Annotated in this window: 44 protein-coding genes and 1 riboswitch (1 of these 45 cut by a window edge); of the genes, 38 read left to right on the plus strand and 6 right to left on the minus strand. The window is 41.5% G+C overall.

Annotated features, from left to right (window positions below):
• Together LJE12_RS05670 and LJE12_RS05675 are read right to left on the minus strand one after the other, a co-directional pair.
• Positions 1 to 1319, minus strand: the 5' portion of a protein-coding gene (locus LJE12_RS05670; protein WP_154265444.1) for a heavy metal translocating P-type ATPase. 544 nt of this gene lie to the left of the window's left edge; only the first 1319 of its 1863 coding nucleotides appear in the window; its start codon is at positions 1317 to 1319; the stop codon falls past the left edge of the window.
• Between the two features lie 64 nt (positions 1320 to 1383).
• Complete coding sequence (locus LJE12_RS05675) at positions 1384 to 1602, minus strand: heavy-metal-associated domain-containing protein (RefSeq protein WP_112090130.1); 219 nt, start codon at positions 1600 to 1602, stop codon at positions 1384 to 1386.
• 41 nt (positions 1603 to 1643) lie between these two features.
• On the opposite strand from LJE12_RS05675, the gene LJE12_RS05680 reads away from it, so the two are divergent.
• From LJE12_RS05680 to LJE12_RS05725, 10 genes are all read left to right on the plus strand, one after another.
• Positions 1644 to 1952 carry a hypothetical protein gene (locus LJE12_RS05680; RefSeq protein WP_154265445.1) on the plus strand — a complete coding sequence of 103 codons (309 nt, stop codon included), beginning with the start codon at positions 1644 to 1646 and terminating at the stop codon, positions 1950 to 1952.
• A gap of 8 nt (positions 1953 to 1960) precedes the next feature.
• A complete protein-coding gene (locus LJE12_RS05685; RefSeq protein ID WP_195640854.1) occupies positions 1961 to 2113 on the plus strand; it encodes a hypothetical protein in 153 nt (50 codons plus the stop codon).
• 100 nt (positions 2114 to 2213) lie between these two features.
• Positions 2214 to 2405 carry a hypothetical protein gene (locus tag LJE12_RS05690; RefSeq protein WP_154265446.1) on the plus strand — a complete coding sequence of 64 codons (192 nt, stop codon included), beginning with the start codon at positions 2214 to 2216 and terminating at the stop codon, positions 2403 to 2405.
• Between the two features lie 281 nt (positions 2406 to 2686).
• Positions 2687 to 5260, plus strand: coding sequence for a heavy metal translocating P-type ATPase (locus LJE12_RS05695; protein WP_227226743.1), 2574 nt, complete (start codon positions 2687 to 2689; stop codon positions 5258 to 5260).
• A gap of 11 nt (positions 5261 to 5271) precedes the next feature.
• A complete protein-coding gene (locus LJE12_RS05700; RefSeq protein WP_112090133.1) occupies positions 5272 to 5535 on the plus strand; it encodes a metal-sensing transcriptional repressor in 264 nt (87 codons plus the stop codon).
• A 157-nt stretch (positions 5536 to 5692) separates the two neighbouring features.
• The gene (locus LJE12_RS05705) at positions 5693 to 7066 is read left to right on the plus strand and encodes an MATE family efflux transporter (RefSeq protein WP_112090134.1); all 1374 of its coding nucleotides are present in this window, start codon (positions 5693 to 5695) and stop codon (positions 7064 to 7066) included.
• A 12-nt stretch (positions 7067 to 7078) separates the two neighbouring features.
• Positions 7079 to 7294 carry a FeoA family protein gene (locus tag LJE12_RS05710; protein WP_112090135.1) on the plus strand — a complete coding sequence of 72 codons (216 nt, stop codon included), beginning with the start codon at positions 7079 to 7081 and terminating at the stop codon, positions 7292 to 7294.
• A gap of 6 nt (positions 7295 to 7300) precedes the next feature.
• Positions 7301 to 9340 (plus strand): ferrous iron transport protein B, encoded by a 2040-nt coding sequence (feoB, locus tag LJE12_RS05715; RefSeq protein ID WP_195640859.1) that lies wholly within the window; start codon positions 7301 to 7303, stop codon positions 9338 to 9340.
• A 16-nt stretch (positions 9341 to 9356) separates the two neighbouring features.
• The gene (locus LJE12_RS05720; protein WP_112090137.1) at positions 9357 to 9500 is read left to right on the plus strand and encodes a FeoB-associated Cys-rich membrane protein; all 144 of its coding nucleotides are present in this window, start codon (positions 9357 to 9359) and stop codon (positions 9498 to 9500) included.
• Between the two features lie 124 nt (positions 9501 to 9624).
• Positions 9625 to 10671, plus strand: a complete 1047-nt coding sequence (locus tag LJE12_RS05725) for a helix-turn-helix domain-containing protein (protein WP_154265449.1) — start codon at positions 9625 to 9627, stop codon at positions 10669 to 10671.
• 218 nt (positions 10672 to 10889) lie between these two features.
• Here LJE12_RS05725 and LJE12_RS05730 read toward each other — a convergent pair whose 3' ends face one another.
• Entirely contained in the window at positions 10890 to 11255 is a 366-nt protein-coding gene (locus LJE12_RS05730) for a helix-turn-helix domain-containing protein (protein WP_154265450.1), read from the minus strand.
• Between the two features lie 489 nt (positions 11256 to 11744).
• On the opposite strand from LJE12_RS05730, the gene LJE12_RS05735 reads away from it, so the two are divergent.
• From LJE12_RS05735 to LJE12_RS05790, 12 genes are all read left to right on the plus strand, one after another.
• Entirely contained in the window at positions 11745 to 12125 is a 381-nt protein-coding gene (locus LJE12_RS05735) for a sigma-70 family RNA polymerase sigma factor (protein ID WP_112090140.1), read from the plus strand.
• Between the two features lie 159 nt (positions 12126 to 12284).
• A complete protein-coding gene (locus LJE12_RS05740; protein WP_227226742.1) occupies positions 12285 to 12458 on the plus strand; it encodes a hypothetical protein in 174 nt (57 codons plus the stop codon).
• 10 nt (positions 12459 to 12468) lie between these two features.
• On the plus strand, positions 12469 to 12864 hold the full coding sequence (locus LJE12_RS05745; protein WP_227226741.1) for an RNA polymerase sigma factor: 396 nt from the start codon (positions 12469 to 12471) through the stop codon (positions 12862 to 12864).
• Positions 12865 to 13418: 554 nt separating this feature from the next.
• Positions 13419 to 13583: a hypothetical protein gene (locus LJE12_RS05750; RefSeq protein WP_227226740.1), complete on the plus strand. Its 165-nt coding sequence runs from the start codon at positions 13419 to 13421 to the stop codon at positions 13581 to 13583.
• 152 nt (positions 13584 to 13735) lie between these two features.
• Positions 13736 to 15691: a recombinase family protein gene (locus LJE12_RS05755; RefSeq protein ID WP_227226739.1), complete on the plus strand. Its 1956-nt coding sequence runs from the start codon at positions 13736 to 13738 to the stop codon at positions 15689 to 15691.
• Positions 15692 to 15838: 147 nt separating this feature from the next.
• A complete protein-coding gene (locus tag LJE12_RS05760) occupies positions 15839 to 16504 on the plus strand; it encodes a hypothetical protein (protein WP_118633339.1) in 666 nt (221 codons plus the stop codon).
• 286 nt (positions 16505 to 16790) lie between these two features.
• Positions 16791 to 17075: a recombinase family protein gene (locus LJE12_RS05765; RefSeq protein ID WP_227226738.1), complete on the plus strand. Its 285-nt coding sequence runs from the start codon at positions 16791 to 16793 to the stop codon at positions 17073 to 17075.
• Between the two features lie 113 nt (positions 17076 to 17188).
• The gene (locus LJE12_RS05770; protein WP_118520193.1) at positions 17189 to 18478 is read left to right on the plus strand and encodes a VirB4 family type IV secretion system protein; all 1290 of its coding nucleotides are present in this window, start codon (positions 17189 to 17191) and stop codon (positions 18476 to 18478) included.
• Complete coding sequence (locus tag LJE12_RS05775) at positions 18447 to 18650, plus strand: hypothetical protein (RefSeq protein ID WP_144137038.1); 204 nt, start codon at positions 18447 to 18449, stop codon at positions 18648 to 18650. The genes LJE12_RS05770 and LJE12_RS05775 overlap by 32 nt, the downstream gene beginning before the upstream one ends.
• A 64-nt stretch (positions 18651 to 18714) precedes the next feature.
• A complete protein-coding gene (locus LJE12_RS05780; protein ID WP_118520197.1) occupies positions 18715 to 19323 on the plus strand; it encodes a hypothetical protein in 609 nt (202 codons plus the stop codon).
• A 298-nt stretch (positions 19324 to 19621) separates the two neighbouring features.
• Complete coding sequence (locus LJE12_RS05785; protein WP_118408460.1) at positions 19622 to 19816, plus strand: hypothetical protein; 195 nt, start codon at positions 19622 to 19624, stop codon at positions 19814 to 19816.
• Between the two features lie 270 nt (positions 19817 to 20086).
• Positions 20087 to 20962, plus strand: coding sequence for an Abi family protein (locus LJE12_RS05790; protein ID WP_416386490.1), 876 nt, complete (start codon positions 20087 to 20089; stop codon positions 20960 to 20962).
• Between the two features lie 63 nt (positions 20963 to 21025).
• On the opposite strand, the gene LJE12_RS05795 is transcribed toward LJE12_RS05790, so the two are convergent.
• From LJE12_RS05795 to LJE12_RS05805, 3 genes are all read right to left on the minus strand, one after another.
• Positions 21026 to 21217 carry a hypothetical protein gene (locus tag LJE12_RS05795; RefSeq protein WP_117962196.1) on the minus strand — a complete coding sequence of 64 codons (192 nt, stop codon included), beginning with the start codon at positions 21215 to 21217 and terminating at the stop codon, positions 21026 to 21028.
• Positions 21218 to 21400: 183 nt separating this feature from the next.
• Positions 21401 to 22102, minus strand: a complete 702-nt coding sequence (locus LJE12_RS05800; protein ID WP_227219131.1) for an MATE family efflux transporter — start codon at positions 22100 to 22102, stop codon at positions 21401 to 21403.
• Positions 22103 to 22590: 488 nt separating this feature from the next.
• Entirely contained in the window at positions 22591 to 23049 is a 459-nt protein-coding gene (locus LJE12_RS05805; protein WP_025580635.1) for an Lrp/AsnC family transcriptional regulator, read from the minus strand.
• A gap of 218 nt (positions 23050 to 23267) precedes the next feature.
• Between LJE12_RS05805 and LJE12_RS05810 the strand changes: the two genes are divergently transcribed.
• The 16 genes from LJE12_RS05810 to cas1 all read left to right on the plus strand — a co-directional run bounded on the left by LJE12_RS05810 (position 23268) and on the right by cas1 (position 46799).
• The gene (locus LJE12_RS05810; protein ID WP_025580637.1) at positions 23268 to 24611 is read left to right on the plus strand and encodes an MATE family efflux transporter; all 1344 of its coding nucleotides are present in this window, start codon (positions 23268 to 23270) and stop codon (positions 24609 to 24611) included.
• 162 nt (positions 24612 to 24773) lie between these two features.
• Positions 24774 to 24867: riboswitch (cyclic di-GMP riboswitch) on the plus strand.
• A 178-nt stretch (positions 24868 to 25045) separates the two neighbouring features.
• Positions 25046 to 25861, plus strand: coding sequence for a substrate-binding periplasmic protein (locus tag LJE12_RS05815; protein WP_118565994.1), 816 nt, complete (start codon positions 25046 to 25048; stop codon positions 25859 to 25861).
• Entirely contained in the window at positions 25845 to 28028 is a 2184-nt protein-coding gene (locus LJE12_RS05820; RefSeq protein WP_118565995.1) for an ATP-binding response regulator, read from the plus strand. Before LJE12_RS05815 ends, LJE12_RS05820 begins: the two co-directional genes overlap by 17 nt.
• Positions 28028 to 29878 (plus strand): ABC transporter substrate-binding protein, encoded by a 1851-nt coding sequence (locus tag LJE12_RS05825; protein WP_022380198.1) that lies wholly within the window; start codon positions 28028 to 28030, stop codon positions 29876 to 29878. Before LJE12_RS05820 ends, LJE12_RS05825 begins: the two co-directional genes overlap by 1 nt.
• 5 nt (positions 29879 to 29883) lie before the next feature.
• Positions 29884 to 32832 carry a hybrid sensor histidine kinase/response regulator gene (locus LJE12_RS05830; protein WP_020993580.1) on the plus strand — a complete coding sequence of 983 codons (2949 nt, stop codon included), beginning with the start codon at positions 29884 to 29886 and terminating at the stop codon, positions 32830 to 32832.
• Between the two features lie 67 nt (positions 32833 to 32899).
• Entirely contained in the window at positions 32900 to 33787 is an 888-nt protein-coding gene (locus LJE12_RS05835; protein WP_008706845.1) for a putative ABC transporter permease, read from the plus strand.
• 25 nt (positions 33788 to 33812) lie between these two features.
• Positions 33813 to 35702: a DNA helicase RecQ gene (gene recQ, locus LJE12_RS05840; RefSeq protein WP_008706843.1), complete on the plus strand. Its 1890-nt coding sequence runs from the start codon at positions 33813 to 33815 to the stop codon at positions 35700 to 35702.
• Between the two features lie 20 nt (positions 35703 to 35722).
• Complete coding sequence (locus tag LJE12_RS05845; protein ID WP_118614805.1) at positions 35723 to 36892, plus strand: M20 metallopeptidase family protein; 1170 nt, start codon at positions 35723 to 35725, stop codon at positions 36890 to 36892.
• A gap of 426 nt (positions 36893 to 37318) precedes the next feature.
• Positions 37319 to 39109: a flavin reductase gene (locus LJE12_RS05850; protein ID WP_008706841.1), complete on the plus strand. Its 1791-nt coding sequence runs from the start codon at positions 37319 to 37321 to the stop codon at positions 39107 to 39109.
• Between the two features lie 330 nt (positions 39110 to 39439).
• Positions 39440 to 40162: a CRISPR-associated endoribonuclease Cas6 gene (cas6, locus tag LJE12_RS05855; protein ID WP_055058092.1), complete on the plus strand. Its 723-nt coding sequence runs from the start codon at positions 39440 to 39442 to the stop codon at positions 40160 to 40162.
• A 17-nt stretch (positions 40163 to 40179) separates the two neighbouring features.
• Positions 40180 to 41871 (plus strand): Cas8a1 family CRISPR/Cas system-associated protein, encoded by a 1692-nt coding sequence (locus tag LJE12_RS05860; RefSeq protein WP_227226736.1) that lies wholly within the window; start codon positions 40180 to 40182, stop codon positions 41869 to 41871.
• Positions 41868 to 42749 (plus strand): type I-B CRISPR-associated protein Cas7/Cst2/DevR, encoded by an 882-nt coding sequence (gene cas7i, locus LJE12_RS05865; protein WP_330380725.1) that lies wholly within the window; start codon positions 41868 to 41870, stop codon positions 42747 to 42749. Before LJE12_RS05860 ends, cas7i begins: the two co-directional genes overlap by 4 nt.
• Positions 42733 to 43467 carry a CRISPR-associated protein Cas5 gene (gene cas5 / locus LJE12_RS05870; protein ID WP_055058094.1) on the plus strand — a complete coding sequence of 245 codons (735 nt, stop codon included), beginning with the start codon at positions 42733 to 42735 and terminating at the stop codon, positions 43465 to 43467. The genes cas7i and cas5 overlap by 17 nt, the downstream gene beginning before the upstream one ends.
• A 70-nt stretch (positions 43468 to 43537) precedes the next feature.
• On the plus strand, positions 43538 to 45934 hold the full coding sequence (gene cas3 / locus LJE12_RS05875; protein ID WP_118614807.1) for a CRISPR-associated helicase Cas3': 2397 nt from the start codon (positions 43538 to 43540) through the stop codon (positions 45932 to 45934).
• A 15-nt stretch (positions 45935 to 45949) separates the two neighbouring features.
• Positions 45950 to 46444 carry a CRISPR-associated protein Cas4 gene (cas4, locus tag LJE12_RS05880; protein WP_055058096.1) on the plus strand — a complete coding sequence of 165 codons (495 nt, stop codon included), beginning with the start codon at positions 45950 to 45952 and terminating at the stop codon, positions 46442 to 46444.
• A 28-nt stretch (positions 46445 to 46472) separates the two neighbouring features.
• Positions 46473 to 46799, plus strand: coding sequence for a CRISPR-associated endonuclease Cas1 (gene cas1, locus LJE12_RS05885; protein WP_331466085.1), 327 nt, complete (start codon positions 46473 to 46475; stop codon positions 46797 to 46799).
• Positions 46800 to 46821: the final 22 nt, after the last annotated feature.

Here is a 46821-nt window from a genome sequence, read left to right on the forward strand (position 1 = left end):
GCATCTTCCTTGACTTCATCTTCGATGACAATACACCCGGCATATTTTCCGTCACAGGCCAGATAAACCACTGTACCAATGGAAACAGACGGTTTGTACTTGATGTGTTCCTTTTCCATTAGTTTGGCGTTGCCAGCCAGAACCGATTTGTCGTCAATGACAGCCTGCACACCATGACCGGCAATTTCCTGCACGTTGGAAATACGGCTGTTGTCGATTTTCTTCCCATAGGCTTTCTTGATCGAGAGCGAAATAGGATGGTTGGAATAATCCTCTGCGTATGCCGCCAGCTCCAGAAGCTTTTCCTCTTTCATGCCATTGGGATGGATTTCACTTACCGCAAAAGATCCTTTGGTCAAAGTGCCAGTCTTATCAAAGACTACAACTTCGGCATGAGCCAGAGATTCCAGATAGTTGCTGCCCTTTACGAGAACACCAATCCTGGAAGCACCGCCGATACCGCCAAAGAAGCTAAGCGGGATGGAAATGACCAGCGCACAAGGACAGGAAATAACCAGGAAAGTCAAGGCTCTGTAAATCCAGACGCCAAACGCCTGCCCAGTAATAAGCGGCGGCAGGACTGCCAGCGCAAGGGCGGCAAACACCACCGCAGGCGTGTAGTAACGGGCAAAGCGTGTAATAAAGTTCTCGGTTTTTCCTTTTTTATCGCTTGCATTTTCAACCAGGTCAAGGATTTTCGCTACGGTGGATTCCCCAAACTCTTTTGTTGTCTGGATAGTCAAGATACCAGTCTGGTTGATGCAGCCGCTGATGACCTCCATTCCCGGTTCCACCTCACGAGGCATGGATTCGCCTGTGAGGGCGGATGTATCCAGAGCGGAAGAACCTTTGATGATGGTTCCATCCAACGGGATACGTTCACCCGGCTTTACTACGATAACAGAACCGATCTGAACTTCGTCAGGGTCAACCTGCACCAGTTTGCCGTCCTGTTCGACGTTCGCATAGTCCGGTCGAATATCCATCAGGCTGGCAATAGATTTTCTGGATTTGGAAACCGCATAAGATTGGAACCATTCTCCAACCTGATAGAACAGCATAACGGCGACACCCTCTGAATGTTCGCCTAAAATCAATGCGCCGATGGTGGCAATCGTCATCAGGAAATTTTCATCAAACACCTGCCCATGCAGAATGTTCGTAATTGCTTTCCAAACAATATCCCACCCAACTACTGCATAGCAGACAAGGAATACTCCCATCTCCACATATTCGGGGAGATGGAGCAGACTGCCTGCAAGGAACAGCACCGCCGCCACAAGGATGCGTGTAAGCAGATGCTTTTGTTTTCGTGTCATAAGTTAAGTTCTCCTTTCATGAAAACACCGGCTACCAGGGATGGCAGCCGGTGGATGGCTTTTATTACGCCTTGACGGTTACATCCGGCTCGATCTTTTTAATCAGTGCCTTTGCTTCGGCCAGGACGGCATCAAACTTGTCATCCGGCGCTTCCAGAACCATCTTCTGGCCCAGGAAGTTGACGGATACGCTGGTAACACCGTCGATTTTCTTTACGGCGTTCTGGATTTTGTCCGCACAGTGACCACAATCCAGGTCAATCAGCTTAATTGTCTTTTTCATGGAGATAGCCCCCTTTCTTTTTGTGATTTGGTTGGTTTGACATGGCTGAACAATTAAAAGGATGTTTAATCGTTCATGCCGCCAGTATATTCACAAAAAAGCCCTTAGTCAATGGCTTGGGAGCTGATATTGCCCTTTGGATTGGAAAACCTGCTGATTGGATTTTTACTCAAAAAATCTCTTGCTTTTTGGGTAAAAAAATCTCCTTTATGGAGCGGACACAAAAAGCGATATTTCATATAATAACTCTAACCAAACAAATAAGGTGCCTTTTTGAGAGAAAGTATTCTATGAATAAAAATCTCGGTTCCTCTGGCGAACGAGGCAATCAGAAAACTTTTAGCTATTAGGTGAAATCATGAGAATTGTTATTGCTGTTTTGATTGGACTTGTTAGCGCAATAGTTGGAACTTGGTTTGCTTTTTTCAATCCAGGCATCGGGGTAGTAATGTCGGTTAGCATTATTGGAGCGGCTATTATATATTTACTATCAAAAGGAAAAGACCGCTGATTTTGGAAACCGTTTTATGCCAGAAAAATAATACTCTATATTCAAAGTACACAGCAGCTCCGGTCACACTTAGAGCTAATTAGGAGAGAGGCTGATAAATATGAGCGATAACACTAAAATCCTTTTCGGTATCTTTTGCTTGATGCTCACTCTTGTATTTCTCTATACTTTAACAGCACTTGGCTTCAACGGAAATGATTCAGCTTTTATCATTCTGGTTTTAGCGGTAATATCTCTGGTAACTGGATTGATCTTTGGTATTTCGGGGATTCTTTCGAGCCGAAAAAAATAATACTCTGCCACACGGGGAGTTTGCTGCTGAAGCAAGCTCCCTTTTTCTTTTCAGAAAACAGCTAAATGGATTTGAAAGCCTACCCATTGGAGCAGACAAAAAACGGTGCTGGCAAGTATAATAATGCACGGTCAAGTAATGACCATTCGTGCAACGCTATGACTGGGGCGGACAGGTATCTTTCCCCCAAAGATGCCAAACGCCCCTTTCCATAACGGTTTTTAGTGCCCTACGGGGGGAGGGTACTCGCACAATACCCAAAAAGAAAGAAGGGATAATTTTTGCAAAAGGAGCAATTTGACATTACGGGTATGACTTGCTCGGCCTGCTCTGCCAGGATTGAAAAGAGCGTGGGCAAGCTCCCCGGCATCAAAGAAGTGTCCGTCAATCTGCTGAAGAATAGCATGGTTGCTTCTTATGATGAGTCTGTTTTGGACACGGCGGGAATTGTCCAGGCAGTTGAAAAAGCCGGATATGGTGCGTTTCCAAAAACTCCGGCACAAACGAAAAGCCACACGGCTGCCCCGGCAGCAAAGCCGGAAGCCAGCACAGCGCAGGCAGAATATAAGCAGATGAAACAACGGCTTTTGCTGTCTGCGCTCTTTACGATACCGTTGTTTTATATCTCTATGGGTCACATGATGGGCTGGCCCTTGCCCGGTTTTCTGCTGGGCATGGAAAATGCGATGAGTTTTGCATTTACCCAGTTTCTTCTGCTGATCCCGGTGGTATTTATCAATTTCAAATACTATCGCATGGGATTCAAGACTTTGTTCCACGGTTCGCCCAATATGGATTCCCTGATTGCCATAGGTTCCAGTGCGGCAATCGTCTATGGTATTTATGCCATTTATAAAATCGGCATCGGATTCGGTCACGGGGATATGGCTACGGTTCACAGCTTTATGATGGATTTGTATTTTGAATCCGCAGGTATGATCCTAACCCTGATTACGCTGGGCAAGACTCTGGAAGCCCGTGCAAAGGGCAAAACTTCTGATGCGATTACAAAACTGATGAACCTGGCTCCCAAGACTGCTACCGTGGAGCGGGACGGCCAGGAACTTCAAGTTCCTGTTGAAGATGTGCAGTTAGGTGAAACCCTGATTGTCAAGGCCGGAGAATCCGTGCCGGTGGATGGCATTGTGATTGAGGGATTCTCCTCTGTTGATGAATCCGCCTTAACCGGTGAGAGCATCCCGGTGGAAAAGCATATTGGGGACAAAGTGATCGGTGCGACAACAAGTAAGTCCGGCTATTTCAAAATGCAGGCTACCAAAGTGGGCGATGATACCACGCTGGCGCAGATCGTCCGCCTGGTGGATGAGGCGACCAGTTCAAAAGCCCCCATTGCAAAGCTGGCTGATAAAGTTAGCGGCGTATTCGTACCGGTAGTTATCACGATTTCCCTGATTGCCGTTGTAGTCTGGCTGTTGTTGGGCTATGGATTTGAATTTGCCCTTTCTATCGGTATCTCCATTCTGGTCATTTCCTGCCCCTGTGCGCTGGGACTGGCAACACCTACTGCTATTATGGTTGGAACCGGCAAAGGTGCGACAAATGGCATCCTGATTAAATCAGCGGAAGCCCTGGAAACCACCCATAACATTGATACGGTCGTTCTGGACAAGACCGGAACCATTACCCAGGGTACACCTGTGGTAACAAATATGCTCTGCAAAGAGGGTATCCGCTCAAAAGAGCTGCTGCAAATTGCGGCTTCTCTGGAAAAACTGTCCGAACATCCTTTGGCAGATGCGATTGTAACAGAAGCTGAAAAAGAGGGGCTTTCTTTCCTGCCGGTGAGCGATTTTAAGCAGATTCCCGGCCAGGGTATTGTCGGTTGGATCGGTGATGATACCTGCCTTGCCGGCAATCGCCGGTTAATAGAGGCAAATGGTATCCAGGGCGGCGCACTCCTCCAGTTGGGCGAGGAAATGGCTGTGGATGGCAAAACACCGCTGTTCTTTGCCCGTGGCGGGCAGCTCATTGGTGTCATTGCCGTGGCCGATGTAGTGAAGCCCACCAGCAGACAGGCGGTGCAGGAACTGGCCCGCATGGGGATTGAAGTCGTCATGCTGACCGGGGATAATGCCAAGACTGCTGAAGCAATCCGGCGTCAAGTCGGTGTGAACCGTGTGGTTGCCGAGGTGTTTCCCCAGGACAAGGAAAAGGAGATCCGGCGATTACAGAACGAGGGGAAAAAGGTTGCGATGGTTGGCGACGGCATCAATGATGCACCGGCACTTGCCAGAGCAGATGTCGGTATCGCCATCGGAGCGGGAACCGATGTGGCGATTGAATCCGCAGATATTGTCTTAATGAAAAGTGACCTGCTGGATGTATCGACGGCAATTCAGCTTAGTAAGGCGGTGATCCGCAACATCAAGCAGAATCTGTTCTGGGCATTTATCTATAACATTATCGGGATTCCGGTGGCAGCAGGGCTTTTCTACCTGCCTTTTGACCTGAAATTGAATCCAATGATCGGTGCGTTTGCCATGAGCTTCAGCTCTGTATTTGTGGTATCGAACGCCCTGCGGCTGAGATGGTTCAAGGCAAAGCATTTATCCCATACGGAGCCAGACACGGCCCAATCGTATGCAGAAACACCAGCTAAAAAAATAAGCAAAGGAGCGATTGAAATGGAAAAAGTATTGAATATTGAGGGGATGGTCTGCATGAACTGCGTAAAGCACGTTGACAAGGCGCTGCGTGAAATCCAGGGCATCAGGGAGGTTTCTGTCAGCCTTGAAAACAAATCGGCACAGGTGCAGCTTAATCAGGATGTGCCGGATGAAGTATTGAAAGCGGCGATTGAGGATGCGGGCTATCAGGTTGTGGGTATCCAGTAAACGGGCGGCCTATGAAAGCAAAAAAAGATGATATTACCCACAAATTGAAGATTGCCAGAGGACAAATAGACGGTATCCTGCAAATGATTGAGGAAGATCGCTATTGTGTAGATATATCCACGCAGCTTCAGTCCGTGCAGGCTTTGTTAAAGAGCGTAAATCAACAGATTCTACAGGCACATATCCGAAACTGTGTCCGGGAGGCTTTGCAAACCGATGCAGAAAATCCGAAGCTGGAGGAAGCCCTGAAACTACTTGAAAAAATGGCACGGTAATACCAGGAGCGGAAAGGGATTCTTGCCTTTCCGCTCCTAATTTCGTTTCGGATTGGATTGTAAATCCTGCAATTAGGAGCGTACAAAAAAGCCCTAATTTTATATACTTTAGGTGGTTAGATGTGGCTAATGAATGAAGATCAGGAGGAAATAAGTGATGAAACAGGCACTTGACACAAGAACAAAACTTTTAACGAAAAGTCCCTGGCCTCTCATGCTGGAACTGAGCATCCCTGCTGTCCTGGGCATGGTGGTTGTCGGGCTTTACAACATGATGGATTCCATCTTTGTCGGCCAGTTGGTGGGCGACGTGCAGATGGGAGCCGTTTCTGTATCCTATCCGTTTACCTTAATCAACGCTGGTTCAGCCGCTATGCTGGGCGTGGGTTCCGCTTCGGTGCTGTCCCGTGCCATTGGCAAAAAGGACGAAAACACCGTCAAAAAGATCATGGGCAACCTGGTTGCTATGGTTCTTCTGCTGTCGGTGATATACACAGTGATCGGCATGACGTTTACCCGTCAGCTTCTGTCCCTGGCCGGTGCAAGCGACAATATTCTGAACTATGCTGAAAAATATCTGCGGATCGTGTTTGCCGGTTCTCTGTTCGTAAACTTCTTCCAGAGTGCAAACATGGTAATCCGTGGTGAGGGGCAGCTTAAAAAAGCAATGACCATCATCGCCAGCGGTGCAATCCTTAACATCATTCTCGACCCGATTTTTATTACGATCTTAAATCCCTATGGCATGGGCATTGAGGCCGCTGCTTATGCGACCGTCCTTTCCCAGTTTATCCAGGCCGCTGTTACCCTGTGGTATTTCAAGAAGAAAAGCCCAAACGTGAAAATCGGACGCATCCGCATCGACGGCACGCTGCTCCCGCAGGTTCTTTCGGTCGGCGTATCTGCTCTGTTGATGCAGATCCTGACGCTGGTACAGCAGACTGTAATTTATCGTGTGGCATCCAACTATGGCGGCGAAACCTCCCAGCTTCTTTTGGGAGCAGCACTCCGGTTCTGGAACTTCTCTTTTGTTCCTCTTTGGGGTATCAGCCAGGGCTTCCAGCCTGCCGCCGGTACGAACTACGGCGCAAAGGATTATGACCGTGTAAAGAAGCTGACAAAGGTGTTTATCATTGCCGCTACGTTACTGTCACTGGTATTCTACATTCCGGTGGAGCTGTTCCCGGAAAAGATTTTGTCTATGTTCTTAACAACACCGGGTATCGCCGCATCGGGAGCCACGAACTTCCGTATCATGTTCAGCACCTATATCCTGCAAGGCAGCTTCTTGATTGCCGTAACTTTGTTCCAGTCCTTGGGCAAGGCAAATAAGGCGACCTGGCTGGTGCTGTTCCGTCAGATTATCCTGTTTATCCCGCTTTGCGTCATTCTGCCGATGATCGGCGGCATGGGCATCCGTGGCGTGTGGCTGGCGATTGCGCTGACCGATGCGATCCTCGTCGTTATCACGATTTCCATGATGCTGTATGAGTTTGGCAAGATGCCGGCGACTTCCAGCGTAAAGCGATAAGGAGGGCCGTATATGTACCTCTGCGATGGAAAGATAGGAAATAACTACAAAGTTTCAGATATTGAGCTGCCCACCAATATGGAAAAGCGGCTGGAAGCCCTGGGCATGACCCGTGGGACTTCCGTTGCCGTTCTGAACAGCAAAAGCCACGGTGTTCTGATCGTCAAGGTGAGAGGAACACGGTTTGCTCTTGGGCGCAATATCACCAAAAATATTTTAGTGGGGTAAATTCCGATGAGAGAAAACTTGACAATAGGCTTCATCGGAAATCCGAACTGCGGAAAGACTACGCTTTTTAATGCGTATACCGGCGCAAACTTAAAAGTGGCGAACTGGCCGGGAGTTACGGTTGAAAAAGTAGAGGGTGCCATTAAAGACCATGATTTGAATATTCGTCTGGTTGATCTTCCCGGCACATACAGCCTGACCTCCTACACGATGGAGGAACAGGTATCCAGGCAGTTCATACTAAGTGATGAAGTCGATGTGATTATTGATGTTGCGGACGCTTCCGCTCTGGAGCGAAACTTATACTTGACTTTGCAGCTTTTAGAGCTGGGCAAGCCGGTCGTGCTGGCGCTGAACATGATGGATATTGTGGAGAAGCGTGGCATGGAAATTGACACACACAGGCTGCCGGAAATGCTGGGCATCCCGGTCATTCCGGTTTCAGCCAGAAAGCGAACCGGCCTGGATGTGCTTCTTCACGCAGCGGCACATCACAAGGACTGCAAAGACCCGGAGTGCTTGATTCATCACCACAAATACAAGCCAAAGCACCGGCACGACCATCATTCAGAATATGCGATGGTTTACAGCGACGCTATTGAGGACAAGATTGACCTTATTATGGCAGAACTGAAACGGAAATATCCGAACCTAACGAATTACCGGTGGCACGCAATTAAGCTGTTGGAGCAGGATAAAGAAATCTCCGAACGCTATCCGGTAAGCCTCCCGGATGTGATCGACCGGAACTATGAATCGGACATCATCAATGAGAAGTACGATTTTATCCAGGAGATCATCAGGGAAGTATTGGTAAATAAAGACCGGCAGGATGCCTTGACTGAAAAAGTAGACCGGGCACTGACCCACCGGGTTTGGGGTATCCCGATTTTCCTTGGTATCATGGCGGTGGTATTTTTCCTGACGTTTACCATTGGCGACTGGCTGAAAGGATATTTTGAAATGGGCATTGAAAGCCTGTCAGCACTGTTGAGCGATGGCTTAGTCGCTGCCGGGGTAAACGAGATGCTGCGTTCCTTGCTGGTGGACGGTATTGTAGCCGGTGTAGGTGGAATCCTCACTTTTCTGCCAAACATTTTTATCCTGTTCCTGGCACTGGCATTCCTGGAGGACAGCGGATACATGGCCCGTGTCGCCTATGTCATGGAGGGTATTATGAGTAAGCTGGGCTTATCCGGTAGGGCTTTCATTCCCATGATACTGGGCTTTGGCTGTACGGTTCCGGCAATTATGGCGTCCAGGGCTTTGGAGAACCGGCGTGACCGCTTCAAAGTCATGCTGATTACACCATTTATGAGTTGCAGCGCCCGTCTGCCAATCTATATCCTGTTTGCAGAGATGTTCTTTCAGGAACACGCCATGCTGGTAGCCTACTCCATGTACCTAATCGGCTTGCTGGTCGCTATCCTGGTCGCTGCGGTCATTCATCTGATCGACCGCAGAAAGTCGGAAAACTATCTGCTGATCGAGCTGCCGGAATATAAAATCCCCAGTTCCAGAACCGTGGCAATCTATGTGTGGGAAAAGGTAAAGGACTACCTCACCAAAGCGGGAACTACGATTTTTGTGGCATCTATCCTGATGTGGGTGATCTTAAACTTCGGGCCGCAGGGTTACACCACGGAAATGGCAGACAGTTTCGGGGCAATCTTGGGCCATTGGCTGGTGCCGTTCTTTGCGCCGATTGGTCTGGGCTTCTGGCAGATTGCGGTTGCGCTGATTGCTGGTATCTCCGCAAAGGAAGTTGTGGTGTCCAGCTGCGCCGTTCTGTTTGGTGTTCCGAATATCAATTCCGGGGCAGGAATGGATACACTGGTCGGCATCCTGAGTGCTTCCGGCTTTGGACAGCTTAATGCGTTTTGTCTGATGGTTTTCTGTCTGCTTTATATTCCCTGTGCGGCAGCTTTGGCAACGATCCGTAAGGAATCAGGCAGCACCCGTTGGATGCTTTTATCGGCATTGTTCCAGTTGGTTGTGGCTTGGGTTGTCACATTTATTGTTTATCGTATCGGACTTTTCATCTGAGAAAGGAGCGGATAAAATGCTTGTTACGGGTATTATCGTTTTGGGAGTAGCGGTCTATGCGGTATGGGCTGTTCGGAAAATCCGAAAGGATCGCAAGAACGGCTCCTGCTGCGGCGGTAGCTGCTCCGGCTGTGTAGGCAAGGAATATTGCAGCAAATAAATAGATGTTCAGCCGATGCTTTCTGAACGGAGGGCATCGGCTTCTTTTCTCCATTTGCACAGTTGGCAGGGATGTAATATAATTCAAATTGGATTGTAAATCCTGCTGATTGGAGCGGAATAAAATGAGAAAAGAATATATAATAAAAGATGCCAGAAAGATTTTGGCAGAGCAAATAAATAACTCTGGAACACCAGAAAGGAATGTTATGGACGAGAACCCTATTACCATGTCAAAAGGGTTATCTGCTGTCATTCCGAAAGATAATGACGGGTATTGTACCGTCTATAAAATGGATTGTGCAGATGGCCTGGGTCTTATGACGGTTTATCAGGTCTATCCCGGCATACAGCTTATTTACAATGATTTTGAAGCAACGGGCTGTTATTGGGATGGAAATATTGATAAAAATATACTGGAAATCAACCATTGCCGAGAGGGGCGTGAGGGCTGCCGCTTGCCCAGCGGTTCCTGTCTTTATCTGGGCGAGGGTGACTTATCCATCCACACAATGGATAACTGTGCATCGGAAATGTCTTTCCCACTCAAGCATTACCGTGGAATTTCCGTTGTGCTGAATTTGGAAGCTGTGGCAAAGAATCCTCCGGGAACATTGGCTGAAAGCGGCATTGACATTCTGCAATTTAAGGAAAAGTTCTGCATGGACGGAGCCTGCTTCATTATGAGGGCGAAAGACGAAATTGAGCATATCTTTTCCGAACTTTACTCTGTACCGGATTGTTTGCAAAAACCTTATTTCCAGATTAAAGTACAAGAACTGCTTTTGTTCTTGTATTTGGTCGATGTAAAAAAAGAAAAGCAGCGTGAGATCTATACTTCTCCCCAGGTGGAGGTTGTAAAAGAGATTCACAAAATGCTGATTTCCGATTTACAGAAACGGCCAACGATTGAGGAGCTTTCCAAAAAATATCTTATCAATACTGCGACTTTAAAAGATACATTCAAGGGAATTTATGGACAACCCATCGGAACCTACATGAAAGAATACCGAATTAAACAGGCTGCTATTCTGCTCCGGCAGACACAGGCAACCATAGCGGAAATCGCCAACCAGGTCGGGTATGAAAATCAGAGCAAGTTTGCAACAGCTTTTCGGGATGTTTTGAAGATCGCACCGGCTGAATATCGAAAACAAAACAGTGGCGATTAATATGCTGAAGTAAAGCCCGGTTTTCTTGATTTAGATAGCCGTTAATGTAGAAAAGCCAGTGGGTAAAGTCTTTTACCTGCTGGCTTTTTCTATGCAAGAAGAATTTTGTCAAACAAGACATTAAAATAATTTTTCCTATTGAATATCGAAAGAATTTCCGTCCATTTTTGAGAGATAAAATAAAAACCAGCAGAAACAAGAATTTCTTGTCTGCTGGTTCACTTGGAACTGTCTGATTCAGATGTATGTTGACGAGCCAACAGTTTTTCAGCCAGAAAATCCAATGTACTGAGGAGGATCTCCTGGTTTGCAGGATCGCAAGCCCTAAATTTACCTATAAAGCGTTGGATTGCTTCATCTTCCGGGGACATCTGCGATGGGAACAGTGAATTAGGAGAAATCCCCAGCCGCTCAATTAGCTGGCAAAGGGTTTCATAAGTTGTATTCTTTCTCCCTCGTTCTACGTCTTGAATGGTCTTAACCGCCAAATCAGCCTGATCAGCCAGCGCCTGTTGGGTCAATCCGCAGTCTTTTCGTGCCGAGCGAATGCGGTCACCCAAAAACTTAAGCTTATCTTCCGGCATAGTGGCTCACCTCAAATATATTCTATCGTACCGATAAGCGAAAAGGAATCACTCTAAAGTATGTATAGAAAACGTGCTACTATGCCGATTTTTATAATTTGACTTGAATTGAATTAAGCCCTGTTGATAGCCAATAAAAAAAACGGCTTTTCACAGCAGGGTTTAATTGAGTTACTGCCTGTGACTTGCTGTCGGAGAAGGTCATGGGCATTTTTCTTTATCCAGAACATAAGAATAGACCGAGGATAATACCAAAAAAATTGGTATTTTCAAAGCACAGCTTTCCGCTCTAAAAACCGCACTAGAGTATATATTAAAACAGCATTATGAATCCCCATATCAAACGGAGTGTTTGAGCGCCAGGAAGTTTCAACAGCTTCCTGGCGTTTTTGTTTGTCGATTTTTAGGAGAATCCCCCGATGGGTATAGATGCCGTGGCCCGCCTTTTATCAGTTTCTGCCCAAAAACTGATGAAAGGAGCATACGGCATTGACCGAAGAATATTGGGTGGCGGTCTTAAAAGAGGAAGATCGTCTATTGAGCAATTCAGATCGCAAGTACCGGTATCATTGTAATTCTCTTGAGAGTATGAGTGAGGAATTGACATTCCAGGAGCGCTGCTTCTACATACAAGAAGATTTTACAGTCCAGTGTGAAATCCGGGACTTCATAGATACCATACAGAATGAGCGATTGGCGGAGGGTTTACGGCATTTAACCGACCGGCAGCGGCAAGTCATTGAGCTTTATTTTTGGAAAGGGTATCAATGCAAAGAGATTGCAACGATGTTTGGTTGTAGTCCGGCGGCGGTAACAGATTTGATGCACAGAGTTTATAAACGGCTCCGTGTTTATCTGATGGATAGGTAAAAGCAACGGCAGCATCCCACAAGTTGAGATGCTGTCGTTACTTTTGTCTATTCAGTAATAGAGTTTTTCAAAAAATTTCTTCTACTCCTTAATTTTTCCCCTCTGGCATCTCCGGTAAGTAGAGGGACAAGCCCTCAATATAATTTTGGAGGTTATAAGATGGAAAAATTGGTACGAGTCATTAAATTACAACCCGGTGAAGCAGTTGTCATTTTGGCAGAGGACAAGCCTGCGCCCTGCCCGTGCTGCTGTGCCTGCATGATGCAGAATGACACCTGCGAGGATGCTCCTTTTCTTGACGGCATTCTGGTGCGGCTGGATGAAGCCGCATAAGGAGTATCCAATGTGCAGAGTTACGATTTTGGATGAAAATGGAATCCCGGTTACGGTTGAGGTATCCCGTGAAATCTATCAGGTATTTGTTGATTACGAGCGTGAAGTTGAACGTCAGCGCAAGGCGGATTTTAGACACCGTGACGCCCGTTCCTGGGATACCTGCTTGATCTTTGAAGTATCTACGGAAACGCTGGAGCAGACCTATGAGCGCATAAGGACTTTGAATGAAATCCAGGAAGCTCTCAATGAGTTTACTCCGAAACAGCGGCGGCGCTTCTTGCTCCATTTTGCCTACGGGTATACATACATGGAGATCGCAAAAATGGAGGGAAGCAATAAGTCAACCGTGATGCGTTCCGCAAAGGTGGCACTGAAGAAAATTCAGAAAAAGCTGGCTGCATGATAACAACTTTTGCCTGTTCCCAGTCCTTTATAGTGAAAGGGGAAATCTTCCCTTTTCACTCATGGAACCTTGACAAACAGCGGGCAACCGTTCATATCCAGTATTCAAGTTTTTGAGTGCTGCGCCGAGCATCACATAGCACAAACGCCAAGACCCCCTGCGGATGGTCAGAGCATCCGTCAACACGATGACATCAAAGGGACCGAGCGGTTATTTGGTGGCTGATAACCGGCCTGTGGTGGGCTGGAAAGTGCCATAACACGCAGCATAAGAAACCGTGCCACTCACCGAAACTTACTGCGAATATGGTGTCAACCACCTATCGGCGGTATGCGGCGGTTCAGCAGCCATCTGGCTGGAAACCCTGAACCGGCTTGAATATTCCCAGTACCGGGGGTGTGCTGATGGGCAGTCCTGCTGTCCAGATAATACGGTATCAAAAATAAGATTAAAGCGGTGCTGCACTGGACTATTCCGGTGCAGCACTTCTTTTGATATAGAAAGGTGTGATGATGTGGTAGGAGGCTGGCTTTTTCTATCTATGGAGGTAGCCTATGGGAGATGAATGGAGCGGTTTTGCAGATTTACTTGCTAACTTGATTGAGAAGTATGCAGACGAATTGGATATTGATAATTTGCCAGAACCGCCGAAGATAAAAAAGTCAAAAGAATTTAGCACTTTAAAGCAAGAAAGCATTGAAAACCAAAAGGCCGCATGATATAATTGTATCGTGATAATTAAGTCCAAACACTTGACGAAGAAGTGTGCAGCTCTGTAGAGCAGCATCAAATAAATTCGGCTTAAGTGTTAAGGCAAAAACGAATAACAATTAAGTAGTGCATTGTTGTGGCACTATGAGCGAGGTTGAATATGAACAGAGAAAGAGTGAAAGTGTATACCTATAAAAGAGTGTCAACGACAATGCAGATTGACGGATATTCTCTGGATGCCCAGAAGTCCAGGATAAAAGCCTTTGCTGATTATAACGATTATGAGATTGTTAGAGAATATGAAGATGCCGGAAAATCTGGAAAATCCATCGAGGGACGGATACAGTTCAATCAAATGATGGATGATATTAAGTCGGGAAAAGACGGCGTTTCCTTTGTTCTTGTTTTTAAACTTTCTCGTTTTGGAAGAAATGCGGCGGATGTGCTTTCAACTTTACAGGTTATGCAGGATTTTGGGGTAAACCTTATCTGCGTTGAGGACGGAATTGATTCTTCTAAGGATGCCGGTAAACTGATGATTTCGGTTCTCTCTGCGGTTGCTGAGATTGAGCGTGAAAATATTCGTGTCCAAACAATGGAGGGGCGTATCCAGAAAGCCAGAGAGGGAAAATGGAATGGTGGTTTTGCCCCTTATGGTTATCAGCTTGTTGATGGCGAATTACAGATCAACGAAGAAGAAGCTGCCGCAATCCGGGTGATTTTTGATCGGTATGTTAATACGGACATTGGCTCCAATGGCATTGCAAAATATCTGGAGAATCATGGAATACGAAAAATCCAGCGGCAGAATGGAAAGAATCCTTTGTTTGATGCCCATTTAATTCGTTTGATTCTAAAAAATCCAGTATACTGTGGGAAAATTGCTTATGGACGCAGAAGAACCGAAAAAGTTCATGGAACCAGAAACGATTATCATCTTGTTGAACAAGATAATTATTTACTGGTAGATGGATTGCATGAAGCTATTATTTCTGAAGAAGTCTGGCAGGCCGCACAGGTTAAGCTGCTTGCACAAGCAAAAAAATATGAGCATGTGAACAAAGGCAAAGATACCAGAACCCACCTGCTTTCAGGCATTGTGAAGTGTCCGATTTGTGGCGCAGGAATGTACGGAAATAAATGTATCAAGCATAAAAAAGATGGTACAAAGTACAAGGATTTTTATTATTATGGCTGCAAGCATCGTACCATGACACGGGGGCACAAATGCGAGTACAGAAAGCAGATTCGTGAGGAACTGTTAGACGATGCGGTGACAGAGGTTATTGTAGCATTGGTTAGCAAGCCTAAATTTGCATCTATGATGCAGGAAAAAATCAACATGAAAGTAGACACTTCCATGTTGGATCAGGAGATTGCAAACCATGAAAAGCAGCTACGTCAGTTCTATTCTATAAAATCGAAACTGATGGAAGAAATAGATTCCCTTGACCCTGATGACCGTCACTATTTCAAACGGAAAGCAGATCTTGATGATCGTCTTTATCGGATGTATGATAAGATAGAAGATGAAGAATCGCAAATGATTGAGGCAAGAGCCAAAAGGCAGGCGATTGAAGCTGAGAAATTGACCGGTGATAACATCTATAAGGTATTGATGTGCTTTGATAAATTGTATTCAGCCATGAATGATGTGGAACGGCGTCGAGTAATGGAAGCGCTCATCTCTGAAATTCAGATTCATGAAGATCGCCAGCCTAACGGCCAGTGGTTAAAATCCATTCGTTTTAGGCTTCCCATTATTGAGGAAGATATGAACTTAAGTTTGGACAATAATGAGCATGTGGAGACGGTTGTTAAATTATCCCTCAAAAAAGATACACCGAAAATTGAGGTAACAATGGAGCCTGATGAAGAGAGTAATTACACACCAGAAGAAAAGGCTACTTATCAGAAGATTAAGGAGTATGTGAAGGACAAGTATGGTGTGCATGTGCATACTTCTTACATTGCACAGGTAAAACGGATGTGTGGTCTGGATATGGGCGAGAATTATAATAAGTCTAAGAAGGAGAATCCAGAAGTGAAGCAGTGTCCGCAGGAGAAGGTGGAGTATATTAAGGATGCGTTGAGGCACTTCGAGCTGATTTGGTAACTGTATATTAGTATGCCACGGCATTATTATAAAAAGTTCCTCTCGAAGCAGTAATTAAGTCAATCTTAAAGTAGGGAAAGGATTTTTATATCAAACTCAAAATCGATTAATATTAAGTAAGTATTACGACAAAGGAGATAGTAGAAAATGGCATTTACAAGTGAGACTAAAAAAGAACTAGAGAATTACATATCAGGACATTTACCTAATAAAGAGTGGTATGAGTCACATTTTTATCCATTTATTGAGAATAAAAGTTTGAGAGATAGACTTATTGTAGAATTTATAAATGCGAGAAAAATTTATAAATTCTTTGAGGGTTTACAAGCTTCGGACGAGCTTTTATTAGCTCAGATAAAGACACAGGTAATAATGTATGTGTCTATTCAAGAGGCGGTTGTTAATTATTTGTTGTTTGAACTATTTGAGGAAACGAATACAGTAAAAAATCTTCTGTTTCAAGAACGCTTGGTCAAAATTGGAATACCAGGACATAAATTGGAAAAAATAGCCAAAGAACTGGAACATGATAAAAAAGATATTATTCCATGCTATAATAAGGTTCAAGCTGTTGATAAAACTAAAATTCGCTATGAACAAAAAGTAGCAGCATTATTAGAGCTGAATCTGATAAGTAAAGGATTGGCAGATGATTTAGTCAAATTATATGAATACAGAAATACTGTTCATATAGAGGCTGAAATGAAAAAGAAACTAGTGTATGACCTAAGTATGGGAGAATTAGCATATAGGAGAGTAGAAGGATTAAGTATAGAAGTGAGCAATGCACTAGAAAAACTAGAATCCACCTAAGGGTTTTAAAAGGATTCAAAAATTACAAGTATTGACACCGCTTCGCCCATGACGATAAATCAAGGGTTGAGGTGGTGTCATTTCTTATAGTCATAAGTAGTCAGAGAAGGAGGTTGAAAATACCTTTTTTTTATACCCATTTTTAAGGAGGTGGTGTCAAAAAGCATACATAAATACCGGGACGTTTCGTAAATGGATGTCCAAACATTTGGGGACTGTTTATCAGTCCTTTTTTAGTAGTTTCAAAAAGTACACATTTCAGGACTAAGGAAAGGAGCGAATAATCATGAAGAGATATGGTTATCACAGAACAAGTACAAGAGAACAGCATTTAGACAGAGGCATCAAGGAGATTACAGCCTATTGTGAGCAGAACAATCTGGAGCTGGAAAAGATATTCACTGACCAGCAGACAGGAAAGAATTTTAATCGTCCAAGATATCAGGTATTAAAAGAGGATGTATCAAGAGCAGGTGACAAGTTGATTATTACTGAGGTAGACAATTTTACAAGCTATAAAAATTACAACATATGGCTTATAGAATTGAAAAGGAATATATCGGAAAAGTAATTTGTGTCACCCGTGGTGACACAAATTGGAAAGATAAATCAAGATAGTTAAAAAAGGAATTACTTCGGTAGTTCTTTTTTCTTACCAAAAACAAGAACAGGAGGTTAAAAAAAATGCTAAAAATATTCAGAAAGGACTCACTGACTCCACAGACAGAACGCATTTACAAAGTGCCATTATTTCACCGATTGGGGAGCTGCCTGATACCATTAGATGCCACGGAACGTTTGCGAGCATTACACAGTTATTATCGCATGGGTGACGAGGCATCTTTTTCTTTTAACTGGAATGAATATCTGCATCTGAAACGGGACTGGAGAAATGACATTATCAATACTTCTTTGCGGGAGCATCCGGAATATTTGGAAATGGAGGGTGGAAGCTGCGCCTGTGTGATGTTTATCAGAAAATATCCGAACGGTTTGACGGATCAATTCTTAAATGAACTGACAAACATGGACTTTCCAATCATTTATTCAATGGATGTGGAGCCGCTCGACAATGATGTGGCATATCAGATGGTGATGAAAAAGTACATGTCTAATGAGCGAAGCATTAACCGTGAGCAGGAGTTGAAAAACGAAAATGGAGATTATTCTACCAACATCAATTACGAGAGGAGAAAGCAGCAAAGAGACACGGAGGAGATGCTTGATCGTATTTCTTCGTTTGATGAGCGGCTTCTTTATGTGGGGATCACCATTGTGGTAAAAGCTGGTTCGATGGAAGAACTGGAGGAGCGGACAGAAAAGGTGCGTATCATTGGAAAAACACACAACATGGACATTGTTCCACATTCGTATCGACAGCTTGATGCCTTGAATACATCATTGCCGACGGGAGCAAGATTTGTTGATACAATGCGGACAATTACCTCTGAGGAACTTTCCATTTTCATTCCGTTTAATGCGCAGGAGATTCATGATGATTTGGGATACTGCTATGGCTTTAATAAGGTATCCAAAAATCTGATCATAGGAAACCGTAAATTATTAAAGAATGGAAACGGGATGGTGTTTGGTGTTCCGGGTTCCGGAAAGTCCTATAATGAGAAATCCGAGATGGGGCAGGTGTTATGTTTTTCAAAGGATGACATTATCGTGGTAGATCCAATGGGTGAATATAAAGACATTGCTGCAGCGTGGGGCGGTCAGTATATCAATCTGACACAGTCTGCGGAAAATGTCTTTTATGTCAATCCGTTCCATGTACCGGATGTTGTGCCGGACATTGACCGCTTTGTGGCGGAAAAAGCAGAGTTTGCCTATCTGTACCGGAATGAGCCAGAACTTAATCGATGCACAGAGAAACCGTTCTACGAAAACAATGGTTTCCAATTCCGAATTTATGCTTTTGCTGGATCAGGGAACAATGGACAAGGAAGCGGTAGAAGATTTGTTTGATATTTCTTCCGAGCAGCTTGCCTGTGTGAATGGAGCAGAGCCGGGAATGGGACTTATCCGGTTTGGCGATAAGATTGTCCCACTTGATAATACAATAGAAAAAGATAACAATCTTTATCAGCTATTTAATACCAATTTCCATGAGATGGTATTGGATGAAAAAAGTACTTGACAATACGGTACACCGTATATATAATACAGACATACGGTACACCGTATGAAAGGAGGCGCTAATAATGAGAGCTCAGGACAGATGGAACAAGAAAGCAGGATACATAAGCAAGTCATACAAAGTCAATCAGAACATTGCAGATGATTTTGCTAGTTCCTGTAAGGAAATGGGAGTTTCTCAATCTGGAGAGTTGCTAAAATTTATGAGCGAATTTATAAAGAAGAACTTGAAAGGAGAAAAGAAAATGAGAGTAATGACTAAGTATACTCAAGATGGTGAATGTGCAGGAATGGTTGAGATGGCGATAAATCAAGTTGTTTATCAATACGACAATACGGAAATTGAAAATGAGGAAAAAAGGATTTTGAAGGAATGTGAACAGATGGGAAAAGGAGGAAGATGCGATAACTGTTTAGATTTCAAGAAAGACTTTGATGTTCCAAATGCCAGGGAAACGGTTTCATTAGAAGACTTTTGTGAAATCGGTCGTTATGTTAAAAGCATTTATCTGCGTGATGTTGCATTGATGCGTTTGGTAATAGAAAAAAAACTTATGCCTGTTCGTATACGATACAGCAATGAAATGGAGTTAAATATTAACTATTCCCATGGCAATATGATCTTTACTTTACAAATGGATTTGTTCCCGTTTGATGTTTATGTTGTTATTTAATTTATCGAGTGAATTTTTCAAGGCATACAAAGATAAGCTTTGTGTGCCTTATTTGTCTATATGGAAAAAATTATTTAACGAAGAAATGAGAAGGAGAAATTATGGATCATCTAGACAAATTCCCCTTTCGTAGTTAAGATTGAGTATATCTATCATATACACGAACGTACATTCGATTCAAGAAAATACGGATAGTTTTAAATTGATTGTGTCAATTTACAATCAATTTCTATTCAATGTGGTTTTCCGGCAGATTCTGTAAAATAAGCTCAGATTAAAACAATGACGGGAGGAGCTTATGCAACAGAATATTGAATTTGAGCGGTGCATTGATTTTCTGGTACGGATGATTGATAAGTACGGCGCTGAAGTCCTCCGGGAGTTGGAGGAAGAAAAACAGAATAAGGAAGAAAAAGAGGCGCAGTTTCCTGAAATACAAAATGTAAATCAGACTGTCGCTTTTTCATGTATTTTTAAATCAAATAAATTCTAAAAGCTGATAAAAAAGAATGATAATTTGGAGAAAAATAGCATAGAATAATTTTGAGCTGATATGACAGAGAATGTTTTGGCGTATTGACAGGACATTTAAAATGACGTATACTAAGCTCAGTGATCGTTCTGTAGAAACTTGCGAAGCCTACAGGCGGGGGAGAGCCTGCGGGTCTCTCCCTCTTTTGTTTTAAGGAGAAATGAGATGCAGACACCGAAAAAATTCTCTTCTTTTAGTGACCAGGTTTCTTGAATCAGTGATGAAAAGGGAATAAAAATAAAAGACGGAGAATATGCAGAAGAGATGTTACGCCAAATAGGATATTTTCCTCTTATGGGAGGATATAAACATCTTTTTAGAATATCAAACACAAAAAAAAATAAAGCAGGAACAAGTTTTGAAGAAATAGTCAGTCTGTATAAGTTTGATGCAGAGCTTAGAGAGTTGTTCTTTAAATATTTACTGCAGATTGAGCGACAGATGCGTTCTTTGATGTCATACTATTTTACTGAAATGTATGGAGCAGAGCAGAAGCAGTACCTGGATGCTAATAATTATAATAATACAAAAAGAAATCATGCAACAATCGTAAAGTTGATAGCGACCTTGAAACGGGCAACAACGACCACAGATTATAAATATATCAACTATTACCGCAAGACATATGGTGAGATTCCATTATGGGTTTTGGCAAATGTACTTACGTTTGGAAACTTATCAAAAATGTTCCGAGTGTTTCCGCAGTCCTTAAAATCAAAAGTATCAAAAAACTTTGAACCTTTGAATCAGCATCAGATGGAACAGTTTCTATCTGTTCTCACTAAGTATAGGAATGTATGTGCCCATGGGGAACGACTGTTTACATACAGAACAGTAGATGCTATTGCGGATACACCGCTTCATAAAAAACTTTCATTACCACAGAGCGGTAATCAGTACGAAAAAGGAAAACAAGATTTGTTTGTTGTGGTGATTGCTTTTAGATATCTATTACCTGGAAAAGATTTTCTGGAATTTAAAAGAAAGCTCATAAAAGAGATTGACCGAGTAAACAGAGAAGTAGAGCATATAAGTGAAGTTGAATTATTGAATAAAATGGGTTTCCCGGAAAATTGGAAAAATATTACCAGATACCATTTAAAGTAAAGAAATATCCTCTAAGAAATAGTGAAATACCTATTGTCTTAGAGGATTTTTTATTGAAGAATTTTAATATTCAAGAGTTTGTTTTTTCCTTTTTGACATTAAAGCTAAGATTTCTTGTGGGTTTGTCAACTGACGTCCGGGAAGTGTCTGCTTTGGTGTGCGGTCACGGTCGGCTTCGTCAATCGCTGCAATAAAAAGTTTTACGCTGTTTGGATTGGATATGACAAAATTATGAGTAATACTTGAAGTGGCCATACGAACACCTCCTAGTACATCGTTTCGTAAATAACTATACCAATCGCGTAGGATGCGGATTCGAGTGTGCAGGTCTAAAAACGCAGGCGTAGCGGGCTACGCTGAGGCTTTTAGACCTGTGCACTCGGATTTGCAGACAAGTGAGTGGTATAGTTATTTCGAAAACGATGTACTAGGAACATGTTATAAGATATTTTTGTGGCGATGCCATGCCATTATTACGAGAGCAATGAGCATAGTGGCGGTTTCCGCAACAGGAAATGCAAGCCAGATTCCGTTCAGTTGGAATAATTTGTCCAGACACCATAAGGCAGGAACAAGGAAAAGCAGTTGTCTGCATAATTGAATCGCTATGCTGGAACCTACTTTTTCTGTCGCCTGAAAATAGGTGGAAATCATGGTAGAGAGACCGCAAAACAGATAGCTTGCCGCCATAATTCGCATAGCGGATATTCCAAAGGAGCGCATGGCTTCCGACGCTGTAAATAATTCCAAAAGCTGCGCCGGAAAGAAGTTGACGGTCAATGTTCCCAGTATCATCATACCGGAGACCAAAGCGGTTCCGTATCGGAAAGCGGAGTGCAGCCTATCTCTGTTTCCCGCACCGTAGTTAAACCGCATAATAGGCAAACAGCCCTGAATCAAGCCGTTTACTGTCATAACGACCAACTGCTGCACCTTAAAATACGCACCGAAGAATGCAATCGCCCGCCTATATTTGGAGTCTATAATTGCAATGATGGTTGGAGATTGATGTCTTCCGCCGGTAGGAGCGTAAGTCCCTGCTTCCAGTACAACGTCCAAAGCCTTGGAAAGGACAGGTTCCGATTTATAAGCCCGTACACTACGGTGCATCTTGATAAGAGACAAAAAATTTTTTTCCATACAGATATAGTCCTCCATTCTGCTAATACTTCCGAGATACAGGCAACAAAAAAGCCACACAACTATCACAAGATAGCTGTGTGGCAAAAAGATGACCGAATCCGGAAAAGTCCACTAAAATTTTGCGTTTATTATTATAGTGAACTTGAAGGAGACTGTCAAGCATCAATCATTACGGAATTGTGGCGGCTGTCTGTTGTTTTTTGTGTTACTTTATGGCACATGAGAAATTCTGTCTGGTTTTGTACTCGTAGTGAGTGGGCATGTTCTCCCATTGGAAGGCCACCCACCAGTCCAATTCATTCAGTACGATATTGTATAGGATGCCGCCCTGCGGCGTTCCCTTAGTCGGGTAATCGCAGCTCATAGCTGGCTGGTTACCGGCTCTGCCTCTTTGACAACAGTTATATGTAATTTGACAACATTGATTAGAACTTTTACATTTAGGGGAAAATAGCGGAAATTATTCGGAGAGTTTATTTTTTCTTTTATAGCCGTAATCCTTTAATATCTTTAATGCGTGATAAGATCATATTGCAACTGCAGCTGATAATGCCAGGCAGTGTATCAATGACATTGTGCAGGAAGTATTCCATTTCATCACCTGATGAAGCAACGGCATGTACATGAAGCCTGTCTCTTCCTGTGACACGGTAAATCTGTGAGACTGTATCATTTTTGTACAATATATCTGTCACCTGCGCCAGGTACTCCGGTTTTGTTTCAATTTCAAAATAGCATGATACAGCCCCACTGATTTTTTGCGGATTAATAATTGTTGTATATTCTTCGATTACGCCTCTTTTCTCCAAAGCCTGGATACGGGCTTTTACTGCCACTCTGGAAATACCGGTTTCTTCACCGATATCAGAGTAAGAGATACGTGCGTTTTCTATAAGCAGCCGGATAATCTTCTGATCCAGCTCATCTAAACCGTCCAGGTACATAAGTTCCCTCCTGTAAAATAATATAAAATAATATCCATCTGATAGCAGCTTTTTTCAATATCAAATATCATATCATTTATATTACTAAAAGTAAACAGCAGCTTGACTTATTTGCTGTAACTACATATAATTGTTGCGTAACGAAATCTTAAACTTACATTTTGAAAATACAATCGTGATTTCGGATAAAAAGCAGGAATTGATGGAGGAAAATGAGAATGTCAAAAGATGAATATTTAATCACAGATGCCCCTCTTAAAGCACTGACTGTTTTTGCAATGCCTATGATTCTGGGCAGCTTCTTTCAACAAGTATATAATATGGCTGATTCCATTATCGTAGGTCAGTTTGTGGGATCCTCTGCACTTGCGGCAGTTGGAGCCTGTGCCGCTTTGACCAATGTTTTCATCTGTGTGGCTTTGGGAGCCGGTGTAGGAGCAGGTGTACTTGTGAGCCGCTATTTTGGAGCTCAGAATTATAGCAAAATGAAAACAATTGTGTCAACATCGTTGATCAGTTTTCTGATTCTGAGTATACTTCTGGGGGTTTTTGGCTTTGTTTTTTCTCATTTTATGATGAGTTTATTACAAACACCTGCTGACATACTGGATGAAGCGGTACTGTATCTGCGTGTTTATTTTGTGGGATTTCCCTTTCTGTTTATGTACAATATCCTTTCAACGATGTTCAATTCCATCGGTGAATCGAAGATTCCGCTGGGCCTTTTGATATTTTCTTCTGTTTTGAATATTGTTATGGATCTTTGGATGGTGGCAGGTTTAGGGCTGGGTGTGTTCGGTGCCGCCCTTGCAACTCTCATTGCGCAGGGGATTTCCGCAGTGTTTTCGCTTTTGATTTTCTTTAACCGGATGCGTCGATATAAAAGCCGCTTTAACTGGTTTGACAGGCAGGAGTTACATTCCATGCTTCGTATTGCAGTACCATCGGTTCTTCAGCAATCCACAGTGTCAATTGGTATGATGATCGTACAGGCGGTTGTAAATCCCTTCGGTACACAGGCGCTGGCAGGTTATGCGGCAACCATGAGAGTAGAGAATGTTTTTTCACTGATATTTGTATCCATTGGAAATGCGGTTTCGCCCTATGTTTCCCAGAATCTTGGAGCAAAGAAAATTGAACGTATTAAAAAAGGATATCACGCTGCACTGGTGTTAGATCTGTGTTTCGCAGTCCTTGCTTTCATAGTCATTGAAACACTGCACACCCCAATTTCTTCCTTATTCCTTGGAAAAGATGGAACCGCTCTGGCATATCAGGTGTCCGGGGATTATATGAAATGGCTGGGATATTTCTTTATTTTTATGGGTATTAAGATGGCAACAGATGGAGTTCTTCGTGGACTTGGAATTATGCGGCCGTTTCTCATTGCCAATATGGTAAACCTTGCCATTCGGCTGTCAGTTGCCTTGATTTTTGCACCGCGTTATGGAATTGCATTTGTCTGGCTTGCTGTACCGGCCGGATGGCTTGCGAATTTTCTGATCTCCTATGGGGCACTTAGAAAATCATGGCCGGTTGATGAAGGAGTTTCATTCCGGTAAATTTCTCTTAAGTTTTGATGGGAAGCTGGATTTGTATGTTAAGAGGTATATTTTCGTTACTGTTCACTGGCAATATCCCGCGAAGCGTGTTGCTGTGAACAGTAACATATTTTCTTATAGACATGATATAGTATGAGTGCTATAATAAAAATAATTTTTTATGGCATTTATTGGCAAACCGGTTGAAAAGCCGGGGCGCAAAGCCAGAAGGAGCTAAAGTCAGATTGAAATCTGGCCATGCCAGCCGGTTGCATCATGCCTCAGTAATAAAAAAGGTAAATGTTAAATGGGCATTATGGAAAAAGTTCCTGTAAAATTTTTTACAAGGAACTTTTTTTTGTCTTCAAGCGGATATTCGCAACCTCCGCAGGGGACTTACCTGATTCGGTTAAATTTGAGGGAAAATAGAGAAGAACAGCAGGAATGGAGAAAAGATGAAAGGAAAAAGAGTGATTGCAGGCATTCTGCTTGTGGGAATTTTAGCAACTGCCCTGGCAGGGTGCAAAAATGCAGATGTTACTAAAAAAGAAAGAGAAAAGCCCGTTATCACCCTGGGCAGTGACAGTTATCCGCCATACAATTATCTGAATGAAGATGGAATCCCCACAGGAATTGATGTGGAATTGGCTACAGAAGCTTTCAGAAGGATGGGGTATCAGGTGGATGTTGTCCAGATCAACTGGGAGAAGAAAAAAGAACTGGTAGAAAGCGGAGAGATCGACTGTATTATGGGCTGTTTTTCCATGGAAGGACGCCTTGACGATTACCGCTGGGCAGGACCCTACATAGCAAGCCGCCAGGTAGTTGCTGTAAATGAGAGCAGTGATATCTATAAACTAAGTGATCTGGAGGGAAAGAACCTTGCCGTCCAGTCCACAACCAAACCGGAAAGTATCTTTCTGAACCGGACAGATGAGAGAATTCCCAAACTGGGAAATCTGATCAGTCTTGGGCACAGGGAACTGATCTATACCTTTCTGGGAAAAGGATATGTAGATGCAGTTGCTGCACATGAGGAATCCATTGTCCAGTACATGAAGGATTATGATGCAAGCTTCCGTATCCTGGAAGATCCGCTGATGGTGGTCGGGATAGGTGTTGCTTTTGCAAAAGAGGATGACAGAGGAATCTGTGAGCAGATGGATCAGACGCTGGAAGAAATGCGTCAGGATGGCACATCCCTGAAAATCATTAAAAAATATCTGGATGATCCCCAGAAGTATCTGGAGGTGGATGATCTTGGATATTAGGAGAAGAATAAAAGTAAAGCGATTCTGGATATTCGGCATTCTGCTTGGAATCTGTGTGACTGCAGCTTCCCTGTATTACTTTTTTCGGGCAGAGAAAAAGGAAGCAGAGAACAGGATGGTGGAAACTGTAAACTATGTCAAAGTGCAGTGTTCCACCTACACCCATTATAATGAAGCTTCGGAATCTAAAAGTCTCCTCCGCGCCATTGAAAGTGCCAGACAGATGAGTACGAATATCGATATGGAAACAGAAAACGGCGGCCGGCTAAGCCAGGAGTTTCTGAAAGAAAATCTGCAGACCCTCTGGGTGGATGGTATCCTTGTGCTGGATGCAGAGGGAAAGACAGTCTGCAAATACAGCATGGATGAGGCTCTGACCAATGAGATCACAGATTATCTGCAAAAAGATATTATCATGGATTTTACCGGATATGAAGAAAGATCTTATTCGGAACGGATTGACCGAGAAGACGGATCACGTATCGACATTGCAGCCTGTGCCAGAAAAGATGCACCAGGTATGGTTGCAATTTATTATTATACGTCTTCGGAATTTGTCAGAAATTATACCCTGACAGTACAGAACCTTTTAAATGGCTATAGCACTCAGAAGGATGGAACGATTATTGTTGCAGACAAGGGAACCATTGTTGCCAGCAACGATGAAAGCCTGCTGGGACAGGATACTGCCGGCAACCAGGTTGTCCAGGCAATGAAAGAGCATACAGACAGTCAGCATATTTTTCATTTAAAAAATGAAGGAACCGGAGGTTACGGAATCATGCTGAAGCAGAGGGATTATTATATTTATGCCTATCTTCCGGATACGGAAGTATTCCGTAACCTGCCGTTAAGTGTAACAGCTGTCGTTTTTCTTTATTTACTCATATTCGGTATATTCTGCTTCTGGGGTTACAGAGCGGATCTGGCACACCGGAAACAGGAACAGGAAAAAGATGAAAAATATAAAGCAGAACTTCTGAGAACAGCAAAAAAAGCAGAAGCAGCCAATGAGGCAAAAACTGAGTTTCTGCAGAGAATGAGCCATGATATCCGGACACCGATCAATGGAATCTGCGGCATGATCAATGTGGCAGACCATTATGCAGACAATATGGAGAAACAGACGGAATGCAGGGCAAAGATCAAAAAGACATCCCATCTGCTGCTGGAACTGATAAACGAGGTTCTGGACATGAGCAAGCTGGAGTCAGATGAAGTGGTTCTGGAAGACATCCCATTTAATCTGAACAGTATTTTTGAGGAAATACTGGGTGTGATCGAACATATGGCTGCGGAGCAGAACATCCGGATCATTTGGGAAGAGAAAGAAGTTACACACTGGAATCTTATTGGAAGTCCGGTGCATGTGAAACGGATTCTGATGAATATTTTGTCCAATGCGGTGAAATATAACAAAGAAAACGGATATGTCTATATCAGCTGTCGGGAAATCCCATCGAAACAGACAGCAATGCCCACATTGGAATTTGTCTGCAGAGACACCGGAATTGGAATGACAGAGGCATTCCAGAAACGCATTTTTGAACCATTTGCACAGGAACATGCAGGAAGCCGCACAAAATTCGCCGGAACAGGACTGGGAATGCCAATTACAAAAAAACTGGTGGAGAAAATGGGCGGAACCATTTCCTTTGAAAGTAAAGAAGGCACAGGGACTACATTTGTGATCCGGATTCCATTCCAGATTGATGCAGATATGAAGGACAGGAATGAAACGGAAGAAAAAACAGAAACTTCTATCCAGGGGCTCCATGTTCTTCTGACAGAGGATAATGAGCTGAATATGGAGATTGCAGAATTTGTGCTTCAGAATGAAGGCGCTGTGGTGACAAAAGCATGGAATGGACAGAAGGCTGTTGACATATTCAGAAAAAGCAGACCTGGAGAATTTGATGCTATTCTTATGGATATTATGATGCCTGTCATGAATGGATATGAAGCAGCAAAGATGATCCGCTCTCTGGACAGAGAGGATGCAAAAGTGATACCGATCATTGCCATGACAGCAAACGCGTTCACTGAGGACAAAATGAGAGCAAAGGAAGCAGGAATGGATGAACATATTGCCAAGCCTGTTGATGGGAAATTATTAGTAAAAGTGATCAATGAGTTAGTAAAACGCAATCAGAGGGAGAAGTTATAATGAAAAAGAAAAAATGGAACAAGTTAGTTTCTGTGCTTTTGGCGATGGTGACAGCCGTATCACTTCTGTCTGGCTGCGGCGGGAAAAGTGCGGAAAAAGAAGATGCAGAAACCATCACAGTGTATTTATGGAGCACAAAGCTGTATGAAAAATATGCGCCATACATCCAGGAACAGCTTCCGGATATCAACGTTGAATTTGTAGTAGGCAATAATGATCTGGATTTCTATCGTTTTCTGAATGAAAACGGCGGATTGCCGGATATTATAACCTGCTGCAGGTTTTCCCTCCATGATGCAAGCCCCCTGAAGGACAGTCTGATGGATCTTTCCACAACCAATGCTGCAGGTGCTGTCTATGATACCTACCTTAACAATTTCAAAAATCAGGATGGCAGTGTAAACTGGCTTCCTGTGTGTGCAGATGCCCATGGCTTTGTAGTGAACAAAGATCTTTTTGAAAAGTATGATATTCCTCTTCCAACGGATTATGAAAGCTTCGTTTCTGCCTGCCAGGCATTTGATGAGGTGGGTATCCGTGGGTTTACTGCAGACTATTACTATGATTATACCTGTATGGAAACACTGCAGGGTCTGTCTGCATCAGAGCTGTCTTCTGTGGATGGACGTAAGTGGCGTACCATCTACAGTGACCCGGACAATGCAAAGAGAGAAGGTCTGGACAGTATTGTCTGGCCGGAGGCTTTTGAACGTATGGAGCAGTTTATTCAGGATACAGGGCTGAGCCAGGATGATCTGGATATGAATTATGATGATGTGGTTGAGATGTACAAAAGTGGTAAGCTTGCCATGTATTTCGGCAGTTCTGCCGGTGTAAAAATGTTCCAGGATCAGGGCATTAACACAACATTCCTGCCATTCTTTCAGCAGAACGGCGAAAAGTGGCTGATGACTACACCATATTTCCAGATAGCTTTAAACCGTGACCTGACAAAGGATGAAACACGTCGGCAGAAAGCAATGAAGGTACTGAACACAATGCTTTCAGAGGATGCGCAGAACCGGATCATTTATGATGGGCAGGATCTGTTAAGCTATAGCCAGGATGTGGATTTCCGGCTTACGGAATATCTGAAGGATGTGAAACCTGTGATCGAAGAAAACCATATGTATATCCGTATTGCGTCAAATGACTTTTTTTCCATTTCCAGGGATGTGGTGTCTAAGATGATCTCAGGAGAATATAATGCAGAGCAGGCTTATCAGTCATTTAATTCCCAGCTTCTTGAAGAAAAATCCACTTCTGAGGATATTGTGTTGGATTCAAAGAAAACTTATTCCAATCGTTTCCATACCAGCGGAGGCAATGAAGCCTATTCTGTTATGGCAAACACTTTGCGCGGTATTTATGGGACGGATGTGCTGATTGCAACAGGAAACAGCTTTACAGGAAATGTACTGAAGGCCGGTTATACAGAAAAAATGGCAGGCAACATGATTATGCCAAACGAGCTTTCCGCTTACAGCAGTGAGATGAGCGGGGCAGAACTGAAGGAAACGGTCAGAAACTTCGTAGAAGGCTACCAGGGAGGCTTTATCCCCTTTAACCGTGGCTCTCTGCCTGTGTTCAGTGGTATTTCTGTAGAAATCAGGGAAACGGATAATGGTTATACATTGAGTAAAGTTTCAAAGAATGGAAAACAGATTCAGGACAAGGATACTTTTACTGTGACCTGCCTTGCAGCACCACAATATATGGAAGCTTATCCAGCAGAGGAAAATATTGTATTTGATGGAGGGGATACCTCTGTGGAAGATACCTGGACAACATATGTTTCAGATGGTAATGCCATTCTTGCAGAGCCTGAAGACTACATTACTCTGAGGTGAGAAGAATGGATGTTAAGAATCATAATACAAACAGAAAGAAACGGGTTGTGAGAAAACGATGGAATGCAGCAGTTCTTATTGCCCTATTTGTTGGAATCCTTTTGACTGTTTTCCAATATTTGGGGTTTGTATCGAAGACTGTTTATGAGGAAAGTGTTTCTCACCTGACAGAAATTTTTCATCAGTCTGATAATATGCTAAGTGAGCTGACAAATAAGAATCTGACTTATCTCCATATATGGGGGGAATATCTGCAGAACACTTCCGATGAAAGTGAAATTCGTGAGTATATAGAGAAAGCACAGGAAGATGCAGGCTTTTTAGATTTTTATTTCCTGTCAGCGGACGGGAACTATAAGATGGTAACAGGTGAAACCGGGTATCTGGGATTACAGGAAAATATTGAAGATGAGATCCGGCAGGGAAATGATGTGATAACCAATGCAACAGTTCCCGGAAAATCCCAGCTCCTTGTTTTTGCCACTCCCAGGCCTCATGGAAGTTATCAGGGCTTTGAATATGATGCCATTGCCATTGCCTATGAAAACTCTGATATCGTAAATGTGCTGAATATTTCTGCTTTCAATGGAAATGCCCAGAGTTATGTGGTTCATCCGGATGGCCGTGTTGTTGTGGATCATTCTTCTGAGGCATGGGGAGAGGTGTATAATTTCTTTGGGATTCTGAGAGAACATTCTACTCTGTCTGAAAAAGAGATCCTTAAGCTTTCAGAAGAGTTTAAGGAAGGACATACAGATGCAATGCTGATAAATCTGGATGGAGAGGATTACTATCTGGTCTATGAGAAATCCAAACCTCAGGACTGGATCTTTCTGGGACTTGTCCAGGCTGATATCGTCAATGCAAGTATGAATGTTCTGCAGCGTAGCACTGTGCTGCTTGTAAGTGCAGTAGCGGTGTGTATTGCCGGTCTTTTTATTGGAATTATTCTCCGGAAAAACAGGGTAAACCTGAAGAGAAAGGATACGGAGATCCTGTACAGGGACGAATTGTTTCAAAAGCTGTCAATGAATGTAGATGACGTTTTCCTGATGCTGGATGCAAAAACATATCAGGCAGATTACGTCAGTCCCAATGTGGAAAAACTGCTGGGAATTACAGTAGAACAGATTCGTAAAGATATTTGTGTCCTTGGGAAACTGCATCCCGGGGACGTTGAAGATCCGGAGAAGAAGTATCTGGAAGAAATCCAGGTTCATGAGCAGCAGGAATGGGATCTTGAATATGTTCATCAGAAAACAGGAGAACACCGCTGGTTTCATAACGTTGCAATGGGCAGCGAGGTAAACGGAAAAAAGAAATATATCCTGGTTCTGTCAGATCGTACCTCTGATAGAAAAATGAATCAGGCCCTTTCTGAGGCGGTCCGCGCTGCGGAGACTGCAAACAAGGCAAAGAGCACCTTCCTTTCCAATATGTCTCATGATATCCGTACACCAATGAATGCGATCATTGGTTTTACTACACTGGCTGTAAGCAACATTGATGATAAAGAAAGGGTTCGGGATTATCTGGGTAAGATTCTTTCCTCCAGTAATCATCTGCTCTCACTGATCAATGATATCCTGGATATGAGCCGTATTGAGAGCGGGAAAATCCATCTGGAAGAGACGGAAGTCAGTCTGTCAGAGGTTCTTCATGATCTGAAAACCATTATCAGCGGACAAATCCATGCGAAACAGTTAGAGCTTTACATGGATGTCATGGATGTTACCAATGAGGATGTTTATTGTGACAAGACCAGGCTGAATCAGGTACTGCTGAATCTTTTGTCCAATGCGATCAAGTTTACTCCTGCAGGCGGAACCGTTTCTGTCCGGCTGAGAGAGTATCCGGGTACACAGAGAGGCTGTGAACTGTACGAAATCCGGGTAAAGGATAACGGAATCGGCATGAGTCAGAAATTTGTACAGAAGATCTTTTCTCCTTTTGAGAGAGAGCGGACTTCCACTGTAAGCAGGACTCAGGGTACAGGACTGGGTATGGCTATCACCAAGAACATCGTGGATATGATGGGCGGAACCATTGAGGTTCAGACAGAACAGGGCAAAGGTACTGAATTTATTATCCGTCTGCCATTGCGGATTCAGCCTGAGAACCACCGTATAGAGAAAATCGCAGAGCTGGAAGGTCTGAAAGCATTGGTAGTAGACGATGATTTCAATACCTGTGACAGTGTGACTAAGATGCTTGTGAAGGTTGGAATGCGTTCGGAATGGACACTTTCCGGTAAGGAGGCTGTTCTCCGTGCACGGCAGTCTGTGGAAATGGGGGATGCATTCCATGCTTATATTATTGACTGGCGTCTGCCTGATATGAACGGCATTGAAGTTACCCGTCAGATTCGCAGTCTTGGTGATGATACGCCGATCATTATCCTGACTGCTTACGACTGGTCAGATATTGAAGTGGAAGCCAGGGCAGCAGGGGTGACTGCGTTCTGTGCCAAGCCTATGTTTATGTCAGATATCAGAGAGACTCTGATGGCTGCAATCGGCCAGAAGCAGGCCGGGGCAGAGGATAATATTCTTCCGGCAGCAGATTTAGATTTCAGAGGCAGGCGCATACTGCTTGTGGAAGATAATGAACTGAACAGTGAAATTGCAGTAGCGCTCCTTAGTGAATATGGTTTTCGGGTTGATACAGCGGAAGATGGAGCAGAGGCTGTGGAGAAAGTTAAGAATTCAACACCAGGTGATTATGATCTGGTGCTTATGGATGTGCAGATGCCTGTAATGAACGGATATGAGGCTACTGAGCGGATCCGTTCACTGGATGATCCTTCACTGGCGGGAATTACAATTCTTGCCATGACTGCCAATGCTTTTGACGAAGACAAAAAGAAAGCACTGGCATGTGGTATGAATGGATTTCTATCCAAACCAATTGTTATAGAGGAACTGATCAGTACATTACAAAACAGTCTGGGGTAAGTTTTCTGTTTGAACTGTGATAATGGGATATGAAAAGTGGTTTGATGAAAGCAAGGAGGAGCAACGAATGATTTGTGGAATGACGTATTTTCAGATATGTCTGTATTTTCTTATTTATTCTTTTGGCGGCTGGGTTGTTGAAGTTATTTTTCATGCAGTAGCGTTGGGAAAAGTTATAAACAGAGGTTTCCTGAATGGACCGGTTTGCCCGGTATATGGATTTGGGGTGCTTTCTGTTTTTGCTTTGCTCAATACAATTCAGGGCAGCGGGCGTCAGATGAGTGATGGAATGATTTTTGTGTTTGGAATTGTTCTGGCAACTGCGGTGGAGCTGGTTGCAGGCTGGCTGCTGGATGTGTGTTTCCACGCAAGATGGTGGGATTATTCAGATAAACCCTTTAATTTTCATGGCTACATTTGCCTGGAGTTTTCTCTGATCTGGGGACTGGCTATCGTTATGGTAGTAAAAGTTTTCCAGAAGTATGTAGAGGCACATGCGTTACATACACCTGCAACCTGGGAGTGGATTGTGATAGCAGTTTTGTATGCTGTGTATCTGACAGATTTTATTGTGACGGTAGCAGTGATCCAGGGACTGAATAAAAAGCTTACCAGACTGGATAAGGTTCGCTCAGATTTGAGAATTGTAAGTGATAAACTGAGTGATACACTGGCTACGACTACGATTGGCACAGCACAGAAAGTGGGAGAAGGAAAGGTTCAGGCAACTCTTGCAGCAGCAGAACTGCGTGATGCAACTGCCGCACAGCGAGAAAAATCTATCGAAATGCTTCGTATAAAAAGAGCGGAGCTTCAGGCTCAGTTTGAGGAACTGTCCAGTTCTATTACCAATCATACCGTTGTCGGTCAGGGGCGTATCATCAAGGCATTTCCGAAGATGCAGCACAGAGACTATTCCGAACTGATTCAGGAGCTGAAAAAGAAATTAAAATAGATTAAAATGCAGAGGGAGGCTTCAGGTGAACAGACAGGCAGTACAAACCTTAAAGACTTATTTTGGATATGATACATTCAGAGAAGGGCAGGAGAGTGTTGTGGAGTCCATTCTGGAACACCGGGATGTGCTTGCAATCATGCCGACAGGAGCTGGAAAATCCATCTGTTATCAGGTACCGGCACTGATGCTGTCAGGAATTACGATTGTAATTTCTCCTCTGATCTCACTGATGCAGGATCAGGTAAAGGCTTTGAATGAAGCGGGAATACATGCCGCATTTATCAATTCTTCACTGTCGGAAAGTCAGATTAGCAAGGCGTTGTACCTGGCAGCAGGAGGAAGATACAAAATTATTTATGTTGCACCGGAACGTCTGGAAAATTATGAGTTTCTGGAATTTGCCAGACAGGTGGAGATTTCCATGGTGACAGTGGATGAGGCACATTGTATTTCACAGTGGGGACAGGATTTCAGACCAAGCTATGTCAAAATCGTAGACTTTGTAAAAAATCTTCCCGGTCGTCCGATCGTCAGTGCTTTTACCGCAACTGCAACAGAGGAAGTAAAGAACGACATTCTCTGTACTTTAAAGCTGGAAGATCCGAAAGTAGTGATCACCGGGTTTGACAGAAAGAATTTATATTACAGCGTGGAAAATATCCGGCGAAAAGACGATTTTGTGATGGATTACATAGACAGACATCCAACAGAGAGCGGGATTATTTACTGCTCTACAAGAAAAAATGTGGACAATCTTTTTGAACTGCTTTTCCAAAAAGGAGTTGCTGTTACCAGATATCATGCAGGACTGAATAATGAAACCAGAAAAAAGAATCAGGATGATTTCATTTACGACAGAACCCCCGTTATTATTGCAACAAATGCATTTGGAATGGGGATTGATAAATCCAATGTGAGATATGTGATCCATTACAATATGCCGCAGAGTATGGAGAATTATTATCAGGAGGCAGGACGTGCAGGGCGTGACGGAGAGAATTCCCAGTGTGTTCTATTGTTTTCTGCACAGGATGTTATAATCGACCGAATGCTTCTGGATAACAAAGATTTTTCCGATGTGGATGAAGAGGATGAATTTCTCATTCGTCAGCGGGATATACGAAGGCTTCAGATCATGGAAGGATATTGTAAAACAACAGGATGTCTGCGAAATTATATTCTGGAGTATTTCGGTGAAAAGACCTTCGGTCCCTGTGATAATTGTGGAAATTGCCACAGAGAATACCATGAGACAGATATGACCAGAGAGGCGAAGTGGGTAGTGAACTGTGTAGCTGAGACGAGAGGAAGGTATGGACTGACAATTGTGCTTGGTACTTTGCTGGGGGCTAAGAGAGCCCGGTTGAGGGAGCTTGGAGCAGATAAGTATAAATCTTATGGAGCATTGAATGATCACAGTGAGGCAGAACTCAGGGCACTGATCAGCCAGATGACTGAGATGGGATATCTCTATCAGACACAGGAACGTTACAGTGTGCTGAAACTGGGCGATATTTCTCCGCTAAGAGATGAAAATACTCACGTGATCATGCGTACTTACGAGGAAAAAGAACCGGATAAAAAGAAAAAGCCCCAGAAATCTGTCAGAAAACGCAGTACAGATGCGCTTACGGCAGCAGGTTACGATTTATTTGAAGCTCTGCGGAAACTTCGTCTGGAAATTGCAAAAGAGGAAGCCATGCCTCCATATATCGTGTTCAGTGATAAGACGCTGATAGATATGTGCATCAAATGTCCATCAAATGAAGAAGAAATGCTGGAGGTTTCCGGTGTGGGCGAGAATAAGCTAAAGAAATACGGTCAGAGATTTCTGGAAGAGATACAGAAGTTCTGCCTGGAACGTCCGAATGCGGTTTTGAGTATGTCGGAAGATGAAAATGGTAATCCCTGAGAACAAAGGTTGGAAAACAGATGAATATAGAAAAATATACGGAAGAATTAATCACATTGAGACATTACTTTCATCAACATCCGGAGCTGGCACTTCAGGAAGTGGAGACGTCTGCATATATCCGGAAATATCTGGAGAAACTGGGATATGAGATTGTGCCGATAGAACCTACAGGATTGATCGCGGAACTTCCATCTCTGAGAAACAGGGAGAAACTGGTTGTACTCAGGGCGGAGATGGATGCATTGCCCATACAGGAGCAGACAAATCTACCATATGCATCAGTAAATCAGGGATGTATGCATGCCTGCGGTCACGATATGATCCTGGCAGCAGCACTGATCCTTGCAAAAATTGTGGCAGAAGAGCAAAGAATGCAGGAAAGTTTTCCGGTCAGGCTCCGGTTCCTTTTTGAACCTGCAGAGGAGATTGGTGAAGGTGCAAAAAGAATGCTTCAGGCCGGAGCATTAGAGAATCCGAAAGCAGATGCATTTCTGATGTTTCATTACGCAGCGGACATGACATTTGGAATGGCAGTGCATCAGGGACAGGCATCTTCCATGATCAACAGTATGCAGATTCATGTTCATGGAAAATCCAGTCACTGGTGTGAAGCGGATAAGGGGATTGATGCAATTTATGCAGCTGCTCAAGTGATAAGTGCCATTCATGATCTGAATGAAAGTTTTGGAAAACAGCATCCGGATGCAGGAAAATATATTGTGGGTACGGGTACGATCCATGGCGGTGAATATACGAATATTATTGCAGACCATGTGGTATTAAACGGAAATATACGCGCAGTTCATGAAGAAACTTACATGGCACTTGAGCACGAGCTGGAGAGAAATCTGCAGGAAATTGAAAAGCAGACTGGCACACAGATCCGTATGGAATTTCCAAAAGATCCGGTATATGCGTTTGCCAATGATGAGGAACTTACAGAGACAGCAAAGGCAGTGGGTGAAGAAGTATTCGGGGATAAGTTTGTCCTGGAAGGAGAAGATGAGCTGTTTCTTTCCGGTGACAACGCATACAGATATTTTAGAGAAACCAGAGGACTTTTCACAGTATTTCTTGCGGGAATACCAGGAGAAAATCATCCTCTGCATCATCCGAAATTTCAATTGGATGAGAGGATACTGCCGTACAGCGTGGAAGCATTGTATAAGATTATAACTACATTATGAGTATTGCAATTTTGGAAAATAATGAATGGTGATGTGGTTCAGCAGAGCGTGAAATTCTACTGAACTGGATCAATGTATTATTTACGCAGATTGCTATGGAAGGAACGTCAGCAGGATGGATAATTTGTATCTGTTCTGCTGTTTTTTGAGTATACTCGTAATAATTTCAGAGAATACTGTAAATTGACCAAATTAAGTAAGCCCTGCTTCAATTGAGGATATCCACCTGACTCTATAAAAAATCTCATAAATAAATGAAAAAAATTACCAAAAGGACTTGAAAATTGGATTAAAATAGTATAATATAAAAACATAAACAAATTAAGAATGCATAGCAACTATAACTTATTAACGTTGAGTGACAGCAGATTGCTGAATAGTAACGGACAGACGATATACTATAAAGAAAGAATTGAGGGCAGAAATATGAAGATTACAGATACCATTAAATATGTCGGAGTGAATGACCATCAGGTAGATTTGTTTGAGGGACAGTATGCAGTGCCAAACGGAATGGCATATAATTCCTATGTGATTCTGGATGACAAGGTTGCAGTTATGGATACTGTAGATGCCAATTTCAAACATGAATGGCTGGATAATCTTGAACAGGCACTTGGCGGACGTAAGCCGGACTATCTGATCGTTCAGCATATGGAGCCTGACCATGCAGCAAATGTAGCGAACTTTCTGGAAGTATATCCCGGCACTACAGTAGTAGCCAATGCGAAGACATTTGTAATGATCAAGAATTTCTTCGGACTGGATCTGGAAGGGCAGAAACTGGAAGTAGAGAATGGTTCTACATTGAGCCTGGGAAACCACAATCTTACTTTTGTATTTGCACCAATGGTACACTGGCCGGAGGTTATGGTGACTTATGACAGTACAGATAAAGTTCTTTTTTCAGCAGATGGATTTGGTAAGTTCGGTGCTCTGGATGTGGAAGAAAACTGGGATGATGAAGCAAGAAGATACTTTATCGGTATTGTTGGTAAATATGGCGCACAGGTACAGAGACTTCTGAAAGTAGCAGCTACTCTGGATATTCAGATCATCTGTCCGTTACATGGTCCGGTACTTACAGAAAATCTGGGACATTATATCAGCCTCTATGATACCTGGTCCTCTTACACACCGGAGGAAGAAGGAATCGTAGTTGTATATACTTCTGTATACGGACATACCAAAGAAGCAGTCAATCAGTTTGTGGAGAAATTAAAGAGCAAGGGATGTCCGAAAGTAGTTGTTTATGATCTGGCAAGAGATGATATGTCTCAGGCACTCAGTGATGCATTCCGTTACAGTAAGCTGGTACTGGCAACAACTACCTATAATGCAGGAATCTATCCGTTTATGAATGACTTTATTACCCGTCTGGCAGAGCATAATTTCCAGAACCGCACAGTGGGCCTTATTGAAAACGGTTCCTGGGCACCTCTGGCAGCAAAAGTAATGAAAAATATGCTTTCTGAATGCAAGAAGATCAACTGGCTGGACACCACAGTGAAGATTATGTCCGCAGTAAATCAGGAAAACAGAGATCAGATGGAAGCGATGGCTTCCGAGCTTTGTAAGGAATATATTGCAAAGAATGATGAACTGGCAAATAAAAATGATATGACAGCATTATTCCGCATTGGTTATGGTCTCTATGTAGTGACATCAAATGACGGTAAAAAGGATAACGGACTGATCGTCAATACAGTTACCCAGCTGACAGACTCTCCGTTCCGCGTTGCAGTTAATATCAATAAGACAAATTATTCTCACCATGTTATCAAGCAGACAGGGGTGATGAATGTAAACTGTCTCTCTGTAGAAGCTCCGTTCTCTGTATTTGAACAGTTTGGTTTCCAGAGTGGAAGAAGCGTGGATAAATTTGCGGGACAGAAGGTGAATCGTTCTGATAACGGACTGATATTCCTGGACAAATATATCAATGCATTTATGTCCCTGAAAGTAGAGCAGTATGTAGATCTGGGAACTCACGGAATGTTCATCTGCAGTGTGACAGAAGCTCGCGTGGTAAGTGACCAGGAGACAATGAGCTACACCTATTATCAGAAAAATGTAAAACCGAAACCTGAAACAGAAGGTAAGAAAGGATTTGTATGTAAAGTCTGCGGATATATCTACGAAGGCGATGAACTTCCGGAAGATTATATCTGCCCACTGTGTAAACATGGAGCTGTAGACTTCGAGCCGATTGGATGAAAGATTTCTCTTGTTAAACTGCTAAAGAGTGACATTCTGTCATGTGAATATTTGTCGAGATTTCAGAGTGATCTGATTGATAAAATAAAAAATAGAGATTGTCAGTGGTTAAATCGCTGACAATCTCTATTTTTGCTCCAATATGGTACTATTATTAAATACTGTTTCAGTACTATTTCAAATTTACATTCCAAAATGGTGTATTGATATTATAATGTAAAAATTTGATAAAGTCAAAATATAAAAAATAAATCCATTGAAATAGTATTGAAAATATAAAAGTATAGTGATACAATAAAAAAAGAAAGGACGAAGAGAGGAGGAACTGAGATGACAGAACTTAAACTGGAATTTGAATTGGAAAATGCGGAATTGCCAATAGATTATGATAAAGTGATATTAAGCTTTATGAAAGCAGCAATTGAAAATTTTTCGCCGGATTTATTTGACAGGTTATACAACAAGCGGGAGTCTGTGATAAAGACTTATTGCTGGACATGCTATTTGCCTCATGCCCAATTTACTTCAGACACAATTAAACTTGGAGCAAATAAATTTATGTTAACTTTTTCTGATATTGATATGGGAGAATTACTGATATTTTTTAATGCATTTAGTCTTATGAAGCATAAAATATTCCATATGAACAGAAATTCCATGAAACTGTTGTCGGTGAAAACAAGGAAACTTCAGACAATTAAAGAAACGGAATTGATTGTAAAAATGCAGAGTTCATTAATAGCGAGAAAACATAATAGTGATGATAATACTGATGTTTATTATACCTTTGATGAGCCGGAATTTTCGGATATTGTAAAGGAGAATCTGAAAATCTTTTTACAGAGGATAAACATAGAGTGCGATACAAGTGATTTTTCTATTGTACCTTTAAAAGGAAAAAAGGTAGTTACAAGAATTATGGGGCAATTTGTAGATGGAAATATTGGTATCTATAAAATAACAGGAAATCTCAGACTGTTGGAAATATTGTATGCAGCTGGAATTGGAACCAGACGTTCTGCTGGACACGGAAAATTTGAAATCATATTTTAGTAGGAGGCGGTGATTTCTTGGATAAATATGTAATTACATTGGGGGATTTCCTGAAGAATGCAGGAATCGTAGGTTTCAGATATATGTTAGAAGCAGCAGATGCAAAAGAAGATTCAGACTTTGGCATTACGCAAGACGGACAAGGATTATGGATTGATATGGATTTCGCATTGAATGCTGACTGGACAGACATGTACTTTAAAGCCTGTGTACAGTATTTTGGACCATTTACAGTTTATCAGGGAGTCCTTGACAGAATTAGTAAGTGTATAGATAAAATTCAGATTGGAAAATGGAATCCAGGAAAGGAAGAAAAGGAAGATCTGAAATTTATTAATGACAAACTGCTTTCTAATAGTTATCAGGCTGGATTTGAAAATATAAAACATGATATAGAAATGCAGGAAGTATACCAAATTCTAAAAAAGGATAAACTCAATGACAAGTTAGACGTGACAGATTTGGAAAAACGATTAATTGATTTGGAAAAATTTCTTCAGCAACCAAAGTGCAGGGAAACATTTATTATGAAAAGTGTGATATATACATATATTAATCGTTTTTGGAGCGGAAAGTGTTTTTTACTGCGGGCAAATGCAAAAAAAGATATGCGGGAATTATTTGAAAAAGATTTTTCCGAGCCGTTTAGGAAATATCTGAAGACAGATCATGTAAAAGCAAAAGATTTATGCATTGACTGTGGAGCAACGATAGGACCTAAAGAGAAGAATTCAATTGCATTTATGAATGAAGTGGGGGATGATTTTACAAGAAAACGTTCTGCTTTCTGGGATTGCAAAGTAGATGCATTTCTTTGTCCGGGATGTACGTTTGTTTATGCTCTGAGTCCGTTGGGATTTCGGCTGTTTGTAAATAAATTTGTCTTTATGAATATTAATAATGATATTCATGCATTATTGGATGTTAATTCGAAAAACGGAACTGACAGTATAGAGGGAGAAAAAAAGGAGGATGAAAAATATTCGCAGTGGTTTGCCCGAACAATTAATATATTGCTGAAAGAAAAAACGAAAGAGATTTCTAATATTCAGGTGATTTTGCGTGGAATAAGGGCAGAAGACAGGTATCTGCTTGGTATTGTTCATAAAAGTATGCTGGACATTATAAGTATGCCTGGTACTTCAAATGCATTGCAATTGTTGGGGAAATATCCTTATATAAAAATTAAGAATGAATTTGTCAATATACATGAAATAGTGGTTATTAATCTGCTGCAATATCGTAATCAATATCAATTGCTGGATAAGGTATTGAAAGCGGCTGTTGAAACAGGCTCATTAAATTTTTATGTTAACTGTATATATGAAATTCAGCTGCGGTCAGAAATTGTATATTATACAGAAGAAGAGAAGAGAAAGGAGATTGCTATGTACACAAGTATGAAAAAAAGTGGAGCAGATTTAAGAAGAGCAATCATGTCTGCTAAGGGTGAGTCTTCCGGCGAATGCCTGCGGGGAATGGAATATCAGTTGTTGAATGCTCTGTCTGTAAGAAATGTAGAGAAATTTATGGATATTGTATTGCGACTGTATAGTGCGTACGGATCACGTAAAAACGAAAATGGTCAGGAGTTGTTAATTCCAACAGGTCTTGTACAAATGCTGGGAAATTCGGAAAAATTTACAAGATATGGATATGCATTTGTAATGGGATTGGAAGGATGCTATGAGAAAAAGGAGGAAAAATGATTATGAAAAGAGAAGGCTTAACTATTACGATGATTTTTCTGGCAGAAAGTGCAAATTATGGGGAAGGGATTGGAAACATTTCTTCTCTCAAAAAAATGACGAGGGGAAATCATGAGCAGTATTCTTATATTTCCAGACAGGCTATGAGATATAATATTGTGCAGCAGTCTAATTGGGATACAACTCCGGTGGATGGAAAAAGCGGAGTTGTACAGTTTGCACCATCTGCAACTATTAAAGATTACCCCGAAATTGATTTGTTTGGATACATGAAAACAACAGCGAAAGGTGATGAGCAAAAGGGAGGTGCTGCTACGAGATCTGCAGTTGCCAGACTTAGCAATGCTATTGCTTTGGAACCATTTCAGGGAAATCTGGAATTTCTTACTAATATGGGACTGGCTGTAAGAGGAAATCTGGAAAATGGAATTGCGCAAAGTGAGGTTCATCGTTCTTATTACGCATATACTATGTCAATTGATTTGGACAGAGTAGGTATAGATGGAGAGATTGATATTGATAAAGAAGAAAAGGCAGAACGTGTGAAGATCCTGTTGGATACTATGCAATATCTATATAGAGATATCAAAGGAAGACGTGAAAATTTGAGTCCGTTATTTGTTATTGGAGGAAGATATAGCAGAAAAAATCCGTTTTTTGAAAACAGGGTAAAGGTTGATGATAATAAAATAAATGTAGAAACGTTACAGGAATTGATTAAAGATAATGAACTTGCCGGATATACTTTTACCGGAATTACGTCAGGTATTTTTGATAACGAAAAGATTGTCAGAGAAGAGTTAAAAGCAGAATCTGTTGGAACAGTATTTAAGCATTTGAAAGAGGAAGTGAATCTATATTATGGAGAAAGCAATTAGATTACAGTGTTTTCAAAATCTGGTCAATTATAGAAAACCCAGCAGTTTTATTATTAAAGAAACATTTCCATTACCTCCTTATTCCACTGTACTGGGAATGATTCATGCTGCATGTGGTTATACGGAATTTCATCCAATGAAGCTTTGCATTCAAGGAACAAATTGTGGTACAGTGTCAGAATTATATACGCGATATTCTTTTTCATCGGGAGCTAAATTTGAGGAAGGAAGGCATCAGATTTGCATTGAAGATGATGAAAAATATGGTATTTTTCGTGGAATTGCAAATGTAGAACTTATATGCGAAAATCGTATGGTTATTCATATTGTTCCAGATGAAGAAGACTTTGATACGGTATATCAATCATTAAAAAATCCTCCACAATATTTGGCACTGGGACGATATGAAGATCTTCTGGACATAGAACGAGTTGATATTGTAAGAATTCATCCGGAAAATGAAGTGGATTTGAAAAGAGATATGTATATTCCGGTAGAAAATGAATGGGAAAAGGATGAAGAAAAGATAAAAATCAAAAATCCAAGAATGACTATTTATAATCTTACAAAAGAATATGAAATTACAAAGCAGGGATTACGGCGATGGAAAAAGAAAAATGGAAGAATCAAAGCATATTATTGTCCGCAGGGAATGACGTTAAGAAAAGGTGCGTATGTAGATAATATTGAAGAGGATGCTGCTATAGTTTTCTGTTAATAACCTGTTGTATAAATATATAGAGCAAGGCAGCTATGGAGGCTGTCTTGCTTCAGAAAGGATTATATGTATGGAGTACTATGCAAAGTCAAAAAAAGTACAATTCACTTCGGAGCGGATCAATGAAATAAAGAAAAATATGAAGAATATTGAGGAATGTTTGAAAGAGAATCTTACCGAAACAGATGTTGAGATATTGAATAGTAGTATTACCGATATAGCCGAAAAAACTGAAGAAAAGCAGAAAACATTGAAAGAACATCATAAGGACATAGTAACATGTGCTGAGATGTTTTTTTTAGAATATGGGGAATATTTTACTGAAAAAGAAAAAAAACTGGTGGTTGAGGCATGCAGGATTCATGATCTGGGAAAGGTTAATCTTGTTTTTCAGGCAATGATATGTCCGAAATTAGCTGAAAAATTTCATATAGATGTAAGAAAAACTTCGCAGATTCCACATGGCTTTTTAAGTGCTGTTACTATTTCTTTAGATGAATTTGATGATTTGTCGGAATTGTTTTCGGATAAAGATTTTGGACCATTTATTACAGCGGTTTATTATCATCATGACAGGGAGGATCATTATAACAGTCCGGCAATTAGAAAATATGCTGAAAAGTATTATATGAAACAGATTGAAGAATATCTGAATAGAAAAATCAGAAAATTAAATTGCAGTAATTTAGATGATTTACTGTTTCGTAACAATGTATATACTGGAAAATATATACCAGATTCAAATGCCTGGAAAGAATATTTATTGATAAAAGGCTTGCTTAATAAATTTGATTATACAGTCAGTGCAGGATATGAAAATGCAGAAAGCGCCATTGATCTTCATGAAAAAAAATTGGTAAAGAATATAGAAAAATTTCTAAACGGAAAAGAATTAAGGCCGGCGCAAAAATTTATGAAGATGAATAGAGATAAAAATCTGATTGTTATAGCACCTACAGGATCTGGAAAAACAGAAGCATCGCTATTATGGATGAATGGTGAAAAAAGTTTTTATACATTACCGTTGAAGGTATCTTCTAATGCGATATATTTACGTATAAAGGAAAATTATGAATATAAAGACGTTGCATTGTTACATTCTGATGCTATGGCGGTGTATTTAAGAGAGTATAATGGTAATGAAGATATTGGAGAGAAATATGAAAGGTCAAAAATGTTGTCACAACCATTGACTGTCTGTACAGTTGACCAACTGTTTAGATTTGTATACAGAGCATTAGGAACAGAGATATTTGCAGCTACATTGAAATATTCAAAGTTGGTTCTGGATGAGATTCAGGCATATGAACCACGTGTAATTGCAACTATTATATATGGATTAAAAATGATACAGGAAATGGGTGGCAAATTTGCAATTATTACAGCAACTTTTCCACCTGTACTTAAATATTTTATGGAACAATATGGTTTGGTTGAGGGAAAACAATACATATTCAAAGATTTCACCGGAAAAGAATATCAGGTGGAGAAATATCCAAGACATAAAGTTGAAATCAGACATTCGGAAATGAATTTAGATGAAATCAGGCTGCGAGGAAAAAATAGAAAAGTGTTAGTTATCTGTAATACTGTTTCTAAAGCTCAGAAGCTTTATAAGAAATTAGAGGGAGAAAATGTATGGCTTTTACATTCAAAATATATTAGAAGAGACAGAGCATTTCTGGAAAGGAAAATTATGGGATTTTCGGAGTCAGGTGAATCTGGAATATGGATTACAACTCAAATAGTTGAGGCTAGTTTAGATATAGATTTTGATATTTTGTATACAGAAATGTGTACGGCAGATAGTCTTTTACAGAGAATGGGAAGATGTAATCGTAAAGGTCGTTATTGTCCGAATGAGGCGAACATTGTTGTATTTGATAATAGAAATGGAGTCAGTGAAGGAAAAAGACGGAGTGTTTATGAAGACAAATTATATGACAGGTCTTTGGAATTACTGAGCAAATACGAACACATATTATTTTCTGAAGATAAAAAAACTGCATACATGAATGAGGTTTATAGTGTAGATGGTGTGAAAGAAACCATATACTTTGAAAACATTCAAAAAGATTTAAAATTATTCTCTGAAATTCATCCAACGGAGTATTCTGCTGATGAGGCTGAAGTTCGGGATATCAGAAGTGTAACTATTGTTCCGGAAAATGTTTATGTTGAAAACCAGAATTTATTCGAATACGGAGTAGAGTTTTTGAAGAAACCTAATATGAGCAGGGAAGCCAGAAGCCTGATAAAATCAAAATTGGAAAATCTTACATTAAGTTTAAATCTCTATCAAAAATTTCCGGCAGAAGTGGACAGAACTACAATTGGGGTAAGCGAAAACAGAAAAATTACAGATATTCACAGAGCACAGTATAATTATGAATTTGACATTGAAAGCGGGAAAGGACGTGGAATATTGTTTGATGAACAATTAGAATTGGATGGAATATTTGTGTAAATATGGAGCGTGGATATGGAAAATCGGATAACAGGAGTGATGATTTACTATTATTTTGTATGCAGACGAAAACTCTGGTATTTTTGTCATGAAATCCGAATGGAAGCAGAAAATGAGGATGTCATATTAGGAAAAATACTTGATGAAAGCAGTTACAGTAAAAATGAGAAGCATATAAATATTGATAACATTATTAACATTGATTTTATAAGTGAACATAAAGAATTGCATGAAGTGAAGAAAAGCAAAGCAGTAGAGGACGCTGGAATATGGCAGGTTAAGTACTATCTATATTATTTATGGAAACGTGGAGTCAAAGGGATTAAAGGAAAGGTTGACTATCCGCTGTTAAAAAAGTCGGTGATAGTTGAGCTATCAGAAAATGATATAAAAACGCTGGAGAAGATTATTGGTGAAATTACAGAGATAGAGTGCATGGATACGCCACCGATGATTGTAAACTCTAAATTATGTAAAAAATGTGCTTATTATGATTTGTGTTTTATATAAACATTCAATTTATAATTAGGAGAAGGTTATGAAGCAAAGCTTTTATGTTTATAATAATGGGGATTTGAAACGTAAAGATAATACATTGCAATTTACAACCTATGAAGGTGAAAAGCGAGATATTCCAATAGAGCGAATATCAGATATTTATGTGATGTCAGAAATGTCTTTTAATACAGCATTTATCAATTACATTTCTCAGTATGGGATACCAGTTCATTTCTTTAATTACTATAATTTTTATACTGGAAGTTATTATCCGAGAGAAAGCCTGTTGGCAGGACAGCTATTGGTAAAACAGGTGGAAAACTATACGGACTATGAGACCAGCTATGAAAAGTCAAGTATAAATTAGCCAGAAATTCAATTTTTTTGTT

The sequence above is a fragment of the Blautia sp. DFI.6.71 genome, from assembly GCF_020593585.1.
GTDB lineage: Bacteria > Bacillota > Clostridia > Lachnospirales > Lachnospiraceae > Blautia_A > Blautia_A wexlerae.

Excerpts from the sequence above, each read along its gene's own strand:
- LJE12_RS05675 (WP_112090130.1), bottom strand. The coding sequence starts at position 1,602 with ATGAAAAAGACAATTAAGCTGATTGACCTGGATTGTGGTCACTGTGCG.
- LJE12_RS05680 (WP_154265445.1), top strand. The coding sequence starts at position 1,644 with ATGGCTGAACAATTAAAAGGATGTTTAATCGTTCATGCCGCCAGTATA.
- LJE12_RS05685 (WP_195640854.1), top strand. The coding sequence starts at position 1,961 with ATGAGAATTGTTATTGCTGTTTTGATTGGACTTGTTAGCGCAATAGTT.
- LJE12_RS05690 (WP_154265446.1), top strand. The coding sequence starts at position 2,214 with ATGAGCGATAACACTAAAATCCTTTTCGGTATCTTTTGCTTGATGCTC.
- LJE12_RS05700 (WP_112090133.1), top strand. The coding sequence starts at position 5,272 with ATGAAAGCAAAAAAAGATGATATTACCCACAAATTGAAGATTGCCAGA.
- LJE12_RS05705 (WP_112090134.1), top strand. The coding sequence starts at position 5,693 with ATGAAACAGGCACTTGACACAAGAACAAAACTTTTAACGAAAAGTCCC.
- LJE12_RS05710 (WP_112090135.1), top strand. The coding sequence starts at position 7,079 with ATGTACCTCTGCGATGGAAAGATAGGAAATAACTACAAAGTTTCAGAT.
- feoB (WP_195640859.1), top strand. The coding sequence starts at position 7,301 with ATGAGAGAAAACTTGACAATAGGCTTCATCGGAAATCCGAACTGCGGA.
- LJE12_RS05720 (WP_112090137.1), top strand. The coding sequence starts at position 9,357 with ATGCTTGTTACGGGTATTATCGTTTTGGGAGTAGCGGTCTATGCGGTA.
- LJE12_RS05725 (WP_154265449.1), top strand. The coding sequence starts at position 9,625 with ATGAGAAAAGAATATATAATAAAAGATGCCAGAAAGATTTTGGCAGAG.
- LJE12_RS05730 (WP_154265450.1), bottom strand. The coding sequence starts at position 11,255 with ATGCCGGAAGATAAGCTTAAGTTTTTGGGTGACCGCATTCGCTCGGCA.
- LJE12_RS05740 (WP_227226742.1), top strand. The coding sequence starts at position 12,285 with ATGGAAAAATTGGTACGAGTCATTAAATTACAACCCGGTGAAGCAGTT.
- LJE12_RS05745 (WP_227226741.1), top strand. The coding sequence starts at position 12,469 with ATGTGCAGAGTTACGATTTTGGATGAAAATGGAATCCCGGTTACGGTT.
- LJE12_RS05750 (WP_227226740.1), top strand. The coding sequence starts at position 13,419 with ATGGGAGATGAATGGAGCGGTTTTGCAGATTTACTTGCTAACTTGATT.
- LJE12_RS05755 (WP_227226739.1), top strand. The coding sequence starts at position 13,736 with ATGAACAGAGAAAGAGTGAAAGTGTATACCTATAAAAGAGTGTCAACG.
- LJE12_RS05760 (WP_118633339.1), top strand. The coding sequence starts at position 15,839 with ATGGCATTTACAAGTGAGACTAAAAAAGAACTAGAGAATTACATATCA.
- LJE12_RS05765 (WP_227226738.1), top strand. The coding sequence starts at position 16,791 with ATGAAGAGATATGGTTATCACAGAACAAGTACAAGAGAACAGCATTTA.
- LJE12_RS05770 (WP_118520193.1), top strand. The coding sequence starts at position 17,189 with ATGCTAAAAATATTCAGAAAGGACTCACTGACTCCACAGACAGAACGC.
- LJE12_RS05775 (WP_144137038.1), top strand. The coding sequence starts at position 18,447 with ATGGACAAGGAAGCGGTAGAAGATTTGTTTGATATTTCTTCCGAGCAG.
- LJE12_RS05780 (WP_118520197.1), top strand. The coding sequence starts at position 18,715 with ATGAGAGCTCAGGACAGATGGAACAAGAAAGCAGGATACATAAGCAAG.
- LJE12_RS05785 (WP_118408460.1), top strand. The coding sequence starts at position 19,622 with ATGCAACAGAATATTGAATTTGAGCGGTGCATTGATTTTCTGGTACGG.
- LJE12_RS05795 (WP_117962196.1), bottom strand. The coding sequence starts at position 21,217 with ATGGCCACTTCAAGTATTACTCATAATTTTGTCATATCCAATCCAAAC.
- LJE12_RS05800 (WP_227219131.1), bottom strand. The coding sequence starts at position 22,102 with ATGGAAAAAAATTTTTTGTCTCTTATCAAGATGCACCGTAGTGTACGG.
- LJE12_RS05805 (WP_025580635.1), bottom strand. The coding sequence starts at position 23,049 with ATGTACCTGGACGGTTTAGATGAGCTGGATCAGAAGATTATCCGGCTG.
- LJE12_RS05810 (WP_025580637.1), top strand. The coding sequence starts at position 23,268 with ATGTCAAAAGATGAATATTTAATCACAGATGCCCCTCTTAAAGCACTG.
- LJE12_RS05815 (WP_118565994.1), top strand. The coding sequence starts at position 25,046 with ATGAAAGGAAAAAGAGTGATTGCAGGCATTCTGCTTGTGGGAATTTTA.
- LJE12_RS05820 (WP_118565995.1), top strand. The coding sequence starts at position 25,845 with ATGATCTTGGATATTAGGAGAAGAATAAAAGTAAAGCGATTCTGGATA.
- LJE12_RS05825 (WP_022380198.1), top strand. The coding sequence starts at position 28,028 with ATGAAAAAGAAAAAATGGAACAAGTTAGTTTCTGTGCTTTTGGCGATG.
- LJE12_RS05830 (WP_020993580.1), top strand. The coding sequence starts at position 29,884 with ATGGATGTTAAGAATCATAATACAAACAGAAAGAAACGGGTTGTGAGA.
- LJE12_RS05835 (WP_008706845.1), top strand. The coding sequence starts at position 32,900 with ATGATTTGTGGAATGACGTATTTTCAGATATGTCTGTATTTTCTTATT.
- LJE12_RS05845 (WP_118614805.1), top strand. The coding sequence starts at position 35,723 with ATGAATATAGAAAAATATACGGAAGAATTAATCACATTGAGACATTAC.
- LJE12_RS05850 (WP_008706841.1), top strand. The coding sequence starts at position 37,319 with ATGAAGATTACAGATACCATTAAATATGTCGGAGTGAATGACCATCAG.
- cas6 (WP_055058092.1), top strand. The coding sequence starts at position 39,440 with ATGACAGAACTTAAACTGGAATTTGAATTGGAAAATGCGGAATTGCCA.
- cas7i (WP_330380725.1), top strand. The coding sequence starts at position 41,868 with ATGATTATGAAAAGAGAAGGCTTAACTATTACGATGATTTTTCTGGCA.
- cas5 (WP_055058094.1), top strand. The coding sequence starts at position 42,733 with ATGGAGAAAGCAATTAGATTACAGTGTTTTCAAAATCTGGTCAATTAT.
- cas3 (WP_118614807.1), top strand. The coding sequence starts at position 43,538 with ATGGAGTACTATGCAAAGTCAAAAAAAGTACAATTCACTTCGGAGCGG.
- cas4 (WP_055058096.1), top strand. The coding sequence starts at position 45,950 with ATGGAAAATCGGATAACAGGAGTGATGATTTACTATTATTTTGTATGC.
- cas1 (WP_331466085.1), top strand. The coding sequence starts at position 46,473 with ATGAAGCAAAGCTTTTATGTTTATAATAATGGGGATTTGAAACGTAAA.